Genomic DNA, 57127 nt, shown 5'->3' on the forward strand with positions numbered 1-57127 from the left:
TTGCCTGGCGGCCGTAGCGCGGTGGTCCCACCTGACCCCATGCCGAACTCAGAAGTGAAACGCCGTAGCGCCGATGGTAGTGTGGGGTCTCCCCATGCGAGAGTAGGGAACTGCCAGGCATCAAATTGCAGTAATCCGGGGTGACAGCCGGTGGTAGTAAAGTAAAAGAATTCGGTGGAGCGGTAGTTCAGTTGGTTAGAATACCTGCCTGTCACGCAGGGGGTCGCGGGTTCGAGTCCCGTCCGTTCCGCCACTTATTAAGAGCCCTGAGCATATGTTCAGGGCTTTTTTCTTGTCTATTGTTTATCGTTGCTCTTCTGGCAATAGTCTTCCGCATTTTAGCTCCCTTTGGCCGTATTTTCTGATGCTGCTTTTACATGCTCGCTGAGGAAATCAATAAAGGCCCGTATCCGGGTACTGACGGCACGATCGCTGTAGTAAACGGCACTGAAGGGCATTTCTACCGGTAACCGTTTATCTGCCATCAACTCTACCAACATGCCTTGTGCGATCTCTTTATCGATCATGTAGTCTGACAGGCAGGCGATACCATTCCCACTAAGGCAAAGCTGCTTCAACGTCTCCCCGCTGTTAGAGGAAATCCCGCTATGAATTTCATACAACTGCCCATCGCAGCAAGCAACTGGCCAGGTATTGAGCGAAAGCGGTTCGGTGAATCCCAGGCATACATGTTGCTTCAGTTCTTCGACGTTTGTGGGGGTGCCGTAGCGAGCGATGTAATCAGGAGACGCAATTATTTTTCGGTAGCTGGTAAATAAAGGACGAGCACGTAAGCTGGAATCGGTCAGAGTACCAGCACGTATCGCGACATCGACCTTTCGTTCTATAAGATTAATAAATGTTTCTGAGGAGGCCAGCGACAGCGTGACCTCCGGATAGCGCTCACGGAAAGGTTTTATCAACGGCATCAGAAAATGCAGGATAACTGGCGTGGCGGCATCAATACGCAGTAAACCGCGAGGCGTATTGCGGGTTTCCATTATTTCCGTTTCAGCAGCGGCCATTTCCTGCAATATTATCTGTACGCGGCGAAAATAGCGTTCGCCTTCTTCTGTAAGACTAAGCTGCCTTGTCGTTCGGTTAATCAGATTGACGCCCAGCTTCATTTCCAGTTTTTTTACTGAACGGCTAATTGCGGAATTGGCCTGTCCCAGCCGTTCTGCGGCGCGACTAAAACTCCTGCTTTCAACTACGGCTACGAAAATGGCAAGTTCTTCTGATGTCGCTTTCAAATTTGTACCTGTAGTTTGGCTTTACGTTGAATTTTGTTATTAAAACATTCGTTGGCGCAACATGTCATCCGATTGCTGTCAGACGTAGCGTTGATGGTTTTGGCAGATAAATGATGATGTAAGTGCTTGCAAACTTAACAATAGGCAATTGTACATTGAAAGTCTGCGCTAAAATCCCTATAACAGAATAACCATTCCGTTTCCGGATTGGTTGACGTTATAGAGGTTTGAAAGTCAAAAGTGCGAAAAAACACCTATGCGATGCGCTATGTTGCCGGACAGCCCGCCGAACGGATTTTACCACCAGGGTCGTTTGCGAGCATTGGCCAGGCATTGCCCGCCGGGGAACCGCTAAGCAGTGAAGATCGAATCCGTATCCTCGTGTGGAATATATTCAAGCAACAGCGGGCCGAATGGTTATCGGTGCTGAAGAACTACGGCAAAGATGCGCATCTGGTCCTGTTGCAGGAGGCGCAGACGACGCCTGAACTGGTACAGTTTGCCACCGCTAACTATCTTGCTGCCGACCAGGTTCCCGCTTTTGTATTACCTCAGCATCCGTCTGGCGTCATGACGCTTTCTGCCGCCCATCCAGTTTACTGCTGCCCTTTACGGGAAAGAGAACCGATTTTACGTTTGGCGAAATCAGCTCTGGTGACGGTATATCCATTGCCGGATACCCGTTTATTAATGGTAGTAAATGTTCATGCGGTAAATTTTAGTCTGGGCGTTGACGTGTACAGTAAGCAGTTACTTCCGATCGGCGACCAGATTGCGCATCATAGCGGCCCTGTCATTATGGCGGGTGATTTTAATGCCTGGAGTCGCCCACGTATGAATGCGTTGTACCGCTTTGCGCGTGAGATGTCACTGCGCCAGGTGCGTTTTACTGACGATCAGCGCCGTCGTGCGTTTGGACGACCGCTGGATTTTGTTTTTTATCGTGGTTTAAACGTGAGTGAAGCCTCCGTACTGGTGACGCGCGCTTCCGATCACAATCCGCTACTCGTTGAATTCAGTCCCGGCAAACCTGAGCAATAAAGGTGAGTCAGGTCTGCCGTGGGGCAGACCTCAACGGGTGCTGCCCTCTACTTTTCCCATAACAGAAGGGCAATACCATGACAACGCACTCCCACCATGACAATGTTGAAAAGCAGTTTGGTTCACAGGCGAACGCTTATTTACATAGCACCGTTCACGCAGAGGGGCGTGACTTAGCGCGGCTGGCACAAAGGTTGTCTGGCTTTTCCCTGGCGAGTGTACTGGATATGGGATGTGGGGCTGGACACGCCAGTTTTGTCGCCGCGCAATATGTCAACTCGGTCGTGGCATACGATTTGTCAGCCAGCATGCTTGAGGTCGTCGCCGGAGCGGCGGAAGAAAGACATTTAAGTAATATTACTCTCCGGCAAGGTTATGCAGAAAAACTGCCCTTTGAAGATTCGTCATTTGAGGTGGTGATTAGCCGCTATTCCGCGCATCACTGGCACGACGTTGGTCAGGCATTGCGTGAGGTTAATCGAGTATTAAAACCCGGCGGTGTGCTGATTATCATGGATGTCATGTCGCCAGGACATCCTGTACGCGATATCTGGCTGCAAACGGTGGAGGCGTTACGCGACACATCGCATGTCCGTAACTATTCCAGTGGTGAATGGCTGGCGATGATCAATAAAGCGATGCTGGTAACGAATACCGTGGTAACCGATCGTTTATCGCTGGAGTTTCGCTCATGGGTAACGCGGATGCGTACACCAGCGGCACTGGTTGAGGCGATTCGATTGTATCAGGCGAGCGCATCGGCAGAGGTGAAGCGTTATTTTGAGTTGCAGGATGACGGCTCGTTTAGCAGTGATACTATCATGCTGGAAGCGTATAAGGCGGTATAACAATTATAAAAGGCGCCGGGGGAAGCGGCGCCTTTTGGCTTTTTCGTAGGACAATATCAGGAGTCTGGCGTGCTATTGTCCTTCACAAACAACGTAAGCTGATCGCCCGGCTGTAGATTATCCGTATCATGGTTCCAACGCATCACATCTTTGATATTCACCCCGTGACGTCTGGCGATACTGGAAAGCGAATCGCCTTTACGGACACGATAGGTAATGCTATCGCTATTGTTTGCCAGTCGTTGTGCGCTGCTGCCAGCGCCCACAGTCAGGCTTTGCCCGATTTTCAGGCGGGAACCACGCAGATTATTCCACTGCTGCAAGTCTTTCGTGCTTACGCCAAGACGCGAAGCAATACCGGAAAGCGTATCGCCAGAGCGCACCTTATAGCTACGGCTATTCAACGGCGTATTGTCGGCGATCAGTCGAGACTGAACGGCGTCAATCTCACCGGAAGCCAGCGACTCACGCAACTGCTCGGCATGCTTTTTGGGCACCATAACATATCGCGGACCGCTTACACCTAAGGTAGACCCTTTTACACCGGCATTAAATGTCTTCAGCTTGCTGATAGACATGCCCGCCATATCCGCAACCTGGGCCATTTCAACTGGACTGTTTAAACGAACTCGCGCCAACGCCCGGCTTTCATCTGTTGTTGGCAGACGTACGCCGTAGCGTTTGCTGTTTTTGAGAATCTCACTCAATGCCAGCATTTTAGGTACGTAGACTTTTGTTTCCCTGGGCAAAGAAAGCGACCAGAAATCCGTCGGTTTTCCACGCGCTTTGTTTGCTTTAATTGCCCTCATAACACGGCCTTCGCCGCTGTTATACGCTGCAACGGTTAACAGCCAGTCGCCGTCAAACATTTTGTTCAGACGCTGCATCATGTCTAGCGCGGCGGTCGTAGAGGCTACAACATCGCGACGCGCGTCATAATTACGGGTCTGCTTTAAACCATAATTGCGCCCTGTGCTCGGTATGATCTGCCAGATGCCTGCGGCATTGGCGCCAGACGTTGCGTGAGGATCAAAAGCGCTCTCCACTATGGGTAGTAGTACCAGCTCCATAGGCATGTTACGTTTCTTAACCTGCCCCGCTATCCAGTACATATACGGCTCTGCCCGTAAAGTTACATCGTGGAGATAGCTCTTATTGCGTAAATACTTCTGTTTTTGTTCGCGAATCCGGCTGTTTTCCGGAATTCCCATCTTTAGCTCGTCGCCAATGAAAGCCCACAAGTCTTGATCTGGCGCGATAGACGTTCCGTCGTCCATCCATCGTGCCTGACTCGTAAACTTTCCTGCTTCCCCTTGACCAGCTGCAGAAAGGCTCTGTGCGTGCTGTTGGACGTTGCCAGTGTTCTGAGACGCCTGGCACCCCACAAGCAGGACAGAGGCGAGTAATATCGCTTTTGCCTTCATGTGTGTGTCAATAGTTGCTTAAAAGACGACCGATCATAACGGCGAAGTTAGCGAATGACAAGTAAGAATTATCAGAACGTGTCTTTCTTTGACCTTAACCATGCAAAACGCGCTTCTGGTTGTTGCAATATTGTTTCTTTGTTAATTTCATTAATTAAATCAATATCTTCAATTCTTAAAAAAAGATTAATCTTACGCTCATTTTTAAGAATAACGGGTAATGTCATTTGTTTTTTTACACGTAACTCATTAACTTTACGATAATATTCATTTATGAACGAATCGTGCGGAAGTATGCTCAATGCGAACTTAATATTAGCTAAAGTATATTCGTGAGCGCTACAAATGAGTGTGTCGTCAGGTAGGGAATTTATTTTCATAAGTGATTGATACATCTGTGATGGCGTGCCTTCAAACAGTCGGCCGCAGCCGCCGGAGAACAGCGTGTCGCCACAGAATAGGTAAGGATGGCTAAAGTAACAGATGTGTCCTGACGTGTGACCCGGCGTGGCAAATATACTAAATTTATGTCCTAAAACGAGGATAATATCGCCATCGCCAACAAGATGGGTTGCTCCCTTGTCTTGCGTTTCCGCCGGTCCATAAACTGTCATTTGCGGGAAATGTTGCAACAGCTCTTTTACTCCGCCAACATGGTCGTGATGGTGATGCGTCAGGAAAATCGCCTCCGGAATCCACTTATGTTCAGCGATGGCCTTTAAGACCGGCGCAGCTTCGCCGGGATCAACAATCACACAGCGATCTTCATCATTGGTCAGCACCCAGATGTAATTGTCCTGAAATGCGGGAATACTGTTAAGATTCATATATTACCTCTCAAATAATTAGTGGAAGGTTGTGATGAAACCGGCAAGGCTCTCTCAAACTGTCGTTGCGCCCGGATGTTGGGGGGATTTGCCCTGGGGCAATTACTACCGTGAGGCGCTGGAACAGCAGCTAAGTCCGTGGCTTGCAAAAATGTATGGTTTCCATTTGCTTAAAATCGGTAATTTAAGCGCAGAAATCAATTCCGAAGCGTGCGCGGTCTCCCATCAGGTGAATGTTTCATCGCAGGGGTCGCCGATGCAGGTTCTGGCCGATCCGCTACATCTTCCTTTTGCGGATAAATCCGTCGATGTTTGTCTGCTGGCGCATACTTTGCCGTGGTGTGCCGACCCGCACCGTTTACTGCGGGAAGCCGACCGCGTATTGATTGACGACGGTTGGCTGGTCATCAGTGGATTTAACCCGCTCAGTTTGATGGGATTGCGCAAACTGGTACCCGTTTTACGTAAATCACCGCCCTATAATAGTCGGATGTTTACCCTTATGCGGCAACTGGACTGGCTGTCTTTACTCAATTTCGAAGTGTTGCACTATAGCCGTTTTCATGTCTTACCCTGGAAAAAGCAGGGGGGGCGGCTTTTAAATACGCATATCCCGGCTCTGGGCTGTTTACAGCTTATTGTGGCCCGTAAGCGGACCATCCCGCTTACGCTCAATCCTCTACGACATAATAAAAGTAAAGCCCCCATTCGCCAGACCGTTGGTGCCACGCGGCAATATCGCAAACCGGATGGCTAGGCTTCTGCCTGGTAGCCACTATCTTCCTGCGTGGGATTCATTGCCGCAGCGCGCGCCAGTTCATCGCAACGTTCGTTTTCCGGATGGCCTGCATGGCCTTTGACCCATACCCATTTGATCTGATGCTGGCCTAACGCAGCATCGAGACGTTTCCAGAGATCGACATTTTTTACGGGTTTCTTTTCCGCTGTTTTCCAGCCGCGTTTCTTCCAGTTATGAATCCATTGGGTAATTCCCTGCCGCACATACTGGCTGTCGGTGCTCAATATAACTTCGCAATGTTCTTTTAAGGCTTCAAGCGCGATGATCGCCGCCATCAGTTCCATACGATTATTGGTGGTCAGGGTGTAACCTTCACTAAACGTTTTTTCATGGCCGCGATAGCGTAAGATAGCGCCATAACCACCAGGCCCTGGATTCCCCAGGCAAGAGCCATCGGTGAAAATTTCTACCTGTTTAAGCATCTCTGGTAGACTTCCTGTAATTGAAATCGATAACAAAACGCAAGTCTGACATAAATGACCGATATGAGCACTGCAATTACACGACAGATTGTTCTCGATACCGAAACCACCGGTATGAACCAGATAGGCGCGCACTATGAAGGTCACAAGATTATTGAGATCGGTGCGGTTGAGGTGATAAACCGTCGTCTGACCGGCAACAATTTTCATGTTTACCTGAAGCCGGATCGCCTTGTCGATCCGGAAGCTTTTGGCGTACACGGTATTGCCGATGAGTTTCTGCTGGATAAACCGGTTTTTGCTGATGTGGTCGATGAGTTTCTTGATTATATCCGCGGCGCGGAGCTGGTCATCCATAACGCATCGTTCGATATCGGCTTTATGGATTATGAGTTTGGTCTGCTTAAACGCGATATTCCTAAAACTAATACCTTCTGCAAAGTTACCGACAGCCTGGCGTTGGCGCGGAAAATGTTCCCCGGCAAGCGTAACAGCCTTGATGCGCTGTGTTCGCGTTATGAGATAGATAACAGCAAACGTACTTTGCACGGGGCATTGCTCGATGCTCAGATTCTTGCCGAAGTGTATCTGGCGATGACGGGCGGACAGACGTCCATGACGTTTGCGATGGAAGGAGAGACGCAACGTCAGCAAGGTGAAGCGACAATTCAGCGAATCGTTCGTCAGGCCAGCCGGTTACGGGTCGTTTTTGCCTCTGATGAAGAGTTGGCTGCGCATGAATCGCGGCTTGATCTGGTGCAGAAAAAGGGCGGAAGTTGCCTTTGGCGGGCATAATTCAGCCCTTTTTACGCGGTAAAAATCATCCTTCGGGCGATTTTTGCAGCAACTGATTCAAAAGGTGACAAAAAGCGTTGACGGGCGACACAGCAAACCGTAATATTCGCCTCATTCCCAGCGGGAACACAATACGGAGCGGTAGTTCAGTTGGTTAGAATACCTGCCTGTCACGCAGGGGGTCGCGGGTTCGAGTCCCGTCCGTTCCGCCAACTCATTATTTAAACGCTATGCGTATCATTAATGAGTGAAGAAGCCACAAGTTAAACGACTTGTGGTTTTTTTTCGTCTTATGATTTCATCCCACACCAGGGAAGAAAAGACAATAAGTGTGTCCCCCTTAGAGGAAATTGGTTCGCTTGTTTATAGTTTTCTACAGAAAACAGTCGGTTGCCTGTCTCCCAGAGATCTTCTTCGTGTCAATGTCATAACCGCCATTTTTCAGCGTATTCATAATCTATAAAGTCTTGGTTAACTTTATTTATATAATACAGGGTGAGTGTTTTTATATTTTATTGAATAAATAATGAGGCGCCTCAGGGAATGTGGCTTTGATTATTACGGGAGGAACATCTTTTATCGGAGTAATCCTCTAAAAAGCAGGTTTTTTCGTTGCCAGTGTCTAAACTTACTCTTCATGCCATTATCTTGTAGGGCACTTTTCCTGTATTCAGCGGTTTTCTGAAGGCGCAAGGTGATTAATTACTGGTGTCCGCCATTGCGCCTTTGGGAATCAATATCTCCTGCCATTTTACTGATGTTGTTTAAAATGCGTAAGTGATGCCAATCATGAAGTCATTGGATGCAGCTTTTGTGTCTGCGTAATAAGAGGTGTGTTCATCACCAGCATAGTTGTTTTTTGAAATGCTTACTTTGCCTGCATTAATGTATTTATAGCTGGCATCAATGGCAATATTATCTGTTACAGCATATTTTGCACCGATACCCGCGCCCCAGGCAAAGTTATTTTTTGAAGCAGAGAGGGTTTCATTAATGTCATAGCCAACAGGAATGGTGTTATTTTTTAGCTTCACGCGAGCGAGGCCAACGCCTGCGCTGATATAGGGTGTAAATGCTGTACTATTATGAAAATCATAATAGCCATTAACCATGTAAGTGGTCATTCTGACCTGATTTTTTACATTTATGTGTACTGGCTCACCAAATGCAGTAATATCCTGCCCGCCTTTAGCATCCGTCTCACCTCTGAAAGTGGTATCCAGTTCTAAACGTACTGGAAGCTGGAATGGGTCATAAAAGTCATAACCGATAGCAACTCCGCCGCCAAAAACGCCTTTGGTGCGGTTAGGTAACGTTGCATGACCATTGACTATCTCATCCTGGCTGAAGGTTGAGTTGATTCCATAGAGGTTTACTACGGATGCCCCCGCTTTCCCGGTGATATAGGCCCCTTCTTTTGCTGATGCAGTAACGACATGGGTTACCAGAAGGGAAGCGATGCAGACTGCGAAAAAGTTTTTCATTTCAAAACCTGCCTTAATATTGGGATAAAAGACAAGTTTCACGGTATAGGGTATGGCATAACGATTACATAAACGAAGCCAAAAAAGCTGCTTATTGCAACACCGGGTTTTCTGGAGTCTGGTGAAAAAATGAGATGAAAATTTTAAATAACAATGCGATAAGCTATTTCTGATTGAGGGGCGTCTGAATGATATAGCTTAAAATGTCGGCGTTGGGTTTGTTATCACATTAATACCTGTGTACCTTGTGACGTTCAGGCTTATGTTATTGAATGCCATCAATCTGAAAATTCAGATTGATGGCGCATAATGATGGGCTCAAAACTGATATTTTGCGCCGATATAAGCATTTACTTCGTTGTCAACATCGTGACCAAATACCGTATTGATACGGGTATTTGCGCTCCAGTTTTCTGAAAACTTCATATCCATTCCCAGTCCGGCGTTACCACCGTTAAGATTCTGACCGGCAAAACGATAATCGTCGGTATGGAAATCTGTCTCCGCGCCAAATTGCCCAACGTAAGCCAGCTCAACATAAGGTTTCACTTCTACGTTGTGTAATTGGTAGCTTACGCCTTCCTGCATACCGGCCCCGGAAACTTGCGCCGCCGCTGCCGGCGTCGGCATAAACCACGCTAGCGCTGGAATGACTGGTATCTGTAGCAGTAATGGTACTGTTCTTGAGCACGAGAGTATCCTACGCGTCTTCTCCCTCAGCCATCGTCCGTACGCCCTGATCAATGTCGGAATAATTGATGGTCGTGGTTGCATTCAGAGCAGCATCAACATCCAGTTTGCCCGTGAGAATCGCATTTGAAACGTCAGCAGTCGCGTTGCCGTAATTAGATTTCAGCCATAAGGAGTCAGATTGTAGGGCGGCTGATGACCCGAAATGGCTATTTGTAACGTTTGCTGTGATATCTCCGCTGCCGCTGAGTTCAATTTCGCCGCCTTCGGTGGTCAAGTTATTGACTGTAAGAAAAGGATTTAGATGAATGTGTATTTAACTTTGGATAAAGCCCGTTATCCATAAATAACGGGCAAAAATATTTACTCTAGCGCCTGGGCGAGATCTTGTTGTACCTGTTGGCGCTGCTCTGGTGTTAAGACTTTGCTTAAATCAAAATAATACTTGACCCGATAATAGCGCGCCTGCTGTTCTATGTTACTGAAGGCAGCAAGCTGCTGTTTCACGGCGGCATCATCCCATTTGCCGGATTTAATCACCTCTATCAGCGCGCCGTCTTTAATTCCCTTCATAGAAATCTGACTGACGTCGGTTTCCAGTTGTTGGTGAAGTTTTTTGATCCGGGTAATCTGATCGTTTGTGAGTTTCAGGTGCTGGACAATAGGATCCTGGGCGGGCAGGGGAGGATTGGGGACAGCGGCGGCGAAAGCGCCAAAAGAAACGCCCGCCAGAGTCGCTGCCAGTAAAGCTGTGCGTACAAAGTTTTTCATGGAGATATCCTGATAAGGGAATAATTAACCGTTTTTATCGCTCTCGAATGGCGAACGATTATCTTAGTCAGAATACGTTGCCTGCCACATTGCGCCACGCGAATTTGTTTTACGGAGAGTTACGGAGTGCAACAATCCCGCCGCGGTGAGCGGCAGGCTGGTTACAATGTGAATGGATCGGCATCGCGCCAGGCTGGAAATTTTTCGCGATAGTCCTGCAAGGCGGCGAGAGAAAGATCGGCATCGATGCGTGTCGCATGGTGTGGATCGGCGGTGGCGATAATGTCGCCCTGGGGATTAATTACCCGGCTATCGCCGCGATAATGAAACCCGTTGCCATCGGTGCCAACCCGGTTACAGCCTGCGACATAAGCCTGATTTTCAATAGCGCGCGCCGTCAGTAATGTTTGCCAGTGTAACGAGCGCGGCGCGGGCCAGTTCGCCACATACAGCGCCAGATCGTAATCATTACGGTTGCGCGACCATACCGGAAAGCGCAGATCGTAACAGATCAGCGGCAGGATACGCCAACCGCGCCACTGCACGATGATGCGTTTGTCACCTGCGGTATAATATTGATGTTCATCCGCCATACGAAACAGATGGCGTTTATCATAGAAATGAACCTTGCCTTCCGGCTCAACAAGTAAGAAGCGATTTACGGCGCCGCGCTCAGTTTGTAGCGCCGCGCTGCTGGCAATCAGAGCATCAGTTTGTCGGGCTTTGGCCTGCATCCACGCCATCACGCTATCTTGCGAAAGCGAGTTGTTAGCGGCTTCCATCGCAAAGCCGGTGGTGAACATTTCAGGCAGAACAATCACATCCCGGCCAGATACGAGCTCCAGTTGTCTGTCAAAATGACGCAGGTTCGCCGGGCCGTCCATCCAGACTAAAGGTTGTTGCAACAGGGTAATTTTCAAACCAGACACGATCGGGGCTCCTCATTGAACAGCGTCTTTACACTGTAGCATGAGCAATAATAAAAAAGCGGCAAGAAAAAGCCCCGCGAAAGCGGGGCAGGAAAGACGCGAGACCGATTATGCGGCTTCGACTTTACGCACTTTCTCCGGCAGCTTTACCGGCCTGGTCGCCAGCGCTTCAGGTTCAAAATCATCAACGTTGATACTGCGCAGGCGGCTCTCTTCCGCTTTCGCCAGAATGGCGGCTTCATCTTTATCGATAAGCCCTTTCGCCAGCGCATTGCGCGCCAGTTCATCCAGACGAGTAAACGGCAGATTTTTACCCAGTTCTTTGCAGATGCGCTGGTGAATCGGATCGGCGGCAATGACATCACGCAGCGCTTCTTCCAGTAAACCGACCGGATTATGTTCGGCTGGCGTCAGATACTGACCGCGCCCAATACGTGAACGTGTGGCGTTCGGCACCTGCAGGATCTTCGCAACGGCGTGATCCAACTTATCAGACGGCGCCAGATAATGACGACCAGTCGGGAAGATCATCGCAGTGAGCAATCCGGCCACGACGCGGTTCGGGAAGTTTTGCAGCAGATCGTCCATCGCCTGTTCAGCACGATACAGCGCATCCTGTACGCCCCAGTGCACCAGCGGCAGGTCGGCTTCATGGCGACCTTCGTCGTCGTAACGCTTCAGTACGGCTGAGGCCAGATAAAGCTGACTCAGTACATCGCCCAGACGCGCGGAGATACGCTCGCGGCGTTTCAGGCTGCCGCCCAGTACTGCCATTGACACGTCGGACAGCAGCGCCAGGTTTGCGCTCAGTCGGTTCAGATGCTGGTAATAACGCTTCGTGGCATCGCCGGTTGGCGTATGGCTCGTTAAGCCGCGGGTCAGGCCAAGCCAGAAGCTGCGAACGGTATTGCTGCCGACATGACCAATATGTTTAAACAGCAGTTTATCAAAGGCATTCACATCGTTATTCTGCGCTGCGGCCATCTCTTCCAGTACATAAGGATGGCAGCGAATGGCGCCCTGACCAAAGATCATCATGCTACGGGTCAGGATATTCGCGCCTTCCACGGTAATCGCGATAGGCGCGCCCTGGTAAGCGCGCGCCAGGAAGTTGCTCTCGCCCAGCATAATGCCTTTACCGCCAGTAATATCCATCGCGTCGATAATGGACTGCTGGCCGCGGTGGGTGCAGTGATACTTCACGATAGCCGACAGTACTGCCGGTTTTTCACCCAGCATAATGCCGTAGGTGATTAACGATGCGGCGGCATCCATTACATAAGCGTTACCTGCAATGCGCGCCAGCGGTTCTTCAATACCTTCCATCTTGCCGATAGAAATTTTGAACTGACGACGAATGTGAGCATAGGCGCCGGTTGCCAGCGCGACGGATTTCACACCACCAGTGGAGTTGGACGGCAGGGTAATACCGCGTCCTACCGACAAACATTCCACCAGCATACGCCAGCCCTGCCCGGCCATTTTGGGGCCGCCGATAATATAATCAATAGGCACGAAAATATCGTTACCACGGGTTGGACCATTCTGGAACGGAACGTTAAGCGGGAAGTGACGACGACCGATTTCCACCCCCGGCGTTGAGGTGGGAATCAGGGCGCAGGTAATACCCAGCTCTTCTTCTCCGCCTAACAATTTATCCGGATCGGAAAGCTTAAACGCCAGGCCCAACACGGTGGCTATCGGCGCCAGCGTAATATAACGTTTGTTCCAGGTAAGGCGCATACCCAGCACCTGCTGACCCTGCCATTCGCCCATACAGACGATGCCGGTATCTGGAATCGCGCCCGCATCAGAACCTGCTTCCGGGCTGGTCAGCGCAAAGCAGGGGATCTCCTGGCCGCGCGCCAGTCGCGGCAGATAGTGATTCTTCTGCTCTTCCGTACCATAGTGCTGCAACAACTCGCCAGGGCCGAGTGAGTTTGGAACGCCGACGGTGATAGCCAGAATCCCGGAGACGCCGGACAGTTTTTGCAGTACGCGGGACTGCGCATAAGCCGAGAACTCCAGCCCGCCGTACTCTTTTTTAATGATCATCGCGAAGAAACGATGCTCTTTCAGGTAAGCCCACAGTTCCGGCGGTAGATCCGCCAGTTCATGGGTAATCTGGAAATCGTTCGCCATCCGGCACGCTTCTTCTACCGGACCGTCGAGAAACGCCTGCTCTTCGGCAGTGAGTTGCGGTTGCGGATAGTTGTGCAATTTTTTCCAGTCAGGCTTGCCCTGGAACAGATCGCCTTCCCACCAGGTTGTACCTGCATCAATCGCTTCTTTCTCAGTGCGCGACATCGGCGGCATGACCTTACGGAAGCCGCGGAACACCGGCGCGGAAATCATTGACTTACGCATCGGCGTGACGTTAAACGGCACGAGAATAATGGCCAGAGGAACCAGCAGCCAGATGGACCACAGGCCAGCGACGCCAAGTGCGGCGGTCCAGGCGAGCAGAATCAGACTGCTGAGAAATAAACTCACGCGGTGATAGAACAATGCGCCGAGCAGGACAATAGTCGCGAAAATACTCAAAATCATCATAACGAAAAGCTCCCTTGCTTGTAGGAGGTCTGACCACTTGTGATGATTAGGTTGTAGTGGATGTAAAATCTTTTATCAATGTGTTTACAAAATAATTACAACAAAGCTCACATTGTTGCCGTTTTTGGTGGCACGAAAAATCAAAAGCGCGAGGCGTTAATTCGGCTTATGCTTCTCGCCTGTACCGCTATCCGGTACACTGCATACTGTCATTTACATTCATGCTGAAGGATATCCTCATGTACCAGGATCTTATTCGTAACGAACTGAACGAAGCGGCGGAAACGCTGGCTAATTTTTTAAAAGATGACGCCAATATTCACGCCATTCAGCGCGCGGCGGTCCTGTTGGCTGACAGTTTTAAAGCGGGTGGTAAGGTACTTTCCTGCGGTAACGGCGGCTCCCATTGCGATGCGATGCACTTTGCTGAAGAGCTGACAGGTCGTTACCGTGAAAACCGTCCGGGCTACCCGGCAATTGCGATTTCTGATGTTAGCCATATCTCCTGCGTCAGTAATGATTTTGGCTATGACTATATTTTCTCTCGTTACGTTGAGGCAGTAGGGCGCGAAGGCGATGTCCTGTTAGGGATTTCGACGTCAGGGAATTCCGGTAATGTCATTAAAGCGATTGCCGCGGCCCGCGAAAAAGGCATGAAAGTGATCACCCTGACCGGTAAAGACGGCGGCAAAATGGCGGGAACAGCGGATATTGAAATTCGCGTACCGCACTTCGGTTATGCCGATCGTATTCAGGAAATCCACATCAAGGTAATTCATATTTTGATTCAGCTGATTGAAAAAGAGATGGTTAAATAAGCAGACTTTTTTCTGTGCTTTGCCGGATGGCGGCCTTGCAGGACTTATTTGGCCTATGATGGACTTGCGTAGGCCGGATAAACGCAGCGTCATCCGGCAATGAATTATGTTAAGGCAGGTGATGAATGTGCGAATTGCTTGGGATGAGCGCCAATGTGCCAACGGATATCTGCTTTAGCTTCACCGGACTGGTGCAGCGCGGCGGCGGAACCGGGCCGCATAAAGACGGCTGGGGAATTACCTTTTACGAAGGAAAGGGCTGTCGCACGTTCAAAGATCCGCAACCGAGCTACCACTCGCCGATTGCGAAACTGGTACAGAATTACCCAATCAAATCCTGCTCGGTTATTGCCCATATCCGTCAGGCTAATCGCGGCGAAGTAGCGCTGGAAAATACACACCCTTTTACCCGGGAATTATGGGGACGCAACTGGACTTATGCCCATAACGGTCAGCTCAACGGTTATAAGACGCTGGAAACCGGTAATTTCCGTCCGGTGGGGGAAACCGACAGCGAAAAAGCGTTTTGCTGGTTATTGCATAAATTAACGCAGCGTTATCCCCGCACGCCGGGCAACATGACCGCGGTATTTAAATATATTGCGACGCTGGCGACGGTATTACGTGAAAAAGGCATTTTTAACATGCTGCTGTCAGATGGGCGATATGTGATGGCGTTTTGCTCAACACATTTGCACTGGATCACTCGCCGGGCGCCGTTTGGCGTCGCCACGCTGGTGGATCAGGATATGGAAATTGATTTCAGTTCACAAACCACGCCAAATGACGTGGTTACCGTGATTGCTACCCAGCCCCTGACAGGGAATGAAACCTGGCAAAAGATTATGCCAGGCGAATGGGCGTTATTTTACCTCGGAGAGCGTATAGTTTGAGGCCAGTTGCGGCTGAACGACTTCGTGACTCAACGGTTTGCTCACGACGTAACGTCCATCAACGATGGAAACAGTTGGCGGTTTATGCGTCTGTTCAAAATAATCGTAGCCGGGTTTTAGCTGCGCCCAGAAATCTTTGTAATAAGAATATTTATGACGCTGCATATTGGCGTCGGTCATCCGGAACGGATAAATACTCACCTGCACACTCGGCTGACCAAAAACCAGCGCGGCGGTGACAAACTGGAAAATCTCATCAATGCCGCTGTCGGTCATGGCATAGCAGCCGACGGAAACACAGGCGCCGTGAATCATCAGATATTTACCATCATAGCCATGCGCGCGATCGTAGGCATTTGGAAAACCAATATTGATGGCCTTATAAAAACGGCTGTCTGGCTTGAGTTGATTACGTTGAACGCTGTAAAACCCTTCCGGACTTTTAAAATCGCCCTGACGGCGTTTCGGGCCTAACCCGCCGGAATAGTTGCAAATTTTGTAGCTATCAAGCAACTGGTATTGCTCACCCATTTTGACGTAGAGATCAAGGGTGCGCTCTTCTTTAAAAATCTGAATATAGACCGGTGAGCCCATTAACTGCTGCTTATACTCTTTACTGACCGGCGTGACGGGGCTGCTGCTGCTCAGCAAACCGGCAAATGAGACGCACGGAATCAGAAGCATCGCAAGAAAAAATGCGATTTTACGCATACTGCTTGTTCCTTGATAAAACGGTTACACACGCCAGAACGGCAAAAGAGTCCCCAAATCGGAGTAATCTGGATTTGGAGCGCTCACATTAGCACCACAGCAGTTTTTCGCAAGTCCCCGTTTATACGTTTACAATTTTCCCGCAGCTTCTCGTCGTCATATCTTCGAATCCGTCGCTTGTTTTAACGCGAATGTCTCTTTGCGTGCAATAGAATGCACTGTATACTTAAACAGTGTTTCGGGAGGCGAACGATGCGCAAAATCATACATGTTGATATGGACTGTTTTTTTGCCGCGGTTGAGATGCGTGATAATCCGGCGTTACGCGATATCCCCATTGCCATTGGCGGGAGTCGTGAGCGTCGAGGCGTTATCAGTACCGCCAACTATCCTGCGCGCCAGTTTGGCGTACGCAGCGCGATGCCGACCGCCATGGCGCTAAAACTGTGCCCCCATCTCACCTTATTGCCTGGTCGCTTTGACGCCTATAAAGAGGCTTCGCGGCATGTACGTGACATATTTTCCCGCTACACTTCGCTGATTGAACCGCTCTCGCTGGATGAAGCCTGGCTGGATGTAACTGACAGTCCGCACTGTTATGGATCGGCGACTCTGATCGCCAGGGAGATTCGCCAGACCATTTTTAATGAACTGCAACTCACTGCTTCCGCCGGCGTTGCGCCAGTGAAATTTCTGGCGAAGATCGCCTCCGATCTCAATAAACCGAACGGGCAATATGTTATTACGCCAGCCGATGTTCCCGACTTTCTTAAAATGTTGCCGTTAGCCAAAATTCCAGGTGTGGGGAAAGTTTCCGCCGCTAAACTGGAAAATATGGGGTTAAGAACCTGTGGGGATATCCAACAGTGCGATCTGGCGATGCTTCTTAAACGCTTCGGTAAATTTGGCCGGGTTTTATGGGAGCGTAGCCAGGGTATTGATGAGCGTGATGTTAACAGTGAAAGGCTGCGTAAATCGGTAGGCGTTGAGCGTACTCTGGCGGAGGATATTCATGAGTGGTCGGACTGCGAGGCCATTATTGAACGTTTATATCCGGAACTGGAGCGCCGTCTGGCCATGGTGAAACCCGATTTACTGATTGCGCGACAGGGCGTTAAATTAAAATTTAATGATTTTCAGCAAACGACTCAGGAACATGTCTGGCCGCAATTAAATAAAGAAGACTTAATTACCACTGCTCGTAAAACCTGGGACGAGCGTCGTGGCGAGCGCGGCGTGCGGCTGGTGGGGTTACACGTAACGCTGCTCGACCCACAGTTGGAACGACAGTTAGTGTTGGGTTTATAAATCAGGCCGTTAAGTTTTTATAATTATTGCGATTGCGCTATCTAAATTTCAGTATGGTTATATGCGCGTCGTCGGAAAGTATGTGGGGCGAGGCTATCCCATCGGCAGCCGATGTTTCATCAAAGCGAGCGAGGTCATCCTGTCCGTATATGTAAAGGAATGGATTTCAGAGCCGTATTATAAAGCTATTGAACCCGGCGAGCGTTTACTGCCGGGTTCATTCTTAAAAAGTCCGCGCCCTTGCTGTGGCGCGGAGATCATTACTTCGCAGGAATCGCTTTCAGCAATTCGGTCAGCAATGTCCAGTAGTGACCGACGCTTTCGATATGTACCTGCTCATCCGGAGAGTGAGGTCCGGTAATGGTGGGCCCAATAGAGACCATATCCATATCCGGATAAGGTTTCTTAAACAGACCGCATTCCAGACCGGCGTGGATAATCTGGATGTTCGGCGTTTTGTTGAACAAACGCTGATAGGTTTCCCGCACCAGGTGCATGACCGGCGAGTTCGCATCGGGCTGCCAGCCAGGATAGCTGCCTTTCGCTTCGGTTTTCGCGCCAGCCAGCTTGCCCAGCGAATCCAGCATACTCACCACATAATCTTTACCGCTGTCGATCAGGGAGCGAATCAGGCAGTGAATTTCAACATTCGTATCAGACATTGTGACCACGCCAACGTTCAGCGATGTTTCCACTACGCCTTTCGCCACGTCTGAATTGCGGATCACACCATTCGGCGCTGCGTTCAGCAGGCGAACAAAGGTATCGCGTGACAGCGCGGTCAATGCGGCGTTATCGCTAGCGACATTATTGAGTTGCAGCGTCAGGTTTTTCTCTTTTTCCGCCAGTTCGTTTTTCAGAATATCCTGGTAAGCGTTAACTAACGTTTTCAGTGCTTCTACGTTGTCTGCGGCAACGGCGAGGGTCGCGAACGCTTCGCGCGGAATCGCATTACGCAGCGTGCCGCCGTTGAAATCGATCAGACGCAGATCCAGTTCTTCTGCGTGCCCGGCAAGAAAACGCGCCAGCAATTTGTTGGCATTGCCAAGACCGAGGTGAATTTCACCACCGGAGTGGCCGCCTTTGAGGCCTTTCAGGGTTAGCTTAAAGTACGCAAATCCTGCGGGTACAGCTTCACGGGTCAACGCCAGGTTAGAGGTAAAATCGATCCCGCCTGCGCAGCCCATATAGATCTCACCTTCTTCTTCAGAGTCGGTGTTGATCAGGATGTCGGCCTGCAACCAGCCGGATTGAAGGCCGAATGCGCCATCCATCCCGGCTTCTTCGGTCATGGTCAGTAGCACTTCCAGCGGGCCGTGTACGACATTATCGTCAGCCAGTACCGCTAAAGCAGAAGCCATTCCGATACCATTGTCTGCGCCGAGGGTAGTACCGCGTGCTTTAACCCATTCGCCATCAATATAAGGCTGGATAGGATCTTTAGTGAAGTCGTGAACGGTGTCGCTATTTTTTTGCGGCACCATATCCAGATGCGCCTGTAAAACGACCGGTTTGCGATTTTCCATACCTGCAGTGGCGGGCTTACGGATCAGAATATTACCGACCTGGTCGCGCTCCACGTGAAGGCCTTTCTCTTTGGCCCAACCCACAATATGTTCAGCGAGTTGCTCTTCGTGATAGGACGGGTGAGGAATAGAACAGATTTTAGCAAAAATATCCCACAAAGGTTGTGGTGATAACTGAGACAGTTCAGACACGATAAGTCTCCTTGACGGTGCCCTGAAAAACATTCTTACAGGCCACAGGGTTAGCGGAATTGATTACTCTTACGAGATGCGATTGAGAATACCACTTTCTCCGCCTGCGGGTAGTATAAAGCATGCAAAAAGAGGCGCGGATACCGCTAAACACTGGTTTTTAGCGCGTCAGGTCTCTATAATCTCGCGCAACCTGGTTCACCCTCAATTTTTAAGCCGTAGATAAACAGGCTGGGACACTTCACATGAGCGAAAAATACGTCGTCACCTGGGACATGTTGCAAATTCACGCGCGCAAACTGGCAAGCCGCCTGATGCCTTCAGAACAATGGAAAGGCATTATTGCCGTAAGTCGTGGTGGCCTTGTACCTGGCGCATTACTGGCGCGTGAATTGGGCATTCGTCATGTCGATACCGTATGCATCTCCAGCTACGATCACGATAACCAGCGCGAATTGAAAGTGCTGAAGCGTGCAGAAGGCGACGGCGAAGGCTTTATCGTCATCGATGATCTGGTCGATACCGGCGGTACCGCCGTCGCGATTCGCGAAATGTACCCTAAAGCGCATTTCGTCACGATTTTCGCTAAACCGGCGGGCCGCCCGTTGGTTGATGATTATGTTATTGATATTCCTCAGAACACCTGGATTGAACAGCCCTGGGATATGGGCGTGGTATTCGTACCGCCGATTTCAGGTCGTTAATCAGCAGTTTTTCAGAGCGCCCGGCAATGCCGGGCGCTGTTTTATTGGTTACAATAAGCCTCAATGAGTATCCAAGGAGGCTGCACGCATGACACAGGCTAACCTCAGCGAAACCCTGTTCAAACCCCGCTTTAAACATACTGAAACGTCTACCCTTGTCCGTCGGTTCAATCGTGGGTCGCAGCCGCCCATGCAATCCGCGCTGGACGGTAAGAACGTCCAGCACTGGTATCGTATGATAAACCGCCTGATGTGGATTTGGCGCGGCGTTGACCCACGAGAAATCCTTGATGTGCAGGCGCGCATTGTGATGAGCGACGCAGAGCGAACGGATGATGATTTATACGATACGGTCATTGGCTACCGCGGCGGCAACTGGATTTATGAGTGGGCAAAGCAGGCGATGGACTGGCAGCAGAAAGCCTGTCAGGAACAGGACGCCATGCGCAGCGGACGCTACTGGCTTCATGCCTCAACGCTCTATAACATTGCCGCCTACCCACATTTGAAGGGCGATGAGCTGGCGGAGCAGGCGCAGGCGCTGGCGAATCGCGCCTATGAAGAGGCAGCACAGCGGTTGCCAGGTTCGTTGCGTGAAATGGAATTTGCCGTTCATGGCGGTTCGCCGGTAACTGCATTTTTACATATGCCGAAAGGTGATGGTCCGTTTCCGACGGTGCTCATGTGCGGCGGCCTGGACGCCATGCAAACCGACTATTACACCCTGTATGAACGCTATTTGGCGCCGCGCGGTATCGCAATGTTAACGCTTGATATGCCTTCGGTTGGATTTTCATCAAAGTGGAAATTAACCCAGGATTCCAGCTTGATCCACCAGCATGTGTTAAAAGCGCTTCCTAATGTCCCTTGGGTGGATCATACCCGTGTCGCGGCGTTTGGTTTTCGTTTTGGTGCCAATGTTGCGGTGCGTCTGGCCTATCTGGAAGCGCCGCGTTTGAAAGCGGTGGCTTGCCTGGGGCCGGTGGTCCATGCGCTACTTAGCGATCCGCAACGACAGAGCACGGTGCCGGAGATGTATCTTGATGTGCTGGCCAGCCGTCTGGGTATGCATGATGCTTCGGATGAGGCGCTACGTGTGGAGCTCAATCGCTATTCGTTGAAAGTACAGGGTCTACTGGGCAGACGTTGTCCTACGCCAATGCTTTCCGGCTTCTGGAAAAACGATCCTTTCAGCCCGGAAGACGAGTCTCGCTTAATCACATCGTCATCTTCAGACGGTAAGCTGATAGAGATCCCTTTTAACCCGGTGTACCGCAATTTTGACAAGGCGCTGCAAGAAATCACCGACTGGATTCATCATAGATTGTGTTAATAGATTGCTAAATTCTATTGATTTGGTAAAACAGTTGCTTCATTAAAGGAGATCGCAATGACGTTACCGAGTGGACACCCGAAAAGTAGATTGATCAAGAAATTTACCGCACTTGGCCCCTATATCCGGGAAGGGCAGTGCGAAGACAATCGTTTTTTTTTCGATTGCCTGGCAGTTTGCGTCAACGTGAAGCCGGCGCCTGAGAAGCGTGAATTTTGGGGCTGGTGGATGGAGCTGGAAGCACAAGAGAAACGTTTCACCTATCGTTATCAGTTTGGTTTATTTGATAAAGAGGGCAACTGGACCGCAGTGCCGATTAACGAAACCGAAGTGGTGGAACGACTGGAATACACGCTACGCGAGTTTCATGAAAAGCTACGCGACCTGTTGATTTCTATGGAGCTGGCGCTGGAGCCGTCTGACGATTTCAACGACGAGCCGGTAAAACTGTCGGCATAACCCTGCTGCCATGCCTGATGGCGCTGCGCTTATCAGGCCTACATATTATCCGTAGGCCTGATAAGGTGTTTATGCCGCCATCCGGCACAATACGACTTATCAGAACTGGTAGGTCAACCCTATCGCAACGATATCATCGTCATTAATGCCTAACGTGTTATCGCTATCAAGCTGGTTGATTTTGTAATCTACAAATGCGGACATATTTTTGTTGAAGTAATAGGTTGCGCCAACGTCAATATAATTCACCAAATCCTCACTGCCGACGCCCTCAATATCTTTGCCTTTTGACAGCACATATCCTAATGATGGACGCAGACCAAAATCAAACTGATACTGGATAACCGCTTCGAAGTTTTGAGTTTTATTGGCAAATCCGCCGGAAATTGGCGTCATGTTGCGGGTTTCCGAATAGAAGGTCGCAATATAAATATCATTAGCGTCATATTTTAAACCCGTAGCCCAGGCTTCGGCTTTATCGCCGGTACCGCGGCGCTGCAGATTTTGCTCATTGGTGCGATCGGAATGAGTATAAGCGCCGCTGATGGCAAAATCGCTGCCGCCGAAATCATAGCTCAATGATGTCCCGAAGCCGTCGCCGTTTTGCTTTTTCACATCGCGATCTTCATTTTTCCCCTGATACTGTAAGGTAAGATCCAGTCCATCAACGATGCCGAAGAAATCGGTATTGCGGTAAGTCGCCAGGCCGCTGGCGCGTTTAGTCATAAAATTATCGGTCTGGGCGGAAGAGTCGCCGCCAAATTCGGGAAACATATCCGTCCAGGCCTCAACATCGTACAGCGCGCCCAGGTTACGCCCATAGTCAAAAGAACCGATGTTTTTTAATTTCAGGCCAGCAAAGGCCAGGCGGGTTTTTTGCTGGGACGAATCACTTTCGGCTTTATTACCGGCGAACTCAGCTTCCCAGCGCCCGTAGCCGGTCAATTGAGCGTTAATTTGCGTTTCGCCTTTAAAGCCAAAACGGACATAGCTTTGATCGCCATCTTTGCTGTCATAATCGCTCATATAGTGCATGGCTTTAACTTTTCCATACACATCAAGCTTATTACCGTTTTTATTGTAAACTTCGGCGGCGTGAACAGATGCTGATGCGATGATACTCACCACTACTGCCAGAGTGCTCTTTTTCATTTCCATTCCTGTTTTAATTACGCGCTATGATTTGTCGGGAAACCCCGTAAAAAACAGGAAGGTTTTTAACGTTCGGCAATGAAAGATTTATGACAAAGTGAGAATTTTTTTAAAAAAATATGTTTAATTATTGCGGTAATAAAATTGTCAAATTCCACCGCTACGCTTGCTGATCCTGCGCAACAAAATTTCACGCTACGCGTACAGGTTGTTGGCAACCGGAGCCAGTCCTGCTAAAACGTTCATTTGGTCTTTATTTCTTATTTTGAACGGCAGAGAATCATGAGTGACAGCCAGACGCTGGTCGTAAAACTCGGCACCAGCGTGCTAACAGGCGGATCGCGCCGCCTGAACCGTGCCCATATCGTAGAACTTGTCCGCCAGTGCGCGCAGCTACACGCTGCGGGGCATCGTATTGTTATTGTTACCTCTGGCGCGATTGCCGCCGGACGTGAACATCTCGGCTACCCGGAACTTCCGGCAACGATCGCCTCTAAACAACTTCTGGCGGCGGTAGGGCAAAGCCGTTTGATTCAACTGTGGGAGCAGTTGTTTTCAATTTACGGTATTCACATCGGGCAGATGCTGTTGACGCGTGCGGATATGGAAGACAGAGAGCGCTTTCTGAACGCCCGCGATACGCTGCGTGCGTTACTGGATAACCATATTGTGCCGGTTATCAATGAAAATGATGCCGTTGCAACAGCGGAAATTAAAGTGGGCGATAACGATAACCTGTCCGCGCTGGCGGCGATCCTGGCAGGGGCGGATAAACTGCTGCTGCTGACCGATCAGCAAGGATTATTTACCGCCGATCCGCGTAGCAATCCGCAGGCGGAGCTTATCAAAGATGTGTATGGCGTTGACGATGCGCTGCGCTCTATCGCTGGAGACAGCGTTTCCGGTCTGGGGACTGGCGGTATGAGCACTAAGCTTCAGGCGGCAGACGTTGCCTGCCGCGCTGGTATTGATACGATTATTGCCTCAGGCAGTAAACCAGGCGTTATCGGCGATGTGATGGAGGGGATTTCCGTCGGCACTCGTTTTCATGCGCAAGCCTCGCCGCTGGAGAACCGCAAACGCTGGATCTTCGGCGCGCCGCCGGCAGGCGAAATTACGGTTGATGAAGGCGCTACCGCAGCAATGCTGGAACGTGGAAGTTCACTTCTGCCAAAAGGGATCAAAAGCGTGACGGGTAATTTCTCGCGGGGGGAAGTGATCCGAATTTGTAACCTGCAAGGGCGTGATATCGCTCATGGCGTCAGCCGTTATAACAGTGACGCTCTGCGGCGGATAGCCGGTCACCACTCTCAACAAATCGATGCGATTCTGGGCTATGAATATGGCCCGGTCGCTGTCCATCGTGATGACATGATTACTCGATAAGGAACAGGCATATGCTGGAACAAATGGGCATTGCTGCTAAAGCGGCGTCGTATAAGCTGGCGCTGCTCTCCAGCCGCGAAAAAAATCGTGTGCTGGGAAAAATCGCTGATGAACTGGAAGCGCAGACCGAGACCATTCTCAGCGCCAATGTGCAGGATGTCGCGCAGGCGCGTGAAAACGGTCTGAGTGAAGCGATGCTGGATCGCCTGGCGCTAACCCCTGCGCGTCTGAAAGCGATCGCCGACGATGTGCGGCAGGTTTGCTATCTGACCGATCCGGTCGGGCAGGTGATCGACGGCGGTCTGCTGGACAGCGGGCTACGCCTGGAGCGCCGCCGCGTGCCGCTGGGCGTGATTGGCGTTATCTATGAGGCGCGTCCGAACGTTACCGTTGATGTGGCTTCTTTGTGTCTGAAAACCGGTAATGCGGTGATTCTACGCGGTGGGAAAGAGACGCATCGCACGAATGCTGCAACTGTTCGTGTCATTCAGAAGGCGCTGAAAGCGTGCGGTTTACCGGAGGCAGCGGTTCAGGCGATTGATAATCCGGAGCGTTCGCTGGTCAATGAAATGCTGCGTATGGATAAGTATATTGATATGCTTATCCCGCGCGGCGGCGCAGGCCTGCATAAGCTGTGCCGCGAGCAGTCGACGATCCCGGTGATTACCGGCGGGATTGGCGTGTGCCATATCTTTGTCGATAGCAGCGCAGAAATCGCCCCGGCGCTGAAGGTTATTGTTAACGCGAAAACCCAGCGCCCGAGCACCTGTAACACGGTGGAAACCTTGCTGGTGCATCAGGACATCGCAGAACGTTTTCTGCCTGCGCTGAGCCAGCAGATGGCGGAGAGCGGCGTGACGCTGCACGGTGATGAAATCGTCATGCAGGTAATGAGAGGCCCGGCTAAACGCGTTCCGCTGAAGCCAGAAGAACTCGACAACGAATTCCTGTCTCTGGACCTGAATGTGGTCATTGTCATGAACGTTGATGATGCGATTGACCATATCCGCGAACATGGTACTCAGCACTCCGATGCGATTTTGACGTGTGATATGCATAATGCTGCGCGTTTCGTGAACGAAGTGGATTCCGCTGCGGTTTATGTCAACGCCTCTACCCGTTTTACCGATGGCGGGCAGTTTGGGCTTGGCGCAGAAGTGGCGGTCAGCACGCAGAAATTACATGCCCGCGGTCCAATGGGGCTTGAAGCGCTTACCACCTATAAGTGGATAGGCTTTGGCGATGGTACGGTTCGTGCGTAATTAATGGCGAGCGGTGCAAAAATAGCCGGTTGAGTAGCAAGGCTATTGACGCACCGCTCGGTTAGTTTTAACCTTCTACCCCGTGATTCACCCATATGAACACACCCTTCTCAGGGCCGATATAGCTCAGTTGGTAGAGCAGCGCATTCGTAATGCGAAGGTCGTAGGTTCGACTCCTATTATCGGCACCAGTATTTTCAAATAGTTATCTTATATTCAAGTAAGCTACATTCTCCTCTTGTGCTGTATTTGTGACATTGCGACCAATAATAGCGTCAATTTTGCTCACGTGTTCAGTCAGGTGTCCCGCTGACAAATGAGCGTAGCGTTGAATCATTTCTGGCGTTTCCCATCCACCCGCCTCCTTGAGTGCAAGAAGATAAACTCCAGACTGAACCAGCCAGCTTGCTCTGGTGTGCCTTAAGTCATGGAATCGGAAGTTGCTAATGCCTGCCCGCTTTAGTGCTCCCTTCCATGCCTTATTGCTGTCGGTGCGCATTTTCCTGACGGCTGCGGTAAGCTGGGGGGATGCACAAACACCCATCGTTTATGGAGCCCTTGCTGTGCCGCTTCTTCTATCAGCTTCGCCTTCGCCAGTTTCATGGTCCCGTCTATCAACGGCTGAATGAGAAGTGTGTCCGGTGTCGTGCCTTCATGTAAAAAGACGAAGAATTCTGGTCTTGAACTGTCTGGAATCAGGAGCAGTGCATAGAGATAAAAAGGCGCTATTTATATAACGCTAGGACTCTTCAATTATACTCTTAAACGATCGGTATTACCTCTTGTAAGAGGTATGTTTAGGATCTACTGAGGTTTTGAAGCAGTTGCCGCATTCTGAAAATGGCAATTAAATAATGAGCAATTTATCTGCAATTGCCATCCAGCCTGCAGGTTCCTTAATTAATTTATCAACATGATGCTTTCCCCATACAAATCCAGTAAGGCCTTTGCGTTCAAATAATTCAAAGAGAATTGCCCTTGCCGGACCAGAGTCATCATTGTGTCGGCTGAAAGTTTCAATCAGTATTGTTTCTTGCATAGCCCGCCAGTGTAAATCTATTGCAGTGTAGCGGCATACATTAGAATACTTGAGATTTATCCCCACTTTTGCTGCTGAGCTTAACGAGCTACCAATAATGGATAGGGCAGTAGATAATACTGGCACGGCAGACAATACAGCAACGCTGACTTGTCCTCCACGGACGGCTAGTTTTAAATTCTTCATAGTGATAAGAACATCAAGCCAGGACTGAATGGTGGCGCTTTCTTTATACTTCATCGCAATGTCCCGAAAACCCGCTAAATGCCTCATCGTCGATGCGCAAGCTGCTCCTCCCTGGCCGACAGTTCCCACATCAACGCATGTCACCAGGGAACCACCAGCCCCTGCGATAGCAATAGCGGATGACGCTGCCGAAACGTAACCTCTTTTTCGCAGGTACTTAATAGTTTCTGGACTGGAGTTATCATCATGTTGATTCCATACAAACCATGGATTTGGCACAGGTATTACGGGATGGTTATTGATTAAGCTATGGAGTTCTTTGACGATTGTGGTGGTAGCATTAAATACAGGTATGTTTGTCAGGGTATCGATCAGGGCTGTGCCGCTATCAGCAATAGCCCAGAGTATCTCGTTTTTATCAACATCCTCTTTTGCAGCATCCACTATTTTTGTTCTGATTTCATCATAATATGAGTCTGTGTTCTTCATATTTTGTTCTCCTGTGAGCATTTAGAATAATGTATATAATTTTGTTTGAATTTTCATAGGGTGACCATTTTCTCGATAAATAAAGATAAAAGGAGTGTTTCTCATCAAGAGATTTAATGGTCTTAAAAGAAATTTTTATGGAGTAAATTTAGATTTTGTATATTATATAATATATTGTTTATGCTGCCTACCAAATCAAAACAATCGTTTACACACATCTTACCGAAGATGTAATATATATTATATGCTATTGATTTAATAACGCCATATAATAATTGGTGTAAAAATAGATACAAAGACTCTCATAAAAGTTAATTTCGACTTGTACTTAGTTTATCATATTGACTTAATATTAATTCGCTTTTGGTTAACATGAGGTCTTCAGCTAAAGCGTTATTTAATTCTTGATAGGCATTCCTGTGAAATATTGAACGCTCGCCAGTGAACAATGTTCTATAGTTATCATCCCATCCTGGTGCAGCTCTTCGCAGGTCATTTATTTCTGCTCTTATTTTGATTCCGTGATGAATGTTATCAATAATAAAAGCCTGTTGGTTCATATATTCAGTATAGCGTTCTATTGTTTTTTTCGACCAAATTGCGCGCTGAGAATATACGATTTCATTTAGCATATTATGTGTTTTGATTATTTCTTCGGGGGAGTAGCTTTGCCAATCCCCCTTTTCCTCTATGAAACAGTATATTCTGTTAAGTGGGATCTTTATTTGATCGTAAATACTGAGTCTTTTATCAATAAGTTTTGCTGATATATTACTTAACAACGTACGGTGCGCTTGCTGTTCGACTACACTATGTTGCACAACATAGGCAATAGAAGCAACCGATAATGAAATAATAACAGAAACGATAAGTTTAATGATTTCAATTTTACGAGTGAAAGATCTATCATTCATTTTGTTCCATTTCCAATAATCTACATCACTAAAGTAGTAGGTTAAATATTATAGGCGAACATGATACTATTTAATGTCTCGGCACCTATTAAGGTAGTTGGATAATTCTATTTGGTAGCATTATTTATATTATGCCACTAACAGAATTCAGTGACTGTTCGATAAAAAAACATAAATAATGCAAATGACTTATTCTACTGCTAATATCTTTTATAAACTACGTACTTTCCCGGTAAATTCCGTTGCTTTATGACAATTTTTAACGGGATAAGTACAAAATACATAGCATTACCTGGCTTTAAATTTAATTTATAACAAACAGACTATTAATTTAATAATAGTCTGTAAGAGTAACCTATGAGTAGCGCTATGCAAAAAATAGAGGCATAGATATACACTATCAAACCATATTTTTTAATTGGGCTAAACCAGCTTCATTAGAAGGAACTTTAAATCGACTCGAATCAAGACGAATTTGATTGCGAGAAATAGTTAATTGTCGATTTAATTGTTTTATGTTTTTTTCGATAGCCATTGCCTTTTGTGCATCCCGCGCACAACTATGCCATAAATTATGGCCTTTTAAATATTTTACCTTAACAATGTTTCGCTCTGTTGATCTACCCCACCGACCAGTATCTTTAACAATTACTGTCTCTTTTCTCATAAGTGAAGTCGATATATTAGTTAACAGTATATATTTACTGCTTGCTGTTTTCGCATTTAAACATTCATCTTTTTGTTTAGTGGTAATTTGAGAATGGGCAATATCGATGTCTTTTATTTTTTCATTCAGTTTTAACATAGATTCTTTATAGACTGGCATTAAGTTCACATGTTTTTGCGTAGCATCTTTTATGCTAGAAAAATGTTTCTCCATTCTCTCACTTGCAAGACAAGCGTCAGATTTTATCTGCGTAACATTTTTTAGCGCTTTACTGAGTTTCGCTAATTTTTCGCTTTCACAATGACTACCTTGTTTTTTTATAATATCGTGAAGCGAATTTAATATCGTTAAGTCAGCAAAAGAAATACGCTGATCATTCTTAATATACTTAGCTACTTCTTTATCAATGAATTTTATATCAGCCTTACTCAGGCGAAGTTTAGGTAAGTCCGCAACATTCTGATTTTGATCTTTTTTATAAGAGTTAATCGTTGTTAAAAAAGTTGAAAGATCTTTATGAGATAATTTCATAATTTATTCTCTGATTGTTTTGTCAGGGTTTCTTTATAGAATAGCATGTACGCATCATAACAATGAAGTCCATTTTTATTCTCGTTGTTGTGTAAAGTGCATTGTAGGGGCTCCTTGTTTAATTATTATTTCTTATGTTTCTTATTCTGGCCAGGTGTTTTACGTTCAAAAAATTAATTACCGGAATCTGTTAGCAATTCTGCATTTTTTCTTATTGTAAGTGCAAATAAATTGTCACGTAGCAACTTTATATTTGACTGTTTATTATGGAAAACTATTGGCGCCGGTTTTACAACCATCTTTTTAAGATCATTCAGGCCCTGGTCATTGTTTGTGATAAAAAATTTTTCTGCTAGTGTATCGATACGGATCTTGCTTTGGATGATACTTTTTTCCATTTTATCCAGATCTGAATTTAGCTTACGAATTTCATTAAGCTCACATTTAAACTGATCCCAGGTTAATGAACTTGCAGGAAGGTTAGATATGGCTTTTTGTATACTTTTAATATCCACGTCATTATATAAAGTAAGGTTATTGTTGATTGTTATTTTATTTGCACATGACTCAATAAAATCTTGAAATTTGATAAGGAGTTGTTTGCTATCTTTTTCTGCTATGCAGTCTGCAAATTTCTGTCTGGCCTGTTCTGGAATATTCTTTTCAGGTAAAGCACTAAGTTTTTCGTATAATATCTGAAAACGACAATCACGCTCTTGTTGCAGCCTGCTTTTATGTTGATCTAGTGCCTTAATATTGAGTTTAGTACTCGTAATAGCATCCCATGCCTTGCATGATTCAGATTTTATTTTTGATAAATCTCTAAGAGAGTTATTAAGCTTGGCTAATTTTTTAGCAGTACACTGGCTGCCTTGATTTTGGATGACATCGAACAGTTTATATAATTGTTCTCTATCGTGTGCAGAAATATACTCTTTATTCCTAATATACTTCGCAATTTGTTTATCAATAGACTTGATATGCAAGAAGCTAACATGCCCGGAGTGAGTATTATTGATATCAATATCCTTAGTACCATAAATAGATTCATTTAAATTATTTAAGAAGACTGGAAATGGTTGTGCTGAAGTTGATGTTTTCATTATCAATCCTAAAAGGTGTATTGCCATTATTGTTATTTTTACATGTTGAATCATGTTGATGGAAGTCTATTTTTATTATGATAAGTGTCGTGATTATGGACTATTCTTGATGTGTTTTTGGTTATTGCTAATGTAAAAAGAAAATTGATGATGGAAATATAATAGCATGTGAGGCTATTTTTATATAAAAATATTTTATTTATAGCTCTCTCATGATAATTTCTGCATTAAATCTGTCTTGTTACCAGAATTTATTTTCGTATAGTCGATGCTGGCGTTAGCATGTCGAAGGATTATCTATTAATAGACTGGATTGCTTCTTGCAAAGTGTGGACATTTTGACGAGGAGCATAGATCTGTTCCGTCATTGTGTTCCTGCATATTTATTTGAGAGCGTATAATATCAAGGACTAATTGAATTATCAGAGACCGAGGCTGGTACTGATGCTAACGATTGAACACGATTCTCTATGATTTTCATATGCGCATTATATGTCATGAAAAATATATGTTATACTCACATCCTTGTGAGTAAGGCTACGCTGACATATAAAAAATTGTATCACTATAATCAGATAATTTAGGTAATTTATTTATGGTGAACTCTGCGGTCGATCTGGTCTAAGTTAGTGTTTTTCCTAGACTAACGTTCCGATATCGACAGAATCTGATGTATCCTCCGTATAGACTGACGACGAATCACTGCTGTCAGATTCTATATCTTCCGCAAAATTGTCTATTCTCCCGGCTAACGATCCGTCTCTCGCGGCTAACGATCCGTTGCTACTAAGATCAGATCGGGCATCAGTGGCCGCCGCATACATATCATTTCCTCCCTCCTCAGGTGACGAGCCGGCATTGTCAGATGCAGTTATATCATCCTGTATTGCAGATGGTTTTTGGTTAACCGATTGATCTTTTACCTGTTTTTCAGCCAGTTTGTTGTGGTGGATGTTCGTAAAAAGTTTTGCAAAAATTGGTACTGAGAGCGCCGCCACGACGCTACCGAGCCCTTCTATTGCATCAAATCCGGAGCTCGAAATACCGGATTGTGTTACATTGGTTTGACTATTCACGTAATTTTCGACGGTTTGTTCAATGTTCCCCAGTTTGTTTATAACGGTCTGTGTTGATTGACTAATATCGTTGGCAGTGCTGCTGGCGTTAGCCAGAGTATCACTGACTTTGCTTATATCCGTCGCCTTTGCATTAATCCGGTCAATTGTAGAGCTTAACGCTGTGCTCGCCATATTTTTTGCTTGCTGCGCAATTTGAGTGGCTTGTTCTTCGCATTCCTCTTTTGCAGCAGTGGTCAATTGACCAGTTGGAACCAAGTTACCATAATCGTCGACTGTCATCTGTTGGTTATTTGGATCAGCGAAAGCAGTTGCCTCTGTCTGTACCAGCGCTGTATCATAAGCTTTCCTTTCGATGTCTGAAAGGATTTGATCTTGTGCTGAAGAAAGCCACTCTGCAACTTCAGTTATTTGTGTGACGTTGTCTTCACATTGTGTAGCAATATCGTTCAGCATACTGCTAATCTGATCTTCAAGCTCCACACTATTTTCCAGACTGGTAATCTCATCTTGTAAGTCGGCTGGAATATCAACAAGTTGATCTGCTTCCGCCGTGTCGGCAGTAGAACGCTCCCCTCGTAACGTGAAACCTAGCACATCAATACCTACCCCAAGAAGCAGCGTCGCTATGCCAATAATGGAGAAAAGTGTGTTATCAGATATTCGGTGCGTGTGTTTTTGTTTCGCCTCTTGCACAGGCGTTGCATTGAGTTCAACTTTATCTTTAGTAGAAGTATTGTTAATACTATCAATTAGTTGCAGATTATTATTGTTAGCTGAACTATGACTGTTTCCAGGAGCATTATTCTCAGATGAGCTCAAATTACCTCGCTCCTGAACATGATTGTTAGCTGAGCTACGGCGCTCTATATCAGCGTTATTCCCAAATGAGTTCAAATGACTATCAGGATTATGGGCATCACTGGCGATCCTGTCGTTAATGGCAGGCGTATTAGTACTCTGGTCGCGAGTGATGACACCAGACGTACTGGCATTTACGTTTGTTAAATTAGATGTATGCCCGACGGTCCCTTGCTTTTCAACACTCGTTGATGCCACGCAGCCGGTGTCTATCGGTAATAAGGAGCGTTTTTCTAACCGCATTTCTTTCGGTTGTACTACCTCCGATTTTAAGTTAGCAGTAGCAATACTTGCTTTATTCTCACCTCGCGATAACGCTTTATCCAGATAAGCAACTTTCTCCGAAAAGGCTTTCCTGTCAAATGTATTGCTATCAGAGCTAATATTATCCTTAATCGCCGTTGCAGAAGGGTGCTGTGAGGTAGCCTGCATCGCTCTTAGCTGCTTGCCCTTGTTAGAGGCTACTACTGACGCATTAGTTGTTGGACCGAATACTGAAGCAAATACTTGGGTTCCACGACCTGTAATATCACCACCGAAACGTTCATAAGCACCAACTACAGCGCTCATCCGTTCTGGTATGTTAGCTAAATTAGAACCTTTGTTGTTAAAAAAATCCGTTGCGGTAGTAAGGGGATCTTGATGATTTTTAATAAGTTCTTTCGTAAGAGCTGGAGCAAACCCATCGGCAAGGCCAGGTCTTTTTCTCCCGCTATGGTCGATAAGTCGAACTGTATTAAACGCTGAATCTTTCGGTGTATTATAAATTTCCTGTTTAATAGTACTTGTATTACCACCATTATTAAGGCCAGAAGCTCTGGGTGGTAAAGAGGGGGGGGGTTGGTATGCTAACTGGTATAGGCATGCTTAGCTCCTGAATTTAATTTACGTATATACTCATGATATTTCGAGTATCATTTGCGTTGGCTTTTTTACTTCAGCCATTTACTTCATTGTAAATGGCTGGGGATTCGTTGTGTCGCCGCTTGTCAGCAACTCTAATGACTTAAGGTATAAACGTACAGGTTAACCAAGAAATGATAAGTGAATCCGGGCAATAAGAGCAATAATAAAGTGACACTCATTATTCTTCCTCTGTGTCTATTTTTGGACTAATTAAAGTGTAATTTAATGGGTTGTTTTTTGTGGTGTGTTTTGCGACATTGGCAGTCGAATTGGAGAGGGAGGTTGCATACATAATGGCAACATGGCTGGATATTCCAGACATATTTTGGTTAGGGCATAAGAACAATAGCGGTGAGTGTATTGAGTTTACTGTTCAGATAAACTTTTTATCAGGGAAAATTATTGAGAACAGTGATTTTTGGTTATTGATGGTGAAGTTACCAACGCCGTCGGAGAAAGATGTAGCTCGCTGGATAACATGTAGCGGTGTACTTCTGGCTGCAAATGGTGCCTGGCAATACGGAATTATACAACGAGATAATATCTGGTGGTTGGTCCAGCGTTTTACGAATCAAGTGGAGTTATATGTACTATGCCAAAAAGTGAATGAGCACATTGCGGTAGCTACGCTTCTTGGTCGGAGGCTTCAAAATCAATTGCAGAATGTCATAACCAATGACAATCAATTCCGTTTATCGCATATGGTTAGAAATGGTTTAGTATGAGAGCATTGCTTTTTTTATTCATATTGATTTTATTGCCAATTGAGGCATTTTCTGCGTCTACCCTCGATTGGAAGGGGCCCCCTTTCTTTGTTATGACTCACGGTATGCTCGTGAGCGAACTGTTGAAAAATTTTGGTGCAAATTATGATATACCGGTAATTACCAGTCCGTCTATTCGAGATGTTTTTATCGGTCGCTTCGAAAAGGGTACGCCGGAACAGCAGTTGGATAGGCTTGCTCGTACTTATAATTTGGTTTGGTATTATGATGGTAAGGCGCTCTATGTTTACAAAAACAATGAAGTGAAATCTTCTGTTATTACGCCAGAATTTGATACTCGTGAACAGCTTAAGGAATATGTTCTTCAGGCAGGCGTTCTTGCTGAAGGGACATGCCAGCTTCGTCAAATTGGTGTTTCGCAATCTTTTGAGATCTATGGAGTCCCTGAATGTGTTAAGCATATCACAGATATAGCCAGCCAGCTAAGCGTTGCCTCGCGTAACCAGGCTCAGGTAGATCAACAAAAAGAAAATGTCCAGGTATTTCCATTAAAGTACGCATCTGCAACAGATGTAACTTATCAATATCGGAATCAGAGTGTAATAATTCCTGGTGTTGTGACGGTGTTACAGCGAATGAATAATTCGCAGGCAGTTAATAGTGCCAGCACACCAACACAGCTTAATGCAGCGCAACAGGAAACCGAAAGTAGTGGGCCAACATTTTCTGCTGACCCGCGTCAAAATGCAGTGGTTGTTCGTGACCGTGATGCCAATATGCCAATGTACCAACGTCTTATTTCACAGTTAGACCATCGGCAGGATGCGATTGAAATTACGGTGTCCATTATTGATGTTAATGCTGAAGATCTTGGCGCATTAGGTATTGATTGGGCTGCAAACGCTGATATAGGGGGAATGAACTTACAGCTTAATACCAATTTATCCAGCGGCAGTGGCTATGCGACTTCAGTGATCACTAATGCGAGCGATTTTATGGTCAGAGTCAATGCACTGGAGCAAAAATCCCAGGCAAAGGTGTTATCCCAACCTTCGGTGGTGACGTTGAATAACGTACAGGCTGTATTGGATAAAAATACAACGTTTTATACCAAATTAGTGGGGGACAAAGTTGCTAAGTTGGCCTCCATTACAAGTGGAACATTAATGCAGGTTACGCCACGCGTCGTAAAAAATGAGGCTGGAATTGCTGAAGTGTTGTTACTTTTAAGTATTCAGGATGGGAGCCAGCAGTCGTCAGCTCTTGGTGCGGATGGTATGCCGCAGGTTCAGAATTCAGAAATTGATACTCAGGCAACGTTAAAAAGTGGGCAAAGTTTGTTACTGGGGGGCTTTGTTCAGGATCAAGATATCGTAACGGAACGCAAAATTCCGTTATTAGGTGATATCTATTTGATTGGTAATTTTTTTAAAAGCAAGGAAACAACAAAAGTACAAACCGTGCGCCTATTTTTGATCAAAGCGGTACCACTTAAAATTTAAGAGGGCGTGATGGATTACGTATATAAAATAAAATTTTTAAATTCTTCTTTGGTCGGTCGTGAGCTGCTACTGCGAGAAGGTATATTTAGTATTGGGACAGGTGATTGTGATGTCTGGCTGGCTTTATCTGAGAGTGAAGAAAAACAGATAGAATTTGATATCAGCAGTCAGGGGATTAGTTTAACGAAGACCACTAAACTCTGGCGTAACGGCATTGAGGGGATTGCTCTTGCGGGTGAGCTTTTACCTTTACAGGCTACTCTTGATATAGCGGGTATACAGTTTGCCCTTGGGGAGATGGATAGTTGTCTGGATTCATTGATAGCTGTCACCCGCAAGAATAGTACTATATCATCAAATCACAATAGATTTATTATTATACTGATCATCGTGATGGTCATTGCCAGTTTAGTGTTAATGTGTGGTACAGGGTATTTAATCCATAATGCGCGAGCGAGAGAGAATTCTGTATTGCCAGATGTTGAGGTACAAAAGAAGTTAGTAGAACTTGAAAACCAACATGTTCTTCCTGGGGTTAAATTTTTCTGGGAAAAAAATGACGTGGTTAATATATCAGGACAATGCAAAAGTGAGAAGTTACTGCAACCAGTACTGGATTTCCTAAAAAATAATGATACCAATTACATACTGGATGTTATTTGCGATGATCGTCTAATACAGAATGTTATGGATGCCTTACAGATTAATGGTTTTGACCGGGTTTTCGCATATATGGATAAAGCTCCTGGAAAGGTGATTATTAGTGGTCAAATAGAAGAAGATCAACGGTGGCAACGGGTTGTTAAGCTTTTGAACGATATGCAGGGGCTACGTTCCTGGTCGGTTAAATCAGTAAATGATAAAGAGTTGGATGAATTGATTAGTGACTTGCGCAAGTTGAAATTATTGCCAATGTTGAGCATTCAACGTGTAGATGACCGTATTATTGTGAGTGGACGTCTCAATCTTCAGGAGCGTAACTCATTGTATACTTTAATTCGACATCATATGCTTTCTTATCCGGGAACACAGGAAATTATCTACCAGAATATTAACACTAGTTCGAGTGCGCTGGGTATTTTACCTGCTCCTGTTGCGAGTATTGGTGGTAATAGTGATTTTCCTTATGTCATTCTGGACGATGGTACTCGCTTGCAAAAAGGGGCTGTGCTGCCTGGGGGGTATCAAATCGTGAATATCGACAGTATTAACGGTATCGAACTTACTAAACGTGGGGAGCTATTGCATCTACCCTTGGGATTATGACATGACAAAAAATCGTTTTGTAAATATTATTGGCAATGTCACCGAAAGTAATGAGAAATTAAGATGTGATCCATACGGAACACATTTCTTTCAATTGCAGGAAATACTTACCGAAGCTATTAATGGGAAAAATAATTTCCCTGAAATTTACCGGGAGTCGCTAGTTCATGCGTTACTATCTGGTATACGTGTTATTGAAAGAGTGTCGATGAATTATCGGCATAAGAATCCCTGACATTGACTTTTGAAAGGACGGGCTATGAATGGTATTGATGATATTCAGGCGAACATAGAGCGTGAACGATATAAACTTATTTCTGAAGTAGAACGTTTTGAAAAATTAAAAGTAACCTATGAACAGTTAGTCGAGAAAGCAAAGACTGACCCTAAAATTTCTTCTCAGCTAAAAGAGTTTGAGGTATTACATGGGGAAATATTGTTGCAGGATATGGCGAATATTGCGGACCAAATCCGCCGGGCAAAAGAACAGTACCAATCTCTAAAACGAATGGTTGCTATCGCTAATACTTCTTCAGTGAATGTGCAACCTCAAAAGATAGATGGTAACGCTACGCCTGAAAGAAAAGAGGCGTTAAAGCCAAAATTGTATAAAAGTTTTATGTAGAAACAAATTTAACACGGACTATCATATGTATTCGAATACCGAAGTAAGTGCAACGTCAAACCAGTTTTATACATCATCAGTAGTTGCAGCTTCAACAGCTGAAACATCAATGATGGTATCAGAAATGAGTGTATTTAGTGTCATCTGTCTACTTTATGTTGAACACTGTTATGCAGTTGTCGGTTTAGTCGCGAACGTGGGGCAGCAATATAACGTTCAGACAGAAAATGAGTTGGCATGTCAAAAAATGTCCAATGAAACAAATGAAGTGCTTGTCAACGTGCAAAATGAAGTGGATCAAAATAATAATCCTAATGAGACGGCGGCATTGCCTGATGATGTTGTCGATTATATCAACGACAATGCCATTATTATAACAGGTGTAACTGATGGAGGTGAGGGCGGTACTTTTTCACCTATTAGTACCGATGATAAATTTAATGAAGGGCAATTACAAGCTATCAAGGGGCAGTTTGATATTATGTCGACATCATATTCAGATTCGAATAGTAAATATCAACTTGAGTTACAGGTTGCGTTACAGGCTTTAACTCAGAGTATTACTGCCATTTCACAGACAATGTCTAAATCTAACCAGGTTATTACTCAAATAGTCTCAAACTTTAAATAGTTTTTGGAGGTCTATATGCAAATCTTAGGCGTAAATTCTACCAGCAGCGCTGATGTTGGTAGAAATTTAATGACCATCAAATTTATGAACAGAATAAATATGTTACTTTCTGTTCAGAGTCAAGCCATTCAAAATAAAGGAGAGATTGCTGGTATCAAGCAGCAGCAGCAAGATGCAATCGACACTCAGAAGAAGAATGAAGACGAGTATAAAAAAGAGCAACGTCATCGTATCCTTCATGCCATTGTGAGTATCATTGCGCATGTAATTAATTTAGTCATGACTATCGTTCGACCGGTTAAACATATTGCTAAAGCGGCCAGGAAAGCAGTGACCAAAACGGTACGTAAAAGTATAGGGAAGGCGAGCCAGGGTTTGATGCAGCATATCGGGTTATCGCAACCGATGAAGCGCATGGCTGGGGGCGCTAAGAAAGCCCTTAAAACCGGTGTTGAAAAACCAGGCATGGGTAAGCGTGCATTAACTCATATTGCTAACGGTGGCGCTAAGCGCTTTATCAAGCGCACCGCAGTGATTGATGGTATCAGCGGTGGTCTGAACGGTATTGGCGATGGTGTTTTTAAGGTACAAACAGCCAAAATAAAAAATGCCATTGATAATTTGCAGAACAATATTGATCTTATCAGTACAAACTATGAGCTTTCTGAGTCTCTCAAGCAGAAAGAGCAGGATAATATCAAAAAGCAGGTTGATGCAAATATACAAATGCTAGAAAACGTTACATCTGCAGTAAATTCAATGGGCAACCTACAGATGCAAGTTTTGACTAATGCCGTATAACTAATCCTGGAGTATAAAATTATGGCAACAACGATTACTGGCACTACCAGCAACGTAGCGGTACAAAGCGGTAATGTTTCCGGTCAGTCAATGGACATGACCTCTTTTGACCTGAAAGAACAAATCATTGCTACTTTTAAAGAGCTGGCAGAGCAGGCATGTGAGATTCGCAACATGCAGTTGACGTCGGCGACGACTCAGGAGGTGAGCTCTTGGGGTCGTCAGGTGTCCTCATTTCAACATCAACGCGATTCTGCGAGTAAGACGATGAAATCTACAATTCTTGCCGGTGCAGGTGAAGTGGTGGGTGGCATTGTTTCAATGGGATGTTCGTTTGGTGGGCATGTTGCATCTAAAGGTATCACTCATAAGGAGCGATACAACCGTCGTCAAGCGCTGAAGGGTGCTAAAGGATTAGCGGGAGATGCGCTCGATAACTATCTTAAGGCTAATGAGAGACCCCTTAATCCACATAGTAAGTTAGGTATATTAGGGCAATGTGGTGAGCCTATCGGTAAATTGATTAGCCAGCCCTTTTCGATTGGAGGGAGCATCATTGGTTCCGGGGCTAAGAAATTAGATTCTATCGCTGAGATGGATAAATATAATAGTAATTTGGCATTGAATAATGCAAAGCAATATGCAGATGCTGGTAAAAAAATTTCCAGTCAATTTGCCACTGTTGCTAGTTCTCTGGCCTCGGCCGCAGAGCGCTTTTCTCGTGCGATTACAGCCGTAGCAGGCTAATACTTAGTGGCCTGCATAGCAGGCCACTATTAATTATCATTTAATGGAATATTGCCATGAGTAGTCTTGAAAATGTTAATGCTCAACTATTACAGACCGCTAATAATAACTGGAGTAATGTGCAAAACATGATGTCTCCTTCTGATCTAAATAATCCACTTGATATGTTACGCATTCAAGAATGGGCTCAACAATATTCAACGGCAGTGCAACTTGATAGTGCTGTAATAAAAATGTTCAAGGATCTTCTGTCCGGTATTACGTCAAAAATATAATGAACAGTATACAAAAACGATTATTAGTAGAGTGCTTAATAATGGCTGCGCAGTATAATATGCGTTCTGAAGGTAATTCTATCCTTGACGTTCTACCTTTCCTGGTTGCAGATGAGAATGATAGAGCACTCTGTGAAGCCCTCTATTATGTTTTACTTAAGGATGAAGCTGCTTTTTTTAGTGTAAGAGAATTACTCTCACCTGAAATGAATAAAAAACTCGATTTTTTTATCTTAAATTAATAAATGGTGGTTTATGGACGTATCAGTAGTAACAAATTCGACACTACAATCTTTACCTTCAAATGATGTGGCTACGCATATCAATGTTCCTGATGTAAAGGATATTGAGGAATTTAAAAGAATGATGGCAGCTTCACAACCAGTACCAGAAGCTAATCTTGTAAATGGAATACAGCAACAGCAGGAATTGTATGCCAATACTATTGCGAAAATAAATTCAGTTGCTGACACCGATCTTATGCATGGAACAAAGGTTGATAGTGCGACAAATTTACTAAATACCCAATATGCGCTTTTCAATTTGTCTTTCAATCTGGATCTTACCGCGAAGGTTGCTGGGCAATTTTCTCAGGCTGTTAATAAATTGACGACGATGCAATGACACGTTTTTTTAGGTTTTTAAGTCTATTGATACTTGTTACGTTGCTCTGTGGTTGTAAGGCCGAGCTTTATGACAATTTATCTCAGGATGAAGCTAACCAAATGGTTGCTCTGCTGCTGTCCCAGCATATTGATGTAGATAAAACTGTAAATAAAAATGGCTTATTTTCTATATCAATTGATAAAAGTGACTTTATTTCTGCTGTTGAGATACTTCGCCTTCACGGTTACCCGCAAAAAAAATATCGTAATGTGGAGGATGTTTTTCCCAGTGACCAGTTGGTTACTTCTCCTGGGCAGGAGTTAAGTAAGATTGTTTATCTAAAAGAGCAGAATATTGAAAGAATGCTATCTGATATGGATGGTGTTATTTCTGCACGTGTGTCTATTGCTCAATCTATGCCTACTGATGATGCTCCAGAGGAACAGATGTCATCAGTATCAGTGTTTATTAAATATTCACCAGAAACTAATTTACAAAACTCTGTTACTCAGATTAAAGGGTTAGTTCATGACAGCATTCCCGATCTTGATTATGACAAAATTAGCATAGTTTTACAGCCTGTTCACTACCTCAATTCGGGTATTAAAATTGTAAAAAACGAGACAGTTAAAGACTGGCTAAATATTTATGGTTTCTGGCTTGCTATGACGCTAGTGGGGGGGGGCATGGATAATTTTCCTTGGCAGTATTTTCTAATTAAAAATAAAGAACGGAAAAGAAAAATTTCACAGAACGGATAATGATATATGTTTCATGACAAGGAGTATCAAATTCTAGTTCGTCTATATGCTTGTCCTGGTGAGTTTATACACGGACAGTACTGGGCGCTGTATGAATTAAGCCACTGGCTTGATGACTACCAGATGTTTCCGGCGCTTCGTCCGTCGATTGATCATCTGCTCCACCACCACTTAGGATGGAAATGGCATACACAAGCAGCAGAAATGTCCCCGTGCCAGAGACAATGGATTACCTGGATACCAAAACTTCCCGTCATGCTAACGGCTTTGGGGCTGATATCTCTTAATAGTATAGACTATTTTTTACTAGGTGATTATCGCAGGGTGCTAATTAATCTATTAGGTGAGGTGACTGTTAATCAGCTTTTTTCCTTATGGCACGGTGAAAATTCCGCGCCTACAGTTGCGGCGCATGAATTACCTGCAGTTTCCTTTTCTTTAGGACTGCAAATTTTTTCTCAGATAGTTGGTGATGACTGGATTGGTAATATGATTATGCATACATTACCCCCTATAGAATATAGCGATGTAGAGCAGTTGAGACAGAATGAATTAGATGATATAAATTCAATGCTGGCACGGATTGGGAGGTTTATTTGAACGTTAAAAATGGACAGATTCTCTTTGGGTTTCCGGTAGAACATCTCTCTTATGCACCAGAACCTACTAAGTTAATAATATCACCTGATGACCTGGCAGAATATTATCATGTAAATAATGACATCGTCAGAGCCCGAGGTTTAGCTGCCAGATCTATCAGAAGAATGCGCAGGAAGCAGCGACAACTTTGTATTGCTCAGCAGCAGAAGCTTGCTGAGGAAAATAAATCTCAGTTAAAACAATTGATCATCGAAAATAAAAATGAACGAAAGAAATTATTGGCTGAGACCGTGAAATGGCTAGTTGAAGAACAGGATATCGAGCGGCAGCTATATTTTTCGGCGATGCAAAAAGCCCGTCAATGGACTATTGAGGCCCTCCAACTGTGGGGGATTGAAGCTGATTGGGATAGTGCTATCTATATGCGCGTCAAAACAATGCTTAAACAGTTCCAAAAAGAACCTAACTTAGTCCTGGCGCTACCTTCGCAGGACAAGGCAAACGCATTCGAGCAAAATTTATTAGCTGATTGTGAATACTCACAACATATTTTTCAGGTTGTGGTTGATTCTAATCTTGAATCCTGGCAGGCAACGTTAGGTAATTCGCTAGTTAGTGTCTTAATTGATATGCACGCGGAATTAGATGACATTCTGCAACAATTGCGTAGCCAGCCTGTAGCCAGCACAGTAATGACGGCGGAAGAGAATGGACAAGATTAGTTATTCGCAGCCGGTTTCATTGTGGCATGGACAAACCCGGGAGGAACTTGAGAGGAAAGTTGAAACGCGCCAGCAGTTACAGGATGCGTTACCCGCAAATGATATTGAGGCCGCATTAAGTGAAATGCAGGATGTGGCGTTGCAGGATACCATGGAGGATATGAGCCTGATGCTGGGAAACCGGCTAAAAGGAAAAATGCAACGTACCCTGGGTTCGGGTGATGATGAAAGGATTGAACGTGATGAGCAGCTTGCTTTATTAGCAGAACAGGTGGTTGGGGATAAACTTGAAGCTGTTCTGAATAATGTCAGCGCGAGTGGAACAGAGGATTTATTAACGCTGTTCCGTCAGGGGGCGTTGAACTTTAGTGAGGCGGCATTATTGTTGGCGGCTGAAGCGGGTTCGCTAGCGCCAGGAAGTAAGCGTCGTAAACAGATCTCTTCCCGGTTAGATGAATTACTTGCAGAACATCAGGATTGGGTTTTGGCGATGTTTGCTGAGCTGGAGTTAGGCTCTATAAACTCTGATGCAATGCAATCTATGCAGCGTATTATCCGAAAGCATCACCAACAGGATCAGGAGGGCAGTAACCCAGAAGGGGTGTGGCAGTGGTTTAATGAGATCAAAAAATGGTCAGATCGCGCCAGCCGCATTCGCATTCTTATACATACTTTTGCATATGAACTTTCTGCAGGGGGGGATGGTACTGTAAGCCCTCGTCTGATTACAACATTGATGGATTTGAAGAAGTTACTGGTGTTTCTCGGTATGGAGGATACAGCTCGTAGACTGGCTAACGTCATTGGTCTTTCAGAAGATGAAGCATTAAGTGAAATACTGCTTTTGATAGAACAACGCTGGATGTATTCGGAGTGGTTAGCGAACCGAATTCAACAACTTCGTATAAAAGATAATAAACGCGTATTGTATCTTATCAGGATGAACGAGGTTGTTAAATTTCTTCCCGATATCTGTTTCCTGGACTTACAACAAAGAAATCAACTGTCTGAAGCTATCGAAGAGTACATCAACCAATTAAGCCAATAATACTGTATATGAGAATATTGCGATGATTTTGAATTTACAGATGATAAGTAAGCTCGAACTATTTTTCTCATTTTGTGGAATTCACAGAATTAATATTACCTCGCAAAATACATTTTCAGTCGGTTCCTTTATTGCACAAGTTAATGCCGTGGGTATTGGCGCGAAAATTGAGTTGGTTTTGATATTAAAAATAAATGCGCCACGGCCCGATATTGCACTAAGGATGTGTCAAAGTATGCGACCGGAGTCTATTTTTGGAGTTGTTGGGAGCTTTTTTTTCGTCAATAATCGCTTGTCATTGAGTTGCCTGCTGCCTGAAGAGTTAGGTGCTGAAGATTGGTATCGAATTTTCGAATATCAAAAGGATTATATGCTTTCATTTTTGAGTGAACAATGAAGAACGTTACTTTATCTGATCTGGCGAAGATTAGTAGATATCAGGGGGCAATCTTAGCTACGGTACTGGTTTTGGCCGTATTTATGATGATACTACCACTACCGACAGAGGTAGTGGATGTACTGATTGCTTTCAATCTGATGTTTTCGCTTGTGTTATTGATGGTCGTTGTTTATTTGAATAATGCTGTTGAGTTTTCAGTATTTCCTTCGTTATTACTTATTACTACCTTATATCGCCTGTCTTTAACTGTGAGTACTTCCAGATTGATTTTGCTACAGCACGATGCTGGCAACATTGTCTATGCTTTTGGTAATTTCGTTGTTGGTGGAAACCTGACCGTTGGACTAATTATCTTTTCTATTATTACCATTGTGCAGTTTATTGTTATTACCAAGGGGTCTGAACGTGTTGCTGAGGTTAGCGCACGATTCTCTCTTGATGGTATGCCCGGAAAGCAGATGAGTATTGATGGTGATTTACGTGCTGGCTCCATTACCGTTGAGCAGGCGGCCATGCGTAGGGAAATGGTTCAGCACGAAAGTAAACTGTATGGTTCTATGGATGGTGCCATGAAGTTCGTAAAAGGGGATGCGATTGCCAGTATCATTGTTATTTTGGTCAATATTTTTGGTGGGATGGCGATTGGCGTAATGCATGAAGGTATGAGAATCTCAGAGGCGCTTTCCACCTATTCCATACTTTCTGTTGGCGATGGCCTGGTTGCGCAAATACCTGCTCTATTGATCTCTATTACCGCCGGTGTGCTGGTCACGCGAGTACCTGGAGTAAAAGGTAAAACAAATCTCGCCACCGAACTGTTTCATCAACTTAGTGGCCGCAGTATGCCACTTATCATTGCAAGCTCTGTTCTTGTGATTTTCGCTTTTATTCCTGGATTTCCTGCCGCAGTATTTTTACCTATGGCTGCTCTTATTGGGATAGTCGGTTATCTTGTTTACCGGCGAGGAGATCATGGTGATGATACTCATAGCGCTGAACAAGGGAATAATGGCAGCACTAATTTGTCTCCGGGAGTAGAGCCACTATTAGTACGAGTGCATTCTTCCATTGATGAGGGGGGGCTCTCTGATGCGCTGGAAGCATTACGCTGGCGTTTTTTTGAAAATTATGGAATCGCATTAGGTAAAATTAGAGTTGAAAAATTGGGGAGTGAAGAGGAAGGCGACACGCCTAAAGTGGTCTTCTGTCTTTATCACGAACCTGTCTGTGAAGTCTTTCTGGTGGCAGACCATCCCTATATGGCTACTTCTGGCGCCTCGCTGACGGAGGTACAATCGGGGGTGTACAAGCAAAAATTGTTGTCTGGCGTGGATATATATTGGTTAAGTGAAGAGGCCAAAGATCAGGTTTTATCCCAGGGGGATACCGTTTATGAATGTGCACGAGGTTTAACCTGGTGCCTTGAAGTGATACTTGAGCGAAATGCGAAAGAGTTTATTGGCGTACAAGAGACACGCTACCTGATGGATGCTATGGAGAGCAACTATTCGGAACTGGTTAAAGAACTGCAACGACAGGTGCAGCTAAATCGCGTTTCTGATGTATTACAGCGTTTAGTGGAAGAAGGGGTTTCGATTCGTGACTTACGTACTATTTTTGAGACGCTCATTATTTGGTCACCAAAGGAAAAGGATATTGTCACGTTGACTGAATATGTTCGTGTTGCATTAAAGAGACAAATAGTTAATCGGCAACACAAAAAGGGTACAGGGAAGGTATGGATCATCGGTTCTAATATCGAAAATCTTATTCGTGAATCAATACGACAGTCTGTTGCAGGAGCTTATTCGGCAATGGAGCCAGATGTTACTCAGAATATCACAGATCGAATCGCACAGGTGCTTGGTGATCACCAGCAGGGGATTGTGTTAACCGCTATTGATACCCGGCGTTACTTACGAAAAATGATTGAGTCGGAACATTTTATGTTTTCTGTTCTTTCATTTATGGAAGTAAATGATGTAAACGAATTTGATGTTATGGGGGGAATTGACCTGATAGGTGATGTCTCCTGATGCGCAAACCCGATATAGGTAAATTAATTACTAGTATTAATGCGACACAAATGCAGGGAAAGTTACATGCCCCAAGAGTTATACCTGTTGGTTACCTGACGGAGGTTAATACAACAGTGTTAAAGGCATATTTGCCGTGGGCTCATTTGGGTGAGCTTTGCTATATCGGTGCGCAGAGATTACTGGCAGAGGTGGTGTCACTACAGGATGGTTATGCCTGCTTATCTCTCTTTGATATCGCTGTTGGGCTACGGTGTGGAACATCTGTCGTTGCTTCTGGTGCTGAGTATCAAATCGCCGTCGGTGATTTTCTGCTGGGTAAAACGTTAGATGGATTAGGACGTTTGCCAAATAGCAGCGATATTCCTTATGGGGTGGAATATCGTCCTTTAGAATCGGCCCCACCAGACCCCATGGAAAGGGCATTAATTGAAGAGATTTTACCTGTCGGTGTCAGGGCGATCGACGCTACACTCACCTGTGGCCGTGGGCAGCGATTAGGGATTTTTGCTGCGGCCGGCGGGGGGAAAAGCACGTTGTTGAGTATGCTCTGCGATGGGGTTGAAGCTGACGTTATTGTACTAGCCCTTGTTGGAGAACGTGGACGTGAAGTTCGTGAATTTCTCGAATATACACTGAGCGACTATGCTCGCTCACGCTGTGTCACAGTAGTGGCGACTTCAGAGAGAGCCGCGTTAGAACGCCTGAAAGCTTCTTTCGTTGCGACAACAATAGCAGAGTATTTCCGTGATCAGGGTAAAAACGTTGTACTCATGATCGATTCTCTCACACGCTATGCCCGTGCAGCGCGAGAGGTGGGGTTATCCAGTGGTGAACCACCGGTTGCTTCGGGATTTCCACCCTCCGTTTTTGCAACGTTGCCACGTTTGCTTGAACGAGCCGGGAACGGCAAGGTTGGCAGCATAACTGCTTTTTATACAGTGTTGGTTGAAGGGGACAATATGAATGAGCCGATAGCCGATGAGGTTCGTTCTATTCTTGACGGTCACATTGTATTGTCACGAAAGCTTGCCGAGGCCAATCATTATCCCGCAATAGATGTTAGCGCCAGCGTTAGTAGGGTGATGCGGCAAATTGTAACTAGTGAGCATATGAGGTTGGCCGGGCATTTACGAACATTAATAGCCTTGTATCGTGAAATTGAATTACTGGTTCGTGTAGGGGAATACAGAGAAGGGCAGGATCCTGATGCTGATAAGGCATTAAGGTGCTGGCCCGTAATACAGCAGTTTCTACAGCAGGCCGCGGGTAATCCACAATCACTATCGGAAACGCTAGAATTGCTGAAGTTAGCAGTGGAATAGCCAGTATGCTTCATCAGCTTATGAAGATTAAACAGCATAGAGAAAGAGGACTCAGAAACGAACTGGCTCATACAACGCGTTTGCGTCACCAAGTTGAGCAAGAGATATCTCTCCTGCAACAACATCGGAATGAAATAAAAGATAAATGGCAATTAGCATGCCTGGAGTTAACGGGAGTCATAGATCACAGAGTGTTAATAAGATGGAGTGAACATATGCATAGTTATCAATTAAAATATGAGGCTATTGGACAGCAAATTTCAATGCAGCAACAGCTCCATACGCGACTGACTCAGGAAGAAATAGAGTTACAAGGCATGTTAAGACAAGTACTAAGATCACAAGATAAAATAAACTATATGATTTTAGAAGGCGTTGATAATTGATGCCTTACGACATGATATTACCTTCCAGGAAGATAATAGTTTCGCGGGATAATGTTATAGATCCTCCCATGAAGATTAGTTCTATCGTTTTCGAAGAGAAAGAGATGTTCAGGCAAATGTCCCTGAAATTTCAGTTGGCTAGTTTTTTATCATCTTTTGGTAGATGTGTTGAAACTCATATTGAAAGGGATAATAACGTCTGTTATCAGGTAAAAAGTGGCTTTTTTTATGACATGTTAATATTTATTTCGTTTCATGAAGAAGCTTTGCTGATTATATTTAAAGTGGATACTTATGAGCAAGGATACACTCTTCAAAAATTATCTCCAGGGATTGCGAAGAAATTGTCTGCAGGGTGTGAAACTTGCAAAGTTGAGGTGGTGCTTGAAAATCGAAGGTTATAGTCATCTATTTATTGAACAATCAACATTGATTGGTTCTGGTTATTATAAAAACAATAGTAAATCCATTCTTAATTTACGTATGATTAGTGGAGAGGGTATCTGGTGGACATTTAGATGGCATCAACAAGAGTTAAATGCATGGTGTGAAGAATCTTCCTGGCGTAATTGGATTGAAGATAAAATACATTTTTTCACTTTACATGAGGTCGATCGCCATTTCCTTCAATTAGTCGGTGAGTGGAGTTTATTGCCTGTAAGCGATGAAATGAAGCTCGCAGATATTTCACTAAAAGAGATAACGGGTCAATCCAGTCTCTTGCCTTGCTGGAGTCCAGTACTGACTTTAAATCAAGTTGATAAAAAATTTGAGATATATCTAATTGATTGGCCTGCTGATGCACTTCGCTGGTTAATCAAGGGATGGACGCCATTGGCCGAAACAATAGGATCTTCTAAACCTTTGCTGCGTTGTCCAGTCACAATAGGCCGTATGACGATTCCTTTGAGAATGCTCAAGCAATTTGTGTTGGGAGCGGTAATCATTATTCAGACGGACAACCATTTAAACGCTGGTAACTATTGGATGCTTGCCGCTGAAATTAACATTAAATTAGTTAGAAGCAACGAGGAATATACTGTGAGTGAGATTACCACGGAAGAACAGAATGATATTATTGATGCGAATCCTGTATTGACCTCTTTAGATGATATTAATGTGAGCATCGCTTTTGAGATTGGAAGTATATTAATGTCTTTTGCAGAATTAGCAGCTTTGAAGCCGGGTAGCATTATAAAATCAGAGCTTTCTACGGCAACAACAGTAAATATCCGTGTTAACGGACGAGTCTTTGCTACTGGTGATTTTATTTTACTTGATAATGTACCAGGAGTCCGTGTTAATAAATTATTGCAAGGATGAAAAACGTGAATGACTTTATCCATCAACCTTATGCGCTAATTATTTTACTGGTATGTCTTTCTATTTTGCCTTTTATAGTGGTTAGCTGTACTTCTTTTTTGAAAATAGCAGTTGTGTTTTCATTGCTACGAAATGCATTAGGGATACAACAGATTCCTCCTAATATGGCAATCTATGGCCTTGCTCTCATTCTAACATTTTTCATAATGGCACCAGTAGGCATGTCAATAAACGACAATATTCAAAAAGAGCCGTTTTCTATTTCTGACTCGAGTTTATATGAGAATATTGATAGAACAGTAATTAAGCCTTATTTATCATTTTTGAAAAAAAATACAAAAGCGAAACAAATTCGTTATTTTAGCCAGATCGGGAATAAGATATGGCCGAAAAAATATCAGCAAAGACTGAATGAAAACTCCTTGTTTGTTATGCTACCTGCTTTTGGTATTACGCAACTAGATGAAGCATTTAAAATAGGTCTACTGCTGTACTTACCATTCGTAGCAATTGACTTGATTGTGTCAAATATCTTGCTGGCACTAGGGATGATGATGGTTTCGCCTACTACGATATCCCTGCCATTTAAGATTATGTTGTTCATTATTGCAGGTGGATGGCAGTATCTGATAGAGAAATTAGTCCTTTCCTTTTAATTCAGGGTAGATGATAGTGAATAATGCAGTTATAGCTCATCTTGGAGTGGAACTTTTATGGATTGTTGTATGGCTTTCTCTACCCACAGTTGCGGCAGCCTCTATCGTTGGGGTACTTATTAGCCTTATACAGGCTGTAACACAAATTCAGGATCAAACAGTTCCATTCCTGATTAAACTGGTAGTTGTTTCAATAGTACTTGTTATGACTTATAACTGGATGGGAAATTCTTTGATTAACTATACCAATCTGATATTCCAGCAAATTAACAGGTAATGTTGTGAATGATATTCTATTGAGTGTCGTAAAATTTGGCCCGCATTTTTTTATGGCTTGTTTACGGCCATTGGGATTATTTTTGATAATGCCATTACTGGAGAGTAAAAATATCGGTGGATCATTAATTCGTAACTCAATTATCATGTTGTTAGTTGTCCCTATATATCCTGCAATAGATGCGAGTAATGCTCTTATAGAGGATAATGCTATAGGATTTCCACTTTTTTTGGTAATGTGCCAGGAAATTGTGATTGGGATATTGATTGGGTTTGTTGCGGGAATTCCTTTTTGGGCAATTGATTCTGCTGGTTTTCTGATTGATACTATGCGTGGTTCATCAATGGGCAGTATTTATAACCCGACTCTCTCTGAATCATCAACGTTACTTGGTGTGTTTTTTTCTCAATTATTGACTGTTGTCTTTTTTAGCTGTGGTGGGATGAATGCACTAATTACGACTTTATATGAGTCTTATGTTTTATTTCCTCCCGGTAAATATATTGCCTTTAATCAGCAGTTGCTAATATTTATCAAGCAGCAATGGGATTTATTGTTTAATTTATTTCTAAGGTTTTCATTGCCAGCTGCTGCAATTATGTTACTAACTGATGTTGGGATGGGGTTACTTAATAGAACTGCGCAACAGCTTAACGTTTTCTTTTTGGCAATGTCGATAAAAAGTATACTTGCATTGCTGGTTTTAATGATAACCATTGGGTTTTCGCTGAGTGATCTAGGGCATGTAATCTCAAGTAATCTATTGTCATTTCATACTCTTTGGGGAAACATTCAATGAGTACAGAAAAAACACTCCCCCCGACACCTAAAAAATTACGGGAAGCGCGTGAAGAAGGACAGGTAGCCAAAAGTAATGAACTGGCAGCAGGTGTTCAGCTTGCTGTTATTTTATTATACCTCTATACTTTTGGTAATGATATTTGGAAGGATTTAAGTGAAATACTATTGCTAACATTTGAACAATTTGAACAACCCCTGCCAACAGCGTTTGCTGCATTTTTTTCAGCACTTTGTTCTTTCTTTTTTAAAGATCTTACTTTTATGTTTTTAATATTGTTTTTTGCATCAATTGCATCATATATAGGACAAATTGGATTTTTATTTTCCAGTAAATCACTGATCCCTAAAATTAATAAGCTTGATGTTGTTAAGAATCTGAAAAATATACTTCAGATAAAGTCGCTTGTTGAATTATTAAAGAATGTAGTTAAGATGGCAGTAATTGGCTGTGCTTTTTATTATCTATTTCATCAATATACACCCTCGCTTAGAAATATGGTGTATTTGAAACCTATTGAGGCTATGCAAGTAACAGTGCAGATTATTTTTTGGCTTTGGGGAGTGGTAGTGTTATGCTATATTGTTTTTTTTTCTTGCTGATTATTCTTACCAACGCTATGAATTGCTGAAAAATCTAAAAATGTCACATGAAGAAGTTAAGAAAGAAATTAAGGAAATGGAGGGGAATGAGGAAATAAAAAGACATCGCCATTCCCTACACCAGGAGATACAAAGTGGCAGTTTAGCGGTGATGGTTAAGAAATCTAGTGCCGTGATAAAAAATCCTACCCACCTGGCAATATGCATTTATTACAATGAAGATACTACACCTTTACCAAAGGTTGTTGCTAAAGGCACTGATTATCAGGCTTTAAAAATAATAGAAATTGCAGAGAAAGAAGGTGTTCCTGTAATTGAAAATATACCTCTTGCTCGTGGATTGAATAAAGATATTACTATCGGTCAATACATCACGCCGCCATTTTTTCATGCGATTTCTGAAATTTTAGCAATGATTAAAATTAGAGGGTAAAATTGGATTTTTTGGAGTCCTTTGTTGTTCTCTTGTGTGTGGTTTGATTTTGCTAATATCCCTGTGAAGAATTCAACTTTCATATTGGGATAATTGTGTGGGCACTAAACATCTTTTAACAGGAAAAACTTTTTGCCTGATCTTGCTGCCATTGCTACCTTTGGCTACTAAGGCTCATGCTGCTAGTGACGGGTTATACGCAGGTGCTAATGTTGGTTGGTCAAAATTTGACAACAATAACTTCACTGAAAGCCATCGCAAGGATACTATCGGCTTTGGTGGTTTTATTGGTTATCAGTTTTCGCCATGGTTTTCATTGGAGGGGGGCGCTAACAGCCTTGGCAGTGTGAAGGGAAATGATGGTCAATCCATAGATGTGCAGGGAATCACCCTGAGCAGTAAATTTACTTACTCTTTGTCAGGCCAGGATCTGTATGGACGAGTGGGTGGTATGTGGTACCGTAGCGATATGAGTAACGATGATATTAATAAAAGTGAGGTTGGTACAGGCATAGCGCCTTTACTTGCTATAGGGGTTGAGCATAGCTGGAGTCCGAATATGACATCGCGCATCGAATATCAATGGACGGGACATATTGAGAATGATGCGGCGACCTCAGCTACCCTAAATAATGGGTATTTATCTCTTGGCATAACATGGCATTTCGGCCAGGCTAGCGAATCGATGCAACCATCTATTATAAGTCATCCAGTTGAGGATGTTAAACCGCCGATATCAGAAACTGTACCGCTAAACCATGAGTTGGTAATCTATTATCCATTTAATCAGTATATTCTCTCAGAAAATAATCGACAGAAAATTATTGATTTTTATCATCAAAGAAAACCAGACTCGGTAACAAAATTCAACATTGATGGTTATAGTGATATAACAGGGAGTGAAAAAAATAATTTTATCATCTCCAGCCGTAGAGCAGATAATGTCAGGGAATTATTGCTTGAGCAGGGCATTAATAAAAAAAATATATCTGTACATGCTCACGGAAGTACTTCAAAGTTCAATAAACATTTGTCAACTAAACATAGTTTATCAGATCAGGAAGAGAACTATTCATTGAATCGTAGGGTCTCTATCCAGACGGACTAACGATGAGTCATTTTCCCTAAAATTTTAGGGGGGGAGTAATGAACTTTACCATTGGAGCAAAGATTTTTCTTGCTGGTTGTTGTATAGTCACAATTGTGGCTTGTGCGTTTTTATTAGCACTGATTTTTTAGAGAATATTTTCTGATAATCCATATCTTAATGATTGCCGGTATGAGCAGACATTCTTTATGCCGGCTTTGTTCTAATGAGCATAAAAACTTTATTACATAGCAATGTGGTAGTGAATAGCGAAGGCTTTCCAATCCAGGACAAGAATATACTGGGAAATTTAGATGTAAAAATAGCTGATCTTGTTGTTGCAACGTTCAATCAGTTGAGAGTATTAAATATATAAAACAACGGGTGGATGTCATCATTTTTCTCTTTCAGTTGTTTCTGGTGGTTCTATGGATATTGTTATCAACTCCAGAAATCCATCGAATATTATCGTAGGTAAAGTTTATATTCTATATCGCACATTATTTAATAAGGTGAGGTAAAAATAATATGAAGATAACAAATAGCAATTCTTATGCTATGAATATCAGTAGAGCTCAGGTGTTGCCTCAAGTTCTGGCAGAAGAGATTGATAGCCTTATTCACAACACCCCAATACTGCCAGGTTCGGATGCTTCTACTGCAGAAGCGCATAGATGTGACATGATAGCATGTAAGAATATATTGATATCGGATGGTATGTGGAGTCAGCAACAAGACGATGAGAAGAATAGAAAAATCACGGTAGGTATGCAAGCAACAATTGAAACTGGACTGATGAATTGTTTAACTCGCGATCCTACAGCGCGTTTATCTGTAATAGTCCATACAAATAATCCCCCAACACCATTATGTGCAGAATATCTTCCTCAGTCATTACTTCACTCTGGTATTCGAGGAAACAGGGCGATAGAATCAACGGTTACTAGTCGTCAAGAAACAAATGAGTTCTTTTTGCGATCAAATAATCAAGTTTCATTCTCTGCATTGTATGGAACAAAACGTGCATCCGATGCAGAGCAGACATATTTTGATAAAAAAGTAGCTTCCAATCCAGGCTTGTTTGCGTTTCATACCCAAGAAAATCCACCTGTAGAATTATCAGGGGCAACCTATGTTTATACTAACAGGCTAAATGAGAAAGTGATTATTGGTGTCAGAATCACCCAAGCTAATGATCCTTCGAAGATGTGTTCGCTATTTATCGGGCGTGATAGTCATGCCAGACAGGTAAGCCCACATCTCCGAATGCTTAATGATTACATTAGAACGATACAATCTAATTTACTCGAAAATAGTTCGGTCGCTGATCGACGAAATTATTTTGAGTTAATGTCTGTTTGTAGTCTGATCTCATAGGTGGCTTTGCCTGCTGCTATAAAAATCACTTCATTGTCGGAGGCTTTTTGTGACCGGGACAGGTGCTGAGCTGTATTACTCGCGACTTGATCTGACCTATGGCCTTGAAAGGTTGAGAGTTACCGATTTTGATATGGGCGTCGAATCCTTATACAAAATACGCGGTAACCCTCATGTTTCATAAAAACGATACTGAACGAGTTTTATCAGGTGATGTTCCGCAAAAAATCATACGGAGATCTTGAAGTATTACAATCGGATCATGATGAATGGCTGGCCCACTATAATAATGAACCAGCCCTTCAGGGAAAATTGTGTTGTGGCTGAACGCCAATAGAAACGTTACTTGATGATGGAAAGCGCATCTGGGTTGAGAAAATTTAAAGCAGATGTAATCTGACAGATATCTGTATAAATAACCGGTAACTGTCAGATCAGGTTTGAGCTAATACACTTGAATGTAGCAGGGATTCACATCCTTTACGGCGTGCAGGATGTCAGGATTTCTCATGACTGTCTTGAGTAAGTAGCATTCGGATTTCCTTCTCAAGTTCATCGATCATATTTTCATTATTCAGACGTTTTTTCTGTCTTATTCCATGTAAATATAGTGCGCTTTTACTCTTACTTCCGGCTACTCCTATCGTTGATACCAGTGCTTCTCCCGGACCATTCACAACACAACCAATAATTGACACATCAAGAGGAGTGACAATATCTTCGAGTCGTTGCTCGAGCTCATTCACCGTGCTGATAACATCAAATTCTTGACGTGAACATGTCGGGCAAGCGATAAAATTAATCCCTCGTGAACGTAAACGTAAGGATTTTAGAATATCAAATCCTACTTTTATTTCCTCTACAGGATCTGCAGCCAAAGATACACGTAAAGTATCACCAATACCTTCGGCAAGCAATAATCCGATACCGATAGCAGATTTTACCGCTCCAGCCCGAAATCCCCCTGCTTCAGTAATTCCAAGATGCAATGGCTGTTCAATTTTTTTTGCCAGCAAACGATAGGCGTTTACCGCAAGATTCACATCAGATGCCTTCACACTAACTTTAAAGTTATCGAAATTATTCTTTTCCAGAATATTAATATGCCGCATAGCCGATTCCAGCAGTGCTTCCGGTGTTGGTTCACCATATTTTTCCTGAATATCCACTTCAAGCGAACCAGCATTGACACCAATACGGATAGGTATATTACAGTCCCGAGCACAATCAATGACTGAAGATATCCGTTGTTCATTACCTATATTTCCGGGGTTAATTCGCAAACAATCAGCACCGTAAGCTGCGACTTTTAATGCAATACGATAGTCAAAATGAATATCTGCAATCAATGGTACCTGACTGTATTGTTTCAATTTCTTAAAAGACTCTGCTGCCTCCATCGTGGGAACGGAAATCCGAATCATATCGGCTCCTGCCGATTCTAGTTTGTGGATCTGCTCTAATGTGGAATGTATATCACAGGTATTAGTATTTGTCATTGATTGTACAGTTATCGGAGCATCACCACCTACAGCGACATCGCCGACGTAAATTTTTTTTGAATTGCGTTTTTTATATAAAATACCATTTTCCATAATCTTACCTAATAATTAATGTTGGTTACTGATTACGTGCCGCGCTTTGCTCTTGATATCTCTTATAATACTCATTGACCATTACTTCAATTTGCAATTTGTAATCTATGGGTTGGTTTCTAAAATAATTTTGGCGTCTGTCTCGCATAAGTTGATATTCTCTGTATTGAATTCTTTTTTTATCTACCGCTTTCCCAAACATATTTGTAGCTTTTATAGTATCCTGGAGGGAATGAAATTTCCCCGCTTCCAAACGACTAGCGTTTTTGTTCACCAAAGCTATTAAAAATTTTGTCTCGGCCTCTCTATTATATACATAAGGATGATCCTTCGTGACCCCAAAGGCTTTTATCTTTTCTCTTATTAGTTCATCGCGGCAAGCTTCTATAGTTTTATATTTATATCCCATGTAAAGTGTGATGGAGAATGTCTGCTCGCACAAAGATAAACTATAGTTTAAATCATTTAGTGATTTCTCCGGGTTCCTTCTTAGACGGATCCTGAATTTATGAAAACAACCATTTTTATGGTTATCGCTACGATCATCCCTTGTACTATAAGTAGAAGGAGACATTGTTGAAACCGACGTATTTAACTGTGTGTTTGGCATAAAACCTCCTGGTAACAATGGGATGTTACTGTATTTGTTTCTGTAGTGGGAGACTAATCTGGGAGAGGGAGGGAGGTAATCGTACACATGCCAGTGTAAATTAATTTGGACCGTTGTTGTTTTTTATTCCCTCACATATGTCTATTTTTACTCTTTTTGTATGCTTGAATTACTGCGGAGCCATGATGGATAATTCTGTTGTTTCCCTTTTGGGGAAACATAATGATAGAATTATCTACCAATAAGAGTTTAGGTTATGTCAAAAGATTATTCAGCGTGGTACAAGGTTGGTTGTTCGCTATGTGTTGCTTGTGCGGTGCTCTCTTCTGCAGGAGTGATAGCTGCTGACGGTGATGTTGGCATTATTACATTTACGGGAGGTGTCACTGGTGAAACATGTAAGATTTCCAACTCAACTGGTTCACAAAGTTCAAATATGACATTGGTTATGCCTGTTGTCGCAAAAAAAGATGTTGAATCCGCAACTATTGAAAATGGTGGTGTAGGACGAACGCCTTTCGATATTGAGCTTAGTGGCTGTGCCACCGGGATTTCCAGGG

61 protein-coding genes, 3 tRNA genes, 1 rRNA gene and 2 pseudogenes (1 of these 67 cut by a window edge) are annotated in these 57127 nt (G+C 44.3%); 46 read left to right on the plus strand and 21 right to left on the minus strand.

Annotated features, from left to right (window positions below; all coding sequences use genetic code 11):
• Window positions 1-3: 3 nt before the first annotated feature.
• Window positions 4-119, plus strand: a 5S ribosomal RNA gene (gene rrf, locus F4V72_RS11145).
• Between the two features lie 57 nt (window positions 120-176).
• Window positions 177-253 (plus strand) — tRNA-Asp (locus F4V72_RS11150).
• A gap of 85 nt (window positions 254-338) precedes the next feature.
• Here F4V72_RS11150 and yafC read toward each other — a convergent pair.
• Window positions 339-1253 carry a DNA-binding transcriptional regulator YafC gene (gene yafC, locus F4V72_RS11155; RefSeq protein WP_023248841.1) on the minus strand — a complete coding sequence of 305 codons (915 nt, stop codon included), beginning with the start codon at window positions 1251-1253 and terminating at the stop codon, window positions 339-341.
• 240 nt (window positions 1254-1493) lie between these two features.
• Between yafC and F4V72_RS11160 the strand changes: the two genes are divergently transcribed.
• Entirely contained in the window at window positions 1494-2294 is an 801-nt protein-coding gene (locus F4V72_RS11160) for an endonuclease/exonuclease/phosphatase family protein (protein WP_023177512.1), read from the plus strand.
• Between the two features lie 77 nt (window positions 2295-2371).
• On the plus strand, window positions 2372-3142 hold the full coding sequence (locus F4V72_RS11165) for a class I SAM-dependent methyltransferase (RefSeq protein ID WP_023248842.1): 771 nt from the start codon (window positions 2372-2374) through the stop codon (window positions 3140-3142).
• 56 nt (window positions 3143-3198) lie between these two features.
• Here the strand turns inward: F4V72_RS11165 and mltD are convergent, their stop codons facing one another.
• Window positions 3199-4566, minus strand: a complete 1368-nt coding sequence (mltD, locus tag F4V72_RS11170; protein ID WP_053529161.1) for a murein transglycosylase D — start codon at window positions 4564-4566, stop codon at window positions 3199-3201.
• Window positions 4567-4637: 71 nt separating this feature from the next.
• Window positions 4638-5393, minus strand: a complete 756-nt coding sequence (gene gloB / locus F4V72_RS11175) for a hydroxyacylglutathione hydrolase (protein ID WP_023248844.1) — start codon at window positions 5391-5393, stop codon at window positions 4638-4640.
• A 34-nt stretch (window positions 5394-5427) separates the two neighbouring features.
• Between gloB and F4V72_RS11180 the strand changes: the two genes are divergently transcribed.
• Window positions 5428-6150, plus strand: coding sequence for a class I SAM-dependent methyltransferase (locus tag F4V72_RS11180; RefSeq protein ID WP_053529163.1), 723 nt, complete (start codon window positions 5428-5430; stop codon window positions 6148-6150).
• Here the strand turns inward: F4V72_RS11180 and rnhA are convergent.
• On the minus strand, window positions 6147-6614 hold the full coding sequence (rnhA, locus tag F4V72_RS11185; protein WP_023248846.1) for a ribonuclease HI: 468 nt from the start codon (window positions 6612-6614) through the stop codon (window positions 6147-6149). The genes F4V72_RS11180 and rnhA overlap by 4 nt on opposite strands.
• Before the next feature lie 63 nt (window positions 6615-6677).
• On the opposite strand from rnhA, the gene dnaQ reads away from it, so the two are divergent.
• Both dnaQ and F4V72_RS11195 read left to right on the plus strand, forming a co-directional pair.
• Window positions 6678-7409 carry a DNA polymerase III subunit epsilon gene (gene dnaQ, locus F4V72_RS11190; RefSeq protein WP_023177499.1) on the plus strand — a complete coding sequence of 244 codons (732 nt, stop codon included), beginning with the start codon at window positions 6678-6680 and terminating at the stop codon, window positions 7407-7409.
• Between the two features lie 135 nt (window positions 7410-7544).
• A tRNA-Asp gene (locus F4V72_RS11195) sits at window positions 7545-7621 on the plus strand.
• 552 nt (window positions 7622-8173) lie between these two features.
• Here the strand turns inward: F4V72_RS11195 and pagN are convergent.
• From pagN to fadE, 6 genes are all read right to left on the minus strand, one after another.
• Window positions 8174-8893: an adhesin/invasin protein PagN gene (pagN, locus tag F4V72_RS11200; RefSeq protein WP_023248847.1), complete on the minus strand. Its 720-nt coding sequence runs from the start codon at window positions 8891-8893 to the stop codon at window positions 8174-8176.
• Between the two features lie 318 nt (window positions 8894-9211).
• Window positions 9212-9523, minus strand: coding sequence for an autotransporter outer membrane beta-barrel domain-containing protein (locus F4V72_RS11205; protein ID WP_023248848.1), 312 nt, complete (start codon window positions 9521-9523; stop codon window positions 9212-9214).
• A 70-nt stretch (window positions 9524-9593) separates the two neighbouring features.
• Window positions 9594-9860 carry a hypothetical protein gene (locus F4V72_RS11210; protein WP_023248849.1) on the minus strand — a complete coding sequence of 89 codons (267 nt, stop codon included), beginning with the start codon at window positions 9858-9860 and terminating at the stop codon, window positions 9594-9596.
• 86 nt (window positions 9861-9946) lie between these two features.
• Window positions 9947-10354, minus strand: a complete 408-nt coding sequence (locus F4V72_RS11215) for a Spy/CpxP family protein refolding chaperone (RefSeq protein ID WP_023248850.1) — start codon at window positions 10352-10354, stop codon at window positions 9947-9949.
• Between the two features lie 161 nt (window positions 10355-10515).
• On the minus strand, window positions 10516-11283 hold the full coding sequence (locus tag F4V72_RS11220) for an amidohydrolase (protein WP_023248851.1): 768 nt from the start codon (window positions 11281-11283) through the stop codon (window positions 10516-10518).
• 108 nt (window positions 11284-11391) lie between these two features.
• The gene (gene fadE / locus F4V72_RS11225; protein WP_070804341.1) at window positions 11392-13836 is read right to left on the minus strand and encodes an acyl-CoA dehydrogenase FadE; all 2445 of its coding nucleotides are present in this window, start codon (window positions 13834-13836) and stop codon (window positions 11392-11394) included.
• Between the two features lie 239 nt (window positions 13837-14075).
• On the opposite strand from fadE, the gene lpcA reads away from it, so the two are divergent.
• Complete coding sequence (gene lpcA, locus F4V72_RS11230; protein WP_000284051.1) at window positions 14076-14654, plus strand: D-sedoheptulose 7-phosphate isomerase; 579 nt, start codon at window positions 14076-14078, stop codon at window positions 14652-14654.
• A gap of 125 nt (window positions 14655-14779) precedes the next feature.
• Window positions 14780-15547 (plus strand): class II glutamine amidotransferase, encoded by a 768-nt coding sequence (locus F4V72_RS11235; protein ID WP_136058469.1) that lies wholly within the window; start codon window positions 14780-14782, stop codon window positions 15545-15547.
• On the opposite strand, the gene dpaA is transcribed toward F4V72_RS11235, so the two are convergent.
• Window positions 15518-16258 (minus strand): peptidoglycan meso-diaminopimelic acid protein amidase, encoded by a 741-nt coding sequence (gene dpaA / locus F4V72_RS11240; protein WP_023248854.1) that lies wholly within the window; start codon window positions 16256-16258, stop codon window positions 15518-15520. The genes F4V72_RS11235 and dpaA overlap by 30 nt on opposite strands.
• A gap of 252 nt (window positions 16259-16510) precedes the next feature.
• Here dpaA and dinB point away from each other — a divergent pair, with 252 nt between their 5' ends.
• Window positions 16511-17566 (plus strand): DNA polymerase IV, encoded by a 1056-nt coding sequence (gene dinB / locus F4V72_RS11245; protein ID WP_063390150.1) that lies wholly within the window; start codon window positions 16511-16513, stop codon window positions 17564-17566.
• Between the two features lie 260 nt (window positions 17567-17826).
• Here dinB and pepD read toward each other — a convergent pair whose 3' ends face one another.
• Complete coding sequence (pepD, locus tag F4V72_RS11250; protein ID WP_136058468.1) at window positions 17827-19284, minus strand: cytosol nonspecific dipeptidase; 1458 nt, start codon at window positions 19282-19284, stop codon at window positions 17827-17829.
• Window positions 19285-19529: 245 nt separating this feature from the next.
• On the opposite strand from pepD, the gene gpt reads away from it, so the two are divergent.
• From gpt to crl, 3 genes are all read left to right on the plus strand, one after another.
• Window positions 19530-19988, plus strand: a complete 459-nt coding sequence (gene gpt, locus F4V72_RS11255) for a xanthine phosphoribosyltransferase (protein WP_001292018.1) — start codon at window positions 19530-19532, stop codon at window positions 19986-19988.
• Window positions 19989-20076: 88 nt separating this feature from the next.
• The gene (frsA, locus tag F4V72_RS11260; RefSeq protein ID WP_136058467.1) at window positions 20077-21321 is read left to right on the plus strand and encodes an esterase FrsA; all 1245 of its coding nucleotides are present in this window, start codon (window positions 20077-20079) and stop codon (window positions 21319-21321) included.
• Between the two features lie 57 nt (window positions 21322-21378).
• Complete coding sequence (gene crl / locus F4V72_RS11265; protein WP_000174693.1) at window positions 21379-21780, plus strand: sigma factor-binding protein Crl; 402 nt, start codon at window positions 21379-21381, stop codon at window positions 21778-21780.
• Between the two features lie 99 nt (window positions 21781-21879).
• Here crl and phoE read toward each other — a convergent pair whose 3' ends face one another.
• Window positions 21880-22932, minus strand: coding sequence for a phosphoporin PhoE (gene phoE / locus F4V72_RS11270; RefSeq protein ID WP_136058466.1), 1053 nt, complete (start codon window positions 22930-22932; stop codon window positions 21880-21882).
• 282 nt (window positions 22933-23214) lie between these two features.
• Here phoE and proB point away from each other — a divergent pair, with 282 nt between their 5' ends.
• The 3 genes from proB to F4V72_RS11285 all read left to right on the plus strand — a co-directional run bounded on the left by proB (window position 23215) and on the right by F4V72_RS11285 (window position 25771).
• Window positions 23215-24318, plus strand: a complete 1104-nt coding sequence (gene proB, locus F4V72_RS11275) for a glutamate 5-kinase (protein WP_001285275.1) — start codon at window positions 23215-23217, stop codon at window positions 24316-24318.
• 11 nt (window positions 24319-24329) lie between these two features.
• Window positions 24330-25580: a glutamate-5-semialdehyde dehydrogenase gene (gene proA, locus F4V72_RS11280; protein WP_114048575.1), complete on the plus strand. Its 1251-nt coding sequence runs from the start codon at window positions 24330-24332 to the stop codon at window positions 25578-25580.
• 115 nt (window positions 25581-25695) lie between these two features.
• Window positions 25696-25771: transfer RNA gene (locus F4V72_RS11285), tRNA-Thr, on the plus strand.
• A gap of 14 nt (window positions 25772-25785) precedes the next feature.
• Here F4V72_RS11285 and F4V72_RS11290 read toward each other — a convergent pair.
• The 6 genes and pseudogenes from F4V72_RS11290 to F4V72_RS11315 form a co-directional block, all read right to left on the minus strand.
• A pseudogene (locus F4V72_RS11290) lies at window positions 25786-26144 on the minus strand (tyrosine-type recombinase/integrase); the annotation flags it as partial.
• Window positions 26145-26427: 283 nt separating this feature from the next.
• On the minus strand, window positions 26428-27294 hold the full coding sequence (locus F4V72_RS11295) for a hypothetical protein (RefSeq protein WP_053510592.1): 867 nt from the start codon (window positions 27292-27294) through the stop codon (window positions 26428-26430).
• A gap of 311 nt (window positions 27295-27605) precedes the next feature.
• Window positions 27606-28208, minus strand: a complete 603-nt coding sequence (locus F4V72_RS11300) for a hypothetical protein (protein ID WP_053510590.1) — start codon at window positions 28206-28208, stop codon at window positions 27606-27608.
• A gap of 400 nt (window positions 28209-28608) precedes the next feature.
• Complete coding sequence (locus F4V72_RS11305; RefSeq protein WP_136058465.1) at window positions 28609-29406, minus strand: hypothetical protein; 798 nt, start codon at window positions 29404-29406, stop codon at window positions 28609-28611.
• 173 nt (window positions 29407-29579) lie between these two features.
• Window positions 29580-30509: a hypothetical protein gene (locus tag F4V72_RS11310; protein ID WP_080070063.1), complete on the minus strand. Its 930-nt coding sequence runs from the start codon at window positions 30507-30509 to the stop codon at window positions 29580-29582.
• Between the two features lie 638 nt (window positions 30510-31147).
• Complete coding sequence (locus F4V72_RS11315) at window positions 31148-33016, minus strand: Tir intimin-binding domain-containing protein (RefSeq protein WP_136058464.1); 1869 nt, start codon at window positions 33014-33016, stop codon at window positions 31148-31150.
• 629 nt (window positions 33017-33645) lie between these two features.
• On the opposite strand from F4V72_RS11315, the gene F4V72_RS11320 reads away from it, so the two are divergent.
• From F4V72_RS11320 to F4V72_RS11455, 29 genes and pseudogenes are all read left to right on the plus strand, one after another.
• Complete coding sequence (locus tag F4V72_RS11320) at window positions 33646-34077, plus strand: hypothetical protein (RefSeq protein WP_129382477.1); 432 nt, start codon at window positions 33646-33648, stop codon at window positions 34075-34077.
• Window positions 34074-35579, plus strand: a complete 1506-nt coding sequence (locus tag F4V72_RS11325) for an EscC/YscC/HrcC family type III secretion system outer membrane ring protein (protein ID WP_063390163.1) — start codon at window positions 34074-34076, stop codon at window positions 35577-35579. Before F4V72_RS11320 ends, F4V72_RS11325 begins: the two co-directional genes overlap by 4 nt.
• A gap of 9 nt (window positions 35580-35588) precedes the next feature.
• A complete protein-coding gene (gene sctD, locus F4V72_RS11330) occupies window positions 35589-36845 on the plus strand; it encodes a type III secretion system inner membrane ring subunit SctD (RefSeq protein ID WP_136058463.1) in 1257 nt (418 codons plus the stop codon).
• A 1-nt stretch (window position 36846) separates the two neighbouring features.
• Window positions 36847-37080: a hypothetical protein gene (locus F4V72_RS11335; RefSeq protein ID WP_136058462.1), complete on the plus strand. Its 234-nt coding sequence runs from the start codon at window positions 36847-36849 to the stop codon at window positions 37078-37080.
• 24 nt (window positions 37081-37104) lie between these two features.
• Entirely contained in the window at window positions 37105-37470 is a 366-nt protein-coding gene (locus F4V72_RS11340; RefSeq protein WP_136058461.1) for a hypothetical protein, read from the plus strand.
• A 25-nt stretch (window positions 37471-37495) separates the two neighbouring features.
• Window positions 37496-38101 carry a hypothetical protein gene (locus tag F4V72_RS11345; RefSeq protein ID WP_114048588.1) on the plus strand — a complete coding sequence of 202 codons (606 nt, stop codon included), beginning with the start codon at window positions 37496-37498 and terminating at the stop codon, window positions 38099-38101.
• 15 nt (window positions 38102-38116) lie between these two features.
• On the plus strand, window positions 38117-38902 hold the full coding sequence (gene sctE / locus F4V72_RS11350) for a type III secretion system translocon subunit SctE (protein WP_053508691.1): 786 nt from the start codon (window positions 38117-38119) through the stop codon (window positions 38900-38902).
• A 21-nt stretch (window positions 38903-38923) separates the two neighbouring features.
• Window positions 38924-39649, plus strand: a complete 726-nt coding sequence (locus F4V72_RS11355; RefSeq protein WP_053529178.1) for a hypothetical protein — start codon at window positions 38924-38926, stop codon at window positions 39647-39649.
• A 56-nt stretch (window positions 39650-39705) separates the two neighbouring features.
• The gene (gene sctF / locus F4V72_RS11360; protein ID WP_053529179.1) at window positions 39706-39924 is read left to right on the plus strand and encodes a type III secretion system needle filament subunit SctF; all 219 of its coding nucleotides are present in this window, start codon (window positions 39706-39708) and stop codon (window positions 39922-39924) included.
• Window positions 39925-39965: 41 nt separating this feature from the next.
• Complete coding sequence (locus tag F4V72_RS11365; protein ID WP_170245757.1) at window positions 39966-40166, plus strand: DUF1039 domain-containing protein; 201 nt, start codon at window positions 39966-39968, stop codon at window positions 40164-40166.
• Window positions 40167-40179: 13 nt separating this feature from the next.
• Window positions 40180-40548, plus strand: a complete 369-nt coding sequence (gene sctI / locus F4V72_RS11370; RefSeq protein WP_071891247.1) for a type III secretion system inner rod subunit SctI — start codon at window positions 40180-40182, stop codon at window positions 40546-40548.
• The gene (sctJ, locus tag F4V72_RS11375) at window positions 40545-41291 is read left to right on the plus strand and encodes a type III secretion system inner membrane ring lipoprotein SctJ (protein WP_150342452.1); all 747 of its coding nucleotides are present in this window, start codon (window positions 40545-40547) and stop codon (window positions 41289-41291) included. The genes sctI and sctJ overlap by 4 nt, the downstream gene beginning before the upstream one ends.
• 6 nt (window positions 41292-41297) lie before the next feature.
• The gene (locus F4V72_RS11380) at window positions 41298-41891 is read left to right on the plus strand and encodes a type III secretion system domain-containing protein (RefSeq protein ID WP_080070068.1); all 594 of its coding nucleotides are present in this window, start codon (window positions 41298-41300) and stop codon (window positions 41889-41891) included.
• Complete coding sequence (locus tag F4V72_RS11385; protein ID WP_136058458.1) at window positions 41888-42613, plus strand: hypothetical protein; 726 nt, start codon at window positions 41888-41890, stop codon at window positions 42611-42613. The genes F4V72_RS11380 and F4V72_RS11385 overlap by 4 nt, the downstream gene beginning before the upstream one ends.
• Window positions 42600-43661: a TyeA family type III secretion system gatekeeper subunit gene (locus F4V72_RS11390; RefSeq protein WP_053529185.1), complete on the plus strand. Its 1062-nt coding sequence runs from the start codon at window positions 42600-42602 to the stop codon at window positions 43659-43661. The genes F4V72_RS11385 and F4V72_RS11390 overlap by 14 nt, the downstream gene beginning before the upstream one ends.
• Window positions 43662-43683: 22 nt before the next feature.
• Window positions 43684-44058: a hypothetical protein gene (locus F4V72_RS11395; RefSeq protein ID WP_053529186.1), complete on the plus strand. Its 375-nt coding sequence runs from the start codon at window positions 43684-43686 to the stop codon at window positions 44056-44058.
• Window positions 44055-46097 carry a type III secretion system export apparatus subunit SctV gene (sctV, locus tag F4V72_RS11400; protein ID WP_136058457.1) on the plus strand — a complete coding sequence of 681 codons (2043 nt, stop codon included), beginning with the start codon at window positions 44055-44057 and terminating at the stop codon, window positions 46095-46097. Before F4V72_RS11395 ends, sctV begins: the two co-directional genes overlap by 4 nt.
• Window positions 46097-47422 carry a FliI/YscN family ATPase gene (locus F4V72_RS11405; protein WP_053508669.1) on the plus strand — a complete coding sequence of 442 codons (1326 nt, stop codon included), beginning with the start codon at window positions 46097-46099 and terminating at the stop codon, window positions 47420-47422. Before sctV ends, F4V72_RS11405 begins: the two co-directional genes overlap by 1 nt.
• A gap of 5 nt (window positions 47423-47427) precedes the next feature.
• Window positions 47428-47808, plus strand: coding sequence for a hypothetical protein (locus tag F4V72_RS11410; RefSeq protein WP_136058456.1), 381 nt, complete (start codon window positions 47428-47430; stop codon window positions 47806-47808).
• A gap of 68 nt (window positions 47809-47876) precedes the next feature.
• A complete protein-coding gene (locus tag F4V72_RS24135) occupies window positions 47877-48212 on the plus strand; it encodes a hypothetical protein (protein ID WP_170245758.1) in 336 nt (111 codons plus the stop codon).
• Window positions 48193-49131, plus strand: a complete 939-nt coding sequence (locus F4V72_RS11415) for a FliM/FliN family flagellar motor switch protein (RefSeq protein WP_170245759.1) — start codon at window positions 48193-48195, stop codon at window positions 49129-49131. The genes F4V72_RS24135 and F4V72_RS11415 overlap by 20 nt, the downstream gene beginning before the upstream one ends.
• Complete coding sequence (sctR, locus tag F4V72_RS11420; RefSeq protein WP_136058454.1) at window positions 49128-49787, plus strand: type III secretion system export apparatus subunit SctR; 660 nt, start codon at window positions 49128-49130, stop codon at window positions 49785-49787. The genes F4V72_RS11415 and sctR overlap by 4 nt, the downstream gene beginning before the upstream one ends.
• A 10-nt stretch (window positions 49788-49797) precedes the next feature.
• On the plus strand, window positions 49798-50064 hold the full coding sequence (gene sctS / locus F4V72_RS11425; RefSeq protein WP_088734314.1) for a type III secretion system export apparatus subunit SctS: 267 nt from the start codon (window positions 49798-49800) through the stop codon (window positions 50062-50064).
• Between the two features lie 4 nt (window positions 50065-50068).
• Window positions 50069-50863: a type III secretion system export apparatus subunit SctT gene (gene sctT / locus F4V72_RS11430; RefSeq protein WP_232081673.1), complete on the plus strand. Its 795-nt coding sequence runs from the start codon at window positions 50069-50071 to the stop codon at window positions 50861-50863.
• Window positions 50860-51465 (plus strand): EscU/YscU/HrcU family type III secretion system export apparatus switch protein, encoded by a 606-nt coding sequence (locus F4V72_RS24615; RefSeq protein ID WP_136058453.1) that lies wholly within the window; start codon window positions 50860-50862, stop codon window positions 51463-51465. Before sctT ends, F4V72_RS24615 begins: the two co-directional genes overlap by 4 nt.
• 22 nt (window positions 51466-51487) lie before the next feature.
• Window positions 51488-51898 carry an EscU/YscU/HrcU family type III secretion system export apparatus switch protein gene (locus tag F4V72_RS24620; protein ID WP_232081672.1) on the plus strand — a complete coding sequence of 137 codons (411 nt, stop codon included), beginning with the start codon at window positions 51488-51490 and terminating at the stop codon, window positions 51896-51898.
• Between the two features lie 97 nt (window positions 51899-51995).
• Window positions 51996-53006 carry an outer membrane beta-barrel protein gene (locus F4V72_RS11445; protein ID WP_071891249.1) on the plus strand — a complete coding sequence of 337 codons (1011 nt, stop codon included), beginning with the start codon at window positions 51996-51998 and terminating at the stop codon, window positions 53004-53006.
• Window positions 53007-53513: 507 nt separating this feature from the next.
• On the plus strand, window positions 53514-54362 hold the full coding sequence (locus tag F4V72_RS11450) for a hypothetical protein (protein WP_136058451.1): 849 nt from the start codon (window positions 53514-53516) through the stop codon (window positions 54360-54362).
• Window positions 54363-54539: 177 nt separating this feature from the next.
• Window positions 54540-54686 (plus strand): annotated as a pseudogene (locus F4V72_RS11455) (IS481 family transposase); the annotation flags it as partial.
• Window positions 54687-54859: 173 nt separating this feature from the next.
• Here the strand turns inward: F4V72_RS11455 and ispG are convergent.
• Window positions 54860-55957, minus strand: a complete 1098-nt coding sequence (gene ispG, locus F4V72_RS11460) for a flavodoxin-dependent (E)-4-hydroxy-3-methylbut-2-enyl-diphosphate synthase (RefSeq protein WP_136058450.1) — start codon at window positions 55955-55957, stop codon at window positions 54860-54862.
• A gap of 25 nt (window positions 55958-55982) precedes the next feature.
• The gene (locus F4V72_RS11465; RefSeq protein WP_053508654.1) at window positions 55983-56567 is read right to left on the minus strand and encodes a hypothetical protein; all 585 of its coding nucleotides are present in this window, start codon (window positions 56565-56567) and stop codon (window positions 55983-55985) included.
• A gap of 256 nt (window positions 56568-56823) precedes the next feature.
• Here F4V72_RS11465 and F4V72_RS11470 point away from each other — a divergent pair, with 256 nt between their 5' ends.
• On the plus strand, window positions 56824-57127 hold the 5' portion of the coding sequence (locus tag F4V72_RS11470) for a fimbrial protein (RefSeq protein WP_063390178.1). 308 nt of this gene lie beyond the right edge of the window; only the first 304 of its 612 coding nucleotides appear in the window; the start codon lies at window positions 56824-56826; its stop codon lies beyond the right edge, outside the window.

The sequence above is a fragment of the Salmonella enterica subsp. diarizonae genome, from assembly GCF_008692785.1.
Taxonomy (GTDB): domain Bacteria; phylum Pseudomonadota; class Gammaproteobacteria; order Enterobacterales; family Enterobacteriaceae; genus Salmonella; species Salmonella diarizonae.

Bases quoted from the DNA above. Each gene is read 5' to 3' on its own strand.
- F4V72_RS11165 (WP_023248842.1), top strand. From the start codon at position 2,372: ATGACAACGCACTCCCACCATGACAATGTTGAAAAGCAGTTTGGTTCA.
- mltD (WP_053529161.1), bottom strand. From the start codon at position 4,566: ATGAAGGCAAAAGCGATATTACTCGCCTCTGTCCTGCTTGTGGGGTGC.
- gloB (WP_023248844.1), bottom strand. From the start codon at position 5,393: ATGAATCTTAACAGTATTCCCGCATTTCAGGACAATTACATCTGGGTG.
- F4V72_RS11180 (WP_053529163.1), top strand. From the start codon at position 5,428: ATGAAACCGGCAAGGCTCTCTCAAACTGTCGTTGCGCCCGGATGTTGG.
- rnhA (WP_023248846.1), bottom strand. From the start codon at position 6,614: ATGCTTAAACAGGTAGAAATTTTCACCGATGGCTCTTGCCTGGGGAAT.
- dnaQ (WP_023177499.1), top strand. From the start codon at position 6,678: ATGAGCACTGCAATTACACGACAGATTGTTCTCGATACCGAAACCACC.
- pagN (WP_023248847.1), bottom strand. From the start codon at position 8,893: ATGAAAAACTTTTTCGCAGTCTGCATCGCTTCCCTTCTGGTAACCCAT.
- F4V72_RS11205 (WP_023248848.1), bottom strand. From the start codon at position 9,523: ATGCCGACGCCGGCAGCGGCGGCGCAAGTTTCCGGGGCCGGTATGCAG.
- F4V72_RS11215 (WP_023248850.1), bottom strand. From the start codon at position 10,354: ATGAAAAACTTTGTACGCACAGCTTTACTGGCAGCGACTCTGGCGGGC.
- fadE (WP_070804341.1), bottom strand. From the start codon at position 13,836: ATGATGATTTTGAGTATTTTCGCGACTATTGTCCTGCTCGGCGCATTG.
- lpcA (WP_000284051.1), top strand. From the start codon at position 14,076: ATGTACCAGGATCTTATTCGTAACGAACTGAACGAAGCGGCGGAAACG.
- F4V72_RS11235 (WP_136058469.1), top strand. From the start codon at position 14,780: ATGTGCGAATTGCTTGGGATGAGCGCCAATGTGCCAACGGATATCTGC.
- dpaA (WP_023248854.1), bottom strand. From the start codon at position 16,258: ATGCGTAAAATCGCATTTTTTCTTGCGATGCTTCTGATTCCGTGCGTC.
- dinB (WP_063390150.1), top strand. From the start codon at position 16,511: ATGCGCAAAATCATACATGTTGATATGGACTGTTTTTTTGCCGCGGTT.
- gpt (WP_001292018.1), top strand. From the start codon at position 19,530: ATGAGCGAAAAATACGTCGTCACCTGGGACATGTTGCAAATTCACGCG.
- frsA (WP_136058467.1), top strand. From the start codon at position 20,077: ATGACACAGGCTAACCTCAGCGAAACCCTGTTCAAACCCCGCTTTAAA.
- crl (WP_000174693.1), top strand. From the start codon at position 21,379: ATGACGTTACCGAGTGGACACCCGAAAAGTAGATTGATCAAGAAATTT.
- phoE (WP_136058466.1), bottom strand. From the start codon at position 22,932: ATGAAAAAGAGCACTCTGGCAGTAGTGGTGAGTATCATCGCATCAGCA.
- proB (WP_001285275.1), top strand. From the start codon at position 23,215: ATGAGTGACAGCCAGACGCTGGTCGTAAAACTCGGCACCAGCGTGCTA.
- proA (WP_114048575.1), top strand. From the start codon at position 24,330: ATGCTGGAACAAATGGGCATTGCTGCTAAAGCGGCGTCGTATAAGCTG.
- F4V72_RS11295 (WP_053510592.1), bottom strand. From the start codon at position 27,294: ATGAAGAACACAGACTCATATTATGATGAAATCAGAACAAAAATAGTG.
- F4V72_RS11300 (WP_053510590.1), bottom strand. From the start codon at position 28,208: ATGAATGATAGATCTTTCACTCGTAAAATTGAAATCATTAAACTTATC.
- F4V72_RS11305 (WP_136058465.1), bottom strand. From the start codon at position 29,406: ATGAAATTATCTCATAAAGATCTTTCAACTTTTTTAACAACGATTAAC.
- F4V72_RS11310 (WP_080070063.1), bottom strand. From the start codon at position 30,509: ATGAAAACATCAACTTCAGCACAACCATTTCCAGTCTTCTTAAATAAT.
- F4V72_RS11315 (WP_136058464.1), bottom strand. From the start codon at position 33,016: ATGAGCGCTGTAGTTGGTGCTTATGAACGTTTCGGTGGTGATATTACA.
- F4V72_RS11320 (WP_129382477.1), top strand. From the start codon at position 33,646: ATGGCAACATGGCTGGATATTCCAGACATATTTTGGTTAGGGCATAAG.
- F4V72_RS11325 (WP_063390163.1), top strand. From the start codon at position 34,074: ATGAGAGCATTGCTTTTTTTATTCATATTGATTTTATTGCCAATTGAG.
- sctD (WP_136058463.1), top strand. From the start codon at position 35,589: ATGGATTACGTATATAAAATAAAATTTTTAAATTCTTCTTTGGTCGGT.
- F4V72_RS11335 (WP_136058462.1), top strand. From the start codon at position 36,847: ATGACAAAAAATCGTTTTGTAAATATTATTGGCAATGTCACCGAAAGT.
- F4V72_RS11340 (WP_136058461.1), top strand. From the start codon at position 37,105: ATGAATGGTATTGATGATATTCAGGCGAACATAGAGCGTGAACGATAT.
- F4V72_RS11345 (WP_114048588.1), top strand. From the start codon at position 37,496: ATGTATTCGAATACCGAAGTAAGTGCAACGTCAAACCAGTTTTATACA.
- sctE (WP_053508691.1), top strand. From the start codon at position 38,117: ATGCAAATCTTAGGCGTAAATTCTACCAGCAGCGCTGATGTTGGTAGA.
- F4V72_RS11355 (WP_053529178.1), top strand. From the start codon at position 38,924: ATGGCAACAACGATTACTGGCACTACCAGCAACGTAGCGGTACAAAGC.
- sctF (WP_053529179.1), top strand. From the start codon at position 39,706: ATGAGTAGTCTTGAAAATGTTAATGCTCAACTATTACAGACCGCTAAT.
- F4V72_RS11365 (WP_170245757.1), top strand. From the start codon at position 39,966: ATGGCTGCGCAGTATAATATGCGTTCTGAAGGTAATTCTATCCTTGAC.
- sctI (WP_071891247.1), top strand. From the start codon at position 40,180: ATGGACGTATCAGTAGTAACAAATTCGACACTACAATCTTTACCTTCA.
- sctJ (WP_150342452.1), top strand. From the start codon at position 40,545: ATGACACGTTTTTTTAGGTTTTTAAGTCTATTGATACTTGTTACGTTG.
- F4V72_RS11380 (WP_080070068.1), top strand. From the start codon at position 41,298: ATGTTTCATGACAAGGAGTATCAAATTCTAGTTCGTCTATATGCTTGT.
- F4V72_RS11390 (WP_053529185.1), top strand. From the start codon at position 42,600: ATGGACAAGATTAGTTATTCGCAGCCGGTTTCATTGTGGCATGGACAA.
- F4V72_RS11395 (WP_053529186.1), top strand. From the start codon at position 43,684: ATGATTTTGAATTTACAGATGATAAGTAAGCTCGAACTATTTTTCTCA.
- sctV (WP_136058457.1), top strand. From the start codon at position 44,055: ATGAAGAACGTTACTTTATCTGATCTGGCGAAGATTAGTAGATATCAG.
- F4V72_RS11405 (WP_053508669.1), top strand. From the start codon at position 46,097: ATGCGCAAACCCGATATAGGTAAATTAATTACTAGTATTAATGCGACA.
- F4V72_RS11410 (WP_136058456.1), top strand. From the start codon at position 47,428: ATGCTTCATCAGCTTATGAAGATTAAACAGCATAGAGAAAGAGGACTC.
- F4V72_RS24135 (WP_170245758.1), top strand. From the start codon at position 47,877: ATGAAGATTAGTTCTATCGTTTTCGAAGAGAAAGAGATGTTCAGGCAA.
- sctR (WP_136058454.1), top strand. From the start codon at position 49,128: ATGAAAAACGTGAATGACTTTATCCATCAACCTTATGCGCTAATTATT.
- sctS (WP_088734314.1), top strand. From the start codon at position 49,798: ATGATAGTGAATAATGCAGTTATAGCTCATCTTGGAGTGGAACTTTTA.
- F4V72_RS24615 (WP_136058453.1), top strand. From the start codon at position 50,860: ATGAGTACAGAAAAAACACTCCCCCCGACACCTAAAAAATTACGGGAA.
- F4V72_RS11450 (WP_136058451.1), top strand. From the start codon at position 53,514: ATGAAGATAACAAATAGCAATTCTTATGCTATGAATATCAGTAGAGCT.
- ispG (WP_136058450.1), bottom strand. From the start codon at position 55,957: ATGGAAAATGGTATTTTATATAAAAAACGCAATTCAAAAAAAATTTAC.
- F4V72_RS11465 (WP_053508654.1), bottom strand. From the start codon at position 56,567: ATGCCAAACACACAGTTAAATACGTCGGTTTCAACAATGTCTCCTTCT.